At 49.3% G+C, this 57,671-nt stretch carries 44 protein-coding genes (2 of these 44 only partly in view); 26 read left to right on the plus strand and 18 right to left on the minus strand.

All coding sequences use genetic code 11. The annotated features are described in order from the left end of the window. From gltB to GS501_RS03525, 3 genes are all read left to right on the plus strand, one after another. Nucleotides 1-888 carry the 3' end of a glutamate synthase large subunit gene (gene gltB / locus GS501_RS03515; RefSeq protein ID WP_160830460.1) on the plus strand. 3,630 nt of this gene lie to the left of the window's left edge, so the window shows 888 of its 4,518 coding nt (coding positions 3,631-4,518); its start codon lies off the left edge, out of view; it ends in the stop codon at nucleotides 886-888. Nucleotides 889-969: 81 nt separating this feature from the next. Then, entirely contained in the window at nucleotides 970-2,808 is a 1,839-nt protein-coding gene (locus tag GS501_RS03520; RefSeq protein ID WP_237442379.1) for a M3 family oligoendopeptidase, read from the plus strand. A gap of 17 nt (nucleotides 2,809-2,825) precedes the next feature. After that, nucleotides 2,826-4,193, plus strand: a complete 1,368-nt coding sequence (locus GS501_RS03525; protein ID WP_160830461.1) for an AarF/ABC1/UbiB kinase family protein — start codon at nucleotides 2,826-2,828, stop codon at nucleotides 4,191-4,193. Nucleotides 4,194-4,250: 57 nt separating this feature from the next. On the opposite strand, the gene GS501_RS03530 is transcribed toward GS501_RS03525, so the two are convergent. Next, a complete protein-coding gene (locus tag GS501_RS03530; protein WP_237442380.1) occupies nucleotides 4,251-4,634 on the minus strand; it encodes a hypothetical protein in 384 nt (127 codons plus the stop codon). Nucleotides 4,635-4,771: 137 nt separating this feature from the next. Here GS501_RS03530 and uvrB point away from each other — a divergent pair, with 137 nt between their 5' ends. From uvrB to gshB, 4 genes are read left to right on the plus strand one after another with little or no spacing between them, the layout of a single operon-like run. Further along, the gene (gene uvrB, locus GS501_RS03535) at nucleotides 4,772-6,916 is read left to right on the plus strand and encodes an excinuclease ABC subunit UvrB (protein ID WP_160830463.1); all 2,145 of its coding nucleotides are present in this window, start codon (nucleotides 4,772-4,774) and stop codon (nucleotides 6,914-6,916) included. 3 nt (nucleotides 6,917-6,919) lie between these two features. After that, the gene (locus GS501_RS03540) at nucleotides 6,920-7,813 is read left to right on the plus strand and encodes an aldose 1-epimerase (RefSeq protein ID WP_160830464.1); all 894 of its coding nucleotides are present in this window, start codon (nucleotides 6,920-6,922) and stop codon (nucleotides 7,811-7,813) included. A 7-nt stretch (nucleotides 7,814-7,820) separates the two neighbouring features. Continuing rightward, a complete protein-coding gene (gene greB, locus GS501_RS03545; RefSeq protein WP_160830465.1) occupies nucleotides 7,821-8,321 on the plus strand; it encodes a transcription elongation factor GreB in 501 nt (166 codons plus the stop codon). A gap of 27 nt (nucleotides 8,322-8,348) precedes the next feature. Next, nucleotides 8,349-9,332 carry a glutathione synthase gene (gene gshB, locus GS501_RS03550; protein WP_160830466.1) on the plus strand — a complete coding sequence of 328 codons (984 nt, stop codon included), beginning with the start codon at nucleotides 8,349-8,351 and terminating at the stop codon, nucleotides 9,330-9,332. A gap of 126 nt (nucleotides 9,333-9,458) precedes the next feature. On the opposite strand, the gene GS501_RS03555 is transcribed toward gshB, so the two are convergent. Both GS501_RS03555 and GS501_RS03560 read right to left on the minus strand, forming a co-directional pair. Continuing rightward, the gene (locus GS501_RS03555) at nucleotides 9,459-11,837 is read right to left on the minus strand and encodes a TonB-dependent receptor (RefSeq protein WP_160830689.1); all 2,379 of its coding nucleotides are present in this window, start codon (nucleotides 11,835-11,837) and stop codon (nucleotides 9,459-9,461) included. A gap of 158 nt (nucleotides 11,838-11,995) precedes the next feature. After that, nucleotides 11,996-12,313: a hypothetical protein gene (locus GS501_RS03560; RefSeq protein ID WP_160830467.1), complete on the minus strand. Its 318-nt coding sequence runs from the start codon at nucleotides 12,311-12,313 to the stop codon at nucleotides 11,996-11,998. 182 nt (nucleotides 12,314-12,495) lie between these two features. Between GS501_RS03560 and GS501_RS03565 the strand changes: the two genes are divergently transcribed. The 3 genes from GS501_RS03565 (at nucleotide 12,496) to GS501_RS03575 (ending at nucleotide 15,454) form a co-directional block, all read left to right on the plus strand. Further along, complete coding sequence (locus GS501_RS03565; RefSeq protein ID WP_160830468.1) at nucleotides 12,496-13,152, plus strand: class I SAM-dependent methyltransferase; 657 nt, start codon at nucleotides 12,496-12,498, stop codon at nucleotides 13,150-13,152. A 99-nt stretch (nucleotides 13,153-13,251) separates the two neighbouring features. Further along, nucleotides 13,252-14,490, plus strand: coding sequence for a cbb3-type cytochrome c oxidase subunit I (locus GS501_RS03570; RefSeq protein ID WP_408906235.1), 1,239 nt, complete (start codon nucleotides 13,252-13,254; stop codon nucleotides 14,488-14,490). Between the two features lie 52 nt (nucleotides 14,491-14,542). Further along, the gene (locus GS501_RS03575) at nucleotides 14,543-15,454 is read left to right on the plus strand and encodes a heme o synthase (RefSeq protein WP_160830690.1); all 912 of its coding nucleotides are present in this window, start codon (nucleotides 14,543-14,545) and stop codon (nucleotides 15,452-15,454) included. A gap of 200 nt (nucleotides 15,455-15,654) precedes the next feature. Here the strand turns inward: GS501_RS03575 and GS501_RS03580 are convergent, their stop codons facing one another. The 5 genes from GS501_RS03580 to GS501_RS03600 form a co-directional block, all read right to left on the minus strand. Then, nucleotides 15,655-16,566 carry a Tim44-like domain-containing protein gene (locus tag GS501_RS03580; protein WP_160830470.1) on the minus strand — a complete coding sequence of 304 codons (912 nt, stop codon included), beginning with the start codon at nucleotides 16,564-16,566 and terminating at the stop codon, nucleotides 15,655-15,657. Between the two features lie 4 nt (nucleotides 16,567-16,570). Further along, complete coding sequence (locus GS501_RS03585) at nucleotides 16,571-17,917, minus strand: TldD/PmbA family protein (protein WP_160830471.1); 1,347 nt, start codon at nucleotides 17,915-17,917, stop codon at nucleotides 16,571-16,573. Next, nucleotides 17,914-19,185, minus strand: coding sequence for a pitrilysin family protein (locus tag GS501_RS03590; RefSeq protein ID WP_160830472.1), 1,272 nt, complete (start codon nucleotides 19,183-19,185; stop codon nucleotides 17,914-17,916). Before GS501_RS03590 ends, GS501_RS03585 begins: the two co-directional genes overlap by 4 nt. A 77-nt stretch (nucleotides 19,186-19,262) precedes the next feature. Next, nucleotides 19,263-20,663: a threonine synthase gene (thrC, locus tag GS501_RS03595; RefSeq protein ID WP_160830473.1), complete on the minus strand. Its 1,401-nt coding sequence runs from the start codon at nucleotides 20,661-20,663 to the stop codon at nucleotides 19,263-19,265. A gap of 25 nt (nucleotides 20,664-20,688) precedes the next feature. Continuing rightward, nucleotides 20,689-21,705 (minus strand): hypothetical protein, encoded by a 1,017-nt coding sequence (locus GS501_RS03600; RefSeq protein WP_160830474.1) that lies wholly within the window; start codon nucleotides 21,703-21,705, stop codon nucleotides 20,689-20,691. 94 nt (nucleotides 21,706-21,799) lie between these two features. On the opposite strand from GS501_RS03600, the gene GS501_RS03605 reads away from it, so the two are divergent. Next, nucleotides 21,800-23,530 carry a tetratricopeptide repeat protein gene (locus GS501_RS03605; RefSeq protein WP_160830475.1) on the plus strand — a complete coding sequence of 577 codons (1,731 nt, stop codon included), beginning with the start codon at nucleotides 21,800-21,802 and terminating at the stop codon, nucleotides 23,528-23,530. A gap of 31 nt (nucleotides 23,531-23,561) precedes the next feature. Here the strand turns inward: GS501_RS03605 and GS501_RS03610 are convergent, their stop codons facing one another. Next, a complete protein-coding gene (locus tag GS501_RS03610; protein WP_160830476.1) occupies nucleotides 23,562-26,336 on the minus strand; it encodes a [protein-PII] uridylyltransferase in 2,775 nt (924 codons plus the stop codon). 92 nt (nucleotides 26,337-26,428) lie between these two features. Then, complete coding sequence (mutS, locus tag GS501_RS03615) at nucleotides 26,429-29,092, minus strand: DNA mismatch repair protein MutS (protein WP_160830477.1); 2,664 nt, start codon at nucleotides 29,090-29,092, stop codon at nucleotides 26,429-26,431. 132 nt (nucleotides 29,093-29,224) lie between these two features. On the opposite strand from mutS, the gene GS501_RS03620 reads away from it, so the two are divergent. Next, nucleotides 29,225-29,692 (plus strand): GAF domain-containing protein, encoded by a 468-nt coding sequence (locus GS501_RS03620; protein ID WP_160830478.1) that lies wholly within the window; start codon nucleotides 29,225-29,227, stop codon nucleotides 29,690-29,692. 10 nt (nucleotides 29,693-29,702) lie between these two features. On the opposite strand, the gene murJ is transcribed toward GS501_RS03620, so the two are convergent. Genes murJ through tsaD form a run of 4 tightly spaced genes read right to left on the minus strand, consistent with a single transcriptional unit; the run spans nucleotide 29,703 to nucleotide 33,887 of the window. Continuing rightward, the gene (murJ, locus tag GS501_RS03625) at nucleotides 29,703-31,259 is read right to left on the minus strand and encodes a murein biosynthesis integral membrane protein MurJ (protein WP_160830479.1); all 1,557 of its coding nucleotides are present in this window, start codon (nucleotides 31,257-31,259) and stop codon (nucleotides 29,703-29,705) included. 43 nt (nucleotides 31,260-31,302) lie between these two features. Continuing rightward, the gene (locus GS501_RS03630; protein WP_160830480.1) at nucleotides 31,303-31,803 is read right to left on the minus strand and encodes a glutathione peroxidase; all 501 of its coding nucleotides are present in this window, start codon (nucleotides 31,801-31,803) and stop codon (nucleotides 31,303-31,305) included. A gap of 24 nt (nucleotides 31,804-31,827) precedes the next feature. Beyond that, on the minus strand, nucleotides 31,828-32,799 hold the full coding sequence (locus tag GS501_RS03635; RefSeq protein ID WP_160830481.1) for an NAD(P)H-dependent glycerol-3-phosphate dehydrogenase: 972 nt from the start codon (nucleotides 32,797-32,799) through the stop codon (nucleotides 31,828-31,830). After that, nucleotides 32,796-33,887 (minus strand): tRNA (adenosine(37)-N6)-threonylcarbamoyltransferase complex transferase subunit TsaD, encoded by a 1,092-nt coding sequence (tsaD, locus tag GS501_RS03640; RefSeq protein ID WP_160830482.1) that lies wholly within the window; start codon nucleotides 33,885-33,887, stop codon nucleotides 32,796-32,798. Before tsaD ends, GS501_RS03635 begins: the two co-directional genes overlap by 4 nt. 66 nt (nucleotides 33,888-33,953) lie before the next feature. Here tsaD and hemC point away from each other — a divergent pair, with 66 nt between their 5' ends. Further along, nucleotides 33,954-35,003, plus strand: a complete 1,050-nt coding sequence (gene hemC, locus GS501_RS03645) for a hydroxymethylbilane synthase (RefSeq protein WP_160830483.1) — start codon at nucleotides 33,954-33,956, stop codon at nucleotides 35,001-35,003. 7 nt (nucleotides 35,004-35,010) lie between these two features. Further along, complete coding sequence (locus tag GS501_RS03650) at nucleotides 35,011-35,709, plus strand: uroporphyrinogen-III synthase (protein WP_237442381.1); 699 nt, start codon at nucleotides 35,011-35,013, stop codon at nucleotides 35,707-35,709. Between the two features lie 39 nt (nucleotides 35,710-35,748). Here GS501_RS03650 and secB read toward each other — a convergent pair whose 3' ends face one another. Next, a complete protein-coding gene (secB, locus tag GS501_RS03655; protein ID WP_160830485.1) occupies nucleotides 35,749-36,267 on the minus strand; it encodes a protein-export chaperone SecB in 519 nt (172 codons plus the stop codon). Between the two features lie 227 nt (nucleotides 36,268-36,494). Here secB and GS501_RS03660 point away from each other — a divergent pair, with 227 nt between their 5' ends. The 7 genes from GS501_RS03660 to GS501_RS03690 all read left to right on the plus strand — a co-directional run bounded on the left by GS501_RS03660 (nucleotide 36,495) and on the right by GS501_RS03690 (nucleotide 43,138). Then, complete coding sequence (locus tag GS501_RS03660; protein WP_160830486.1) at nucleotides 36,495-37,205, plus strand: Tim44/TimA family putative adaptor protein; 711 nt, start codon at nucleotides 36,495-36,497, stop codon at nucleotides 37,203-37,205. Between the two features lie 129 nt (nucleotides 37,206-37,334). Then, on the plus strand, nucleotides 37,335-38,471 hold the full coding sequence (locus tag GS501_RS03665) for a murein transglycosylase A (RefSeq protein WP_370517924.1): 1,137 nt from the start codon (nucleotides 37,335-37,337) through the stop codon (nucleotides 38,469-38,471). Beyond that, nucleotides 38,468-39,283 (plus strand): site-specific DNA-methyltransferase, encoded by an 816-nt coding sequence (locus GS501_RS03670; protein ID WP_160830488.1) that lies wholly within the window; start codon nucleotides 38,468-38,470, stop codon nucleotides 39,281-39,283. The genes GS501_RS03665 and GS501_RS03670 overlap by 4 nt, the downstream gene beginning before the upstream one ends. Nucleotides 39,284-39,391: 108 nt before the next feature. After that, nucleotides 39,392-39,949 (plus strand): Smr/MutS family protein, encoded by a 558-nt coding sequence (locus GS501_RS03675; protein WP_370517925.1) that lies wholly within the window; start codon nucleotides 39,392-39,394, stop codon nucleotides 39,947-39,949. 165 nt (nucleotides 39,950-40,114) lie between these two features. Next, the gene (locus GS501_RS03680) at nucleotides 40,115-41,254 is read left to right on the plus strand and encodes an ABC transporter substrate-binding protein (RefSeq protein ID WP_160830489.1); all 1,140 of its coding nucleotides are present in this window, start codon (nucleotides 40,115-40,117) and stop codon (nucleotides 41,252-41,254) included. Continuing rightward, a complete protein-coding gene (locus GS501_RS03685; protein ID WP_160830490.1) occupies nucleotides 41,244-42,341 on the plus strand; it encodes an iron ABC transporter permease in 1,098 nt (365 codons plus the stop codon). Before GS501_RS03680 ends, GS501_RS03685 begins: the two co-directional genes overlap by 11 nt. A gap of 23 nt (nucleotides 42,342-42,364) precedes the next feature. Continuing rightward, the gene (locus GS501_RS03690) at nucleotides 42,365-43,138 is read left to right on the plus strand and encodes an ABC transporter ATP-binding protein (RefSeq protein WP_160830692.1); all 774 of its coding nucleotides are present in this window, start codon (nucleotides 42,365-42,367) and stop codon (nucleotides 43,136-43,138) included. 53 nt (nucleotides 43,139-43,191) lie between these two features. Here GS501_RS03690 and hemF read toward each other — a convergent pair whose 3' ends face one another. Continuing rightward, nucleotides 43,192-44,121: an oxygen-dependent coproporphyrinogen oxidase gene (gene hemF, locus GS501_RS03695; RefSeq protein WP_160830491.1), complete on the minus strand. Its 930-nt coding sequence runs from the start codon at nucleotides 44,119-44,121 to the stop codon at nucleotides 43,192-43,194. Nucleotides 44,122-44,359: 238 nt separating this feature from the next. Here hemF and GS501_RS03700 point away from each other — a divergent pair, with 238 nt between their 5' ends. Continuing rightward, nucleotides 44,360-45,253 carry an S-methyl-5'-thioadenosine phosphorylase gene (locus GS501_RS03700; protein WP_160830492.1) on the plus strand — a complete coding sequence of 298 codons (894 nt, stop codon included), beginning with the start codon at nucleotides 44,360-44,362 and terminating at the stop codon, nucleotides 45,251-45,253. 98 nt (nucleotides 45,254-45,351) lie between these two features. Here GS501_RS03700 and GS501_RS03705 read toward each other — a convergent pair whose 3' ends face one another. Then, the gene (locus tag GS501_RS03705) at nucleotides 45,352-46,137 is read right to left on the minus strand and encodes an SDR family oxidoreductase (RefSeq protein ID WP_160830493.1); all 786 of its coding nucleotides are present in this window, start codon (nucleotides 46,135-46,137) and stop codon (nucleotides 45,352-45,354) included. Nucleotides 46,138-46,454: 317 nt separating this feature from the next. Between GS501_RS03705 and groES the strand changes: the two genes are divergently transcribed. The 4 genes from groES to GS501_RS03725 all read left to right on the plus strand — a co-directional run bounded on the left by groES (nucleotide 46,455) and on the right by GS501_RS03725 (nucleotide 54,720). Further along, complete coding sequence (gene groES / locus GS501_RS03710) at nucleotides 46,455-46,745, plus strand: co-chaperone GroES (protein ID WP_160830494.1); 291 nt, start codon at nucleotides 46,455-46,457, stop codon at nucleotides 46,743-46,745. Nucleotides 46,746-46,798: 53 nt separating this feature from the next. Further along, nucleotides 46,799-48,460 (plus strand): chaperonin GroEL, encoded by a 1,662-nt coding sequence (gene groL / locus GS501_RS03715; RefSeq protein WP_160830495.1) that lies wholly within the window; start codon nucleotides 46,799-46,801, stop codon nucleotides 48,458-48,460. A gap of 262 nt (nucleotides 48,461-48,722) precedes the next feature. Beyond that, entirely contained in the window at nucleotides 48,723-51,569 is a 2,847-nt protein-coding gene (locus tag GS501_RS03720; RefSeq protein ID WP_160830496.1) for a TonB-dependent siderophore receptor, read from the plus strand. A gap of 292 nt (nucleotides 51,570-51,861) precedes the next feature. Continuing rightward, entirely contained in the window at nucleotides 51,862-54,720 is a 2,859-nt protein-coding gene (locus tag GS501_RS03725) for a TonB-dependent receptor domain-containing protein (RefSeq protein WP_160830497.1), read from the plus strand. Nucleotides 54,721-55,427: 707 nt separating this feature from the next. Here the strand turns inward: GS501_RS03725 and GS501_RS03730 are convergent. Beyond that, on the minus strand, nucleotides 55,428-57,671 hold the 3' portion of the coding sequence (locus GS501_RS03730; RefSeq protein WP_160830498.1) for an ATP-dependent DNA helicase. Its footprint extends 708 nt past the window's final position; the window shows 2,244 of its 2,952 coding nt (coding positions 709-2,952); its start codon lies beyond the right edge, outside the window; the stop codon is at nucleotides 55,428-55,430.

The raw sequence follows: 57,671 nt of genomic DNA on the forward strand, positions 1-57,671 counted from the left end.
AATTCCCTTCTCGTGCAGGCTGACCCAGGGGGATATGCGCGTTATTGCACGCGTGAAGGTCGTAATGAGGTTCCTGATACGTTAGACGCTCAGATTATCAGTGATGCTCAGCCGCTTTTTGACCGGCGTGAAAAGCTGCATTTGCATTATGTAGTGCGTAATACGCATCGTGCTGTGGGAACGCGTGTTTCCTCACTCATTACGCGTAAATTCGGCATGAATAGTCTGCCTGAAGGGCATCTGACTTTATCGCTGCGTGGCTCAGCAGGGCAGTCCTTGGGTGCTTTTGCTGTGCGCGGGGTGCGCATTGAAGTGGAAGGGGATGCGAACGATTACGTCGGGAAGGGCCTCTCTGGAGCAACCATTGTCTTGCGCCCCACCAGTGCCGCGCAGCGTGATTCATCGCATAACGCTATTGTTGGAAATACCGTTCTGTATGGCGCGACGTCAGGAGCGTTATTTGCCGCAGGGCAGGCAGGTGAGCGTTTTGCCGTGCGTAACTCAGGGGCTATTGCGGTTGTTGAAGGCTGTGGGTCCAATGGGTGCGAATATATGACGGGCGGAACCGTCGTTGTCCTTGGTGATATTGGCGACAATTTTGGTGCCGGCTTTACGGGGGGGACAGCTTATGTGCTCGATACTGACGGACGTTTTGTCGAACGCGTGAATGCTGATAGCCTTAACTGGAAGCGTGTGACTTCGCCGCGCTGGGCAGATGAGCTCCGTCATTTGGTTGAGCGACATGTGGAGGAAACGGGCAGCCATTATGCCGCTCATTTGTTGCATACATGGGATGACGTATTGCCCCGTTTCTGGCATGTAGTGCCAAAAGATTATGCTCGGATAATCGGCTATGAAGACGAAGACTTAAGCCGTCTGTCGGCGTAGTTGAAAGAAAAAAGGAAACTCCCATCGTCTTCTGGACGAAAGGGAGTTTCCACAAGACGGCTGGAGGAGTAGTCTACCAGCATGATTATGATGCCTTTTTCTTCTCCTCGTTTTTTATCGTCTCTTCAAAAAGCTGATGCAGCTTCTGAGGGGACTGTCCCTGCGCCGCGTTGGGATTTGTCGGATTTATATACCTCATCGGAAGATCCAGCGATTGAGGCAGATTTCTTATGGCTCGAGAAAGAAGCTCAAACATTTGAAAAGCGCTGGAAGGGGAATTTGGCCGTTTCATCTCCAGCGGCGTTGGCTGAGGCATTGGCCGATTATGAAAAAATTGAAGAAGGGTTGGGTAAAATTGCCTCCTATGCGCAGCTTCTTTTTGCTGCGCACACGACAGATGCTCAATGTGGGCGTTTTGCTCAAAGTGTAAGAGAGCGCGTTACGACGTTATCGACGCATTTGCTCTTCTTTTCCTTAGAGCTCAACCGACTTGATGACGAGGCAGTCCAGCACGCATTGCAAGACTTTGCTCTGGCGCCTTGGCAGTCTTATGTGCGTGATTTGCGCGTATTTCGTCCGTATCAGCTTTCGGATGACGTTGAGCGCGTGCTGATGGAAACATCTGTTTCTGGGCGTGGGGCATGGGTTCGACTGTTTGATGAAACCATGGCGGGCATGACGGCCACGATTGGTGATCAAACACTTCCTCTTAATGATGTCTTTAATCGTCTGACAGATAAAGACCGTTCAAAGCGTGAGGAAGCTGCGCGCGCTATTAGTGCCGCTTTGGTCGAGAAGCAGCATTTATTGGTGAGTATCACCAACACATTGGCAAAGGACAAAGCGATATCGGATAATTTGCGGGGTTATCCGCGGCCAGTGAGCAGCCGAAATCGCGCGAATATGGTGGAAGATAGCGTCGTTGATGCGCTGGTTGGTGCTGTTGATTCATCTTTCTCGCGTTTGTCCCATCGCTATTATGGGATGAAGGCCAAATGGTTAGGCCTAGAGACGCTTGAACATTGGGACCGTAATGCTCCTTTGCCGGATGTTGATGATAAACGGATCAGCTGGGAGGAAGGTAAGGCTATTGTTCATAAGGCTTATGCCGGGTTTGATCCCGAAATGGGGCAATATGCTGAGCTGTTTTTGAAAAATCCATGGATTGATGCGGCAGCTGTTCCGGGTAAGTCGTCAGGAGCGTTTGCTCATCCGGTGGTTCCATCTGTGCATCCGTACATTCTCATGAATTATCAAGGGCGTTCACGTGATGTGATGACCTTGGCTCATGAAATGGGGCATGGGATTCATCAGCTTCTTGCTGGGAAGAATCAGGGATATCTTCGTTCCTCAACGCCACTGACATTGGCTGAAACGGCCTCTGTTTTTGGAGAAATGCTGACCTTCCAGTCACTTTTAGAGGCGGAAACGTCACCTCAAAGGAAACGTCATCTTCTGGCGTCTAAAGTTGAGGATATGTTGAACACTGTTGTGCGCCAAATCGCGTTCTACCAATTTGAAGTAAAGCTGCATGATGAACGGCGTAAGGCAGAAGTTCCAGCCGAGCGTATAGGCGAAATTTGGCGGGAAGTTCAGGAAAGAAGTCTTGGCCCGGCTTTCCATTTCACGCCGGATTATAATCAGTATTGGTCATATATCCCGCACTTCATTCACGTTCCATTCTACGTGTACGCTTATGCCTTTGGGGATTGTTTGGTCAACGCGCTTTATGGGGTTTATCAGGATCAACCTGACGGATTTACAGAAAAATATAAAACCATGCTGGCTGCAGGGGGAACGCTAAGGCATCGCGAGCTGTTGGCACCCTTTGGGCTTGATGCGGGAGATCCAGCTTTCTGGAACCGTGGTTTGGATGTCATTAGCGGGTTGATTGATCAGCTTGAAGCAGACCCAACGTAAGGGAAAGGCGAGAGGGCATGGCACGAGAGCGCGACCTCGATAAAACAGGTTTCATGGACAGTATGCAGCGCATGCTTCGTACCTCCGGTGCAGTAGGAGGGGTTGCTGCGCGTATTGCGGGGCATCGGTTAGGTATTCGTTCTGACCGTGTGAGCCATGCTGAGGGGCTACGAGCTGTATTGGGGAATTTGCGTGGTCCTTTAATGAAGGGGGCGCAGATACTTTCGACCATACCAGGGGCATTGCCTGATGAATATGCTGAGGAGCTGGCGCACCTTCAGGCAAATGCACCGCCGATGGGATGGAATTTTGTGCAGCGCCGTATGCGTGCAGAGCTTGGTCCCCAATGGGAAGAAAATTTTCGTTCCTTTAGCCATGAGGCGGTGGCTGCCGCTTCTTTAGGTCAGGTGCATCGTGCGGCACTCGATGATGGGCGAGAAGTTGCCTGTAAGCTGCAATATCCTGGGATGACTGGGGCCATGGAGAGTGACCTCCGTCAGTTGAAGCGTGGCCTAGGCGTTTACGGATTTTTTGGGAGTGCTATTCGCCAAGATGAGGTTTATACTGAACTGGCAGAAAGGATGCGAGAAGAGCTAGATTATGAGCGTGAAGCGAGTCATCTGCGTCTTTATCGTTTAATTCTTCGGGATGTGCCTCAGGTTCATGTGCCGGAGCCGGTGGCGCCGTTGACAACGAAGCGCCTTCTGACGATGGACTGGCTTCCAGGCCGGTCGATGAAATCTGTCCTAGAGGAAGAGTTACCACAAAAAGAACGTAACGCGATTGCAAAAGCATTGTTTCAAGCGTGGTATCGCCCTGTTTATCGCTATGGTGTTATTCATGGTGACCCCCATATGGGGAATTTCACTATATGCAAGGATGGGGGTGTTAATCTACTTGATTTCGGTGCCGTGCGTGTTTTCTCACCGGGTTTTGTGGGTGGTGTTGTCGAGCTGTTTGATGCGTTACGTGACGATGATGAAGACCGGGCTTATCAAGCATATTATGCTTGGGGATTCCGTAATTTGTCGCGGGAAACGGCTAAGGTGCTGAATGAATGGGCACGGTTCTTTTATCGTCCATTGATGACGGATCGTGTCTGGACAATGCAGGAAAGCAACAACCCTGAAGAAGCACGCGAGGTTTTAGAACGTGTCTATGAGGGGTTAAAGCGCACGGGTGGCGTGACCTTGCCGCGGGAATTCGTCATGATGGACCGCTCAGCCATAGGGTTGGGAAGTGCCTTCTTACGTCTTGGCGCTCGCCTGAATTGGCATGAGATGTTCCAGGAATTGATTACTGATTTTAATGTGGATGAGTTGGCGGCGCGTCAGCGAGAGGCGTTGCGGCACGCAAAAGTAACACCAGCGCGCTCTATGATATAGCGCTCTGGTGTGTAACTATTATCGGGATAGTGCAGTCCCGATAATAGTTCTTGCTCGTTATTTGAAAAGCTTACTGAGGAAGCCGCCACCGATTTTTTCGGCTGTACCGGAGGCAAAGGATTTTCCCAGGTCAGAATTCAGGAAGTTTGAGACGACATTAGTCGTTGCGTTGTTTTCTCCGCCCTCTTTGTTCTCACTGTTATTTTGGCCGAGAAGACTCATCACGCCGTGAACATTTTGGAGTAGTTCGCCAATATTGCCCTGGCTTCCTTGGAAGAGATCAGCAGCTTTTTTAAGCTCATTCACCCATTCGCCAGCCTGGCTATCGCCGTTATCGGCGGCACCCTGCATTTTTCCAATCAGGCCATCAAGCAGCTGAAAGGCTTGTTCGGCGGTACTGCGGAACTGAGTGTAATTTTCGCTGATTTTCTCGAAGTCCATTATCATGGCCCTTTGATTCGGTGGGAAAGAGATTTCGTTCCATAACAGGAAAACATTACGGAACAGAAGAGATATTAGAAAAATGAAATCGCGTTACCATACTTGCGTGACGGGATGAGTTCTCCCATTTTGCAGTTATGGCTGCACGATCATCTAAAACACGCAAAAAACCCATAGCACCACGTCCGACGGATTTCTTCCCGGAGAAACAACCGGCGAAGCCCAAGGCACGTCGTTTTGTGGTGAAATCTGATTACGCTCCCTCAGGGGATCAACCTCAGGCGATCGCGCAGATCGTAGAGGGGATGAAAGCAGGGGAGCGAGACCAAGTTCTCTTGGGCGTTACAGGATCTGGTAAGACCTTTAGCATGGCTAAAGTGATTGAGGAGATACAACGCCCAACATTGATCATGGCCCCGAACAAAACACTGGCCGCACAGCTGTACAGCGAGATGAAACAGTTTTTCCCCAATAACGCGGTGGAATATTTTGTTTCATACTATGACTACTATCAGCCAGAAGCTTATGTGCCGCGATCAGATACGTTTATTGAAAAAGACAGTCAGCGTAATGAGCATATTGACCGAATGCGCCATTCTGCGACGCAGGCTCTTTTGGAACGGAATGACGTTATTATTGTTGCCTCTGTTTCTTGTATTTACGGTATTGGATCGCCTGAATCCTACGCTCGGATGATGATCCATCTTGAGGCAGGGGGGCGTATTGAACGTGATGAGCTCATTCGTTCTTTGGTTGAGCTGCAATATCAACGAAATGATTTAGGGTTTGATCGCGGGACATTTCGTGTTCGTGGTGAGCAAATAGATATTTTCCCTGTGCAGAATGAAGATCGCGCGTGGCGTGTAAGTTTGTTTGGTGATGAAATTGAAGAGGTGACAGAATTTGATCCCCTAACAGGGGTAAAAACGGCGGACCTTGGGGAAGTGAAACTTTACGCAAACTCACATTACGTCACGCCACGCCCAACTCTTAATCAAGCGATGGAGGTCATTAAGCAGGAGCTCCAAGAGCGTTTGGCATTTTTCCAAAAAGAGGGGAAACCATTAGAGGAAGAGCGTTTAAAACAGCGTTGTGATTTTGATTTGGAAATGATGGAAACGACGGGAGCCTGTAAGGGAATTGAAAATTATTCCCGTTATTTGTCAGGACGGCGACCAGGGGATCCACCCCCAACATTGTTTGAATATCTTCCTGAAGATGCCGTATTGATCGTCGATGAAAGTCATGTAGGCGTGCCGCAGATTGGCGGAATGGAGCGTGGAGATCGCGCACGAAAAGAAACACTCGCTGACTATGGTTTCCGACTGCCATCGTGCATCGACAACCGCCCGCTGTCTTTCGCTGAATGGGATGCTTTTCGCCCTCAGACACTTTTTGTTTCCGCAACACCTGGGAATTGGGAATTGGAGCAGACTGGCGGGGTTTTTGCTGAACAAATTATCCGTCCTACAGGGCTTGTTGATCCTATTACTATTGTGCGGCCTGTTGAGGGACAGGTGGATGATTTGTTGCATGAAGCGCGTGCGACCATTGCGCAGGGAGGACGTATTCTTGTAACGACCTTGACGAAAAAAATGGCTGAGGAACTTACAGAATATCTGGCAGAACATGATGTTCGTGTGCGCTATTTGCACTCAGATATTGATACGTTAGAGCGGATTGAGATTATCCGTGATTTACGTCTCGGCACGTTTGATGTTTTGGTTGGTATTAACCTGTTGCGCGAAGGGTTGGATATTCCTGAATGTGCGCTCGTGGCCATTTTAGATGCGGATAAGGAAGGGTTTTTACGGTCTCGCACATCGTTGATTCAAACGATTGGTCGTGCGGCGCGGAATGTGGAAGGGCGTGTGTTGCTCTATGCGGATAAAATAACAGATAGTTTGCGGTACGCGATTGATGAAACGGCACGCCGGCGTGAAAAGCAGATTGCTTGGAATGAGGCACACGGGATTACGCCACAAACGGTGCGTAGTCGGATCAACGATACCTTGTTTATGCAGGAAGAAATTTCTGGCAAAGAGAGTGCGTCGACAAAGACTGAGCCTGCGGTCTCTTTAGAGGCTTTGAGGAAACAAATGCGTGAGGCGGCTGCAGAGTTGGATTTTGAACAAGCGGCGCAGTTGCGTGATGAAATTCGGCGCCGTGAAGCAGAAGAGATTGGTCTAGTGCCGTCTGGTATTCCAGTAAAGAAGCGGGAATTTTTGAATAAAGATGAAGCACCACAAAAAAAGACACGTCGTCGTAAAAAGAAGGATTGATTTATGCTGGAATTAAAAAATGGTCGGCACCGACTAACGCTTCTTCCTGAAACGGGGGGAGCTATTGGACAATGGCAGGTTGATGGGTGTGATATGTTTTTCCCACTCGCCAACCCTAATTTACGGGCGCAACAGGGAGTAGAAGTTGGAGCCTATCCGTTGGTGCCGTATTCTAACCGTATTGCCCATGGTGCGTTTTCTTTTGGCGGAGAAGAATTTCAGTTATCGCCGAATATGACGGGCGAGACTCATCCTATCCATGGGAATGGGTGGGAGAATGCCTGGCGTGTTATGCATCAGGGAGAGGCCCATGCGGTTCTGGTGTTTGATCATACACCAGAAGAGGGGGAACAAAATGACCCACATTGGCCGTTTGCCTATCGGGCCGTTTTGTCATACGCCCTGCAAGGGGATCAGCTCGATGTGAGCATTGTGGTAGAAAATCGTGATTCCCGTGAGCAGCCTGTTGGTTTGGGCTTTCATCCCTATGTGACTGTCGGTGAAGGAACAACGCTATCTTTTGATGCGAAATATGTGTGGCTCACCGATGAGGAGAAGCTCCCCAAAGAAGCTAAGCCCTGCGAGGGGGACTGGTCTTTCCATAAACCTAAAGAGATCAGCGAATGTTCTATTGATAATGGGTTTGGTGGTTTTTCTGGGAAGGCGTTTGTGAAACATACAGACTCTCTTCCAAATTTAACGATTGAGGCTGACCCTATCTTCGAGCATTTCGTCGTGTTTAGTCAGCCCAAGAGTGGTTTTGTTGGGCTTGAGCCTGTGACGAATATGACAGATGCGATCAACCGACCGACGGTTGCGAAACGCGGCATTCATGTTCTGAAGCCAGGACAGCGTGTGGGGGGTAATATGCATTTCCGCCCGTCAGATGGGAGATAGGGCGACGATGAGTAGCGAGAAAGTCGCACTAAATCGGTATATTTCTCCTTATGGGGCGGCGGTATTACGGAAAGAACTGCGAGAATTAGCGCAAGTGGAACGCCCTAAGGTAGTGGAAGTGGTTTCATGGGCAGCCAGTAATGGAGATCGCTCAGAAAATGCTGATTACCAATATGGGAAAAAGCGGTTGAGGGAGATTGACCGGCGGCTTCGTTTCCTGACGAAGCGGTTGGATCAGGCAGTGGTGGTTGATCCGGCTGCGCAAACACAGCGTGATCGGGTCTTTTTTGGTGCGACCGTCACATATATTGATGAAGATGATAAAGAATATACTGTAACCATCTTAGGGGTGGATGAAGCAGATATTGTGCGTGGGGAGGTCAGTTTGATCTCTCCTGTTGCGCGTGCTCTCATGCGTGCACGGGTCGGTGATGAAGTGACGTTGCATACGCCGTCAGGACCGACGATGATCGACGTCTTGTCGATTGCGTATCCTGAACCCGTATAAGAAGGTTCCCCTGGAGTTAAGAGGCTTATGACGACATTCTCTGCACCTTGCCGTGTTGCTGTCCAGATGGACCCACTTGAGCATGTGAATATTGATGGTGATTCAACCTTTGCGATGATGCTGGAGGCCCAGAGAAGAGGGCATAAGCTGTTCGTTTATCATCCAACCTCTTTGGCGTTGGTCGAAGGGCAGGGGACATCAGGGCGTTTGCAAGCACGTGTAAGGCCTGTGCGTGTGCAGCGTCAGAAAGGGAACCATGCTGATTTTGGGCCGGAACAGACGGTGGATCTTGGCACTATGGACGTCATTTTGATGCGCCAGGATCCTCCTTTTGATATGGGCTATATTACGGCAACACATCTCTTAGAGCATATTCACGGTGTCGGGGATGGAAAGGCCCTAGTTGTTAATGATCCTGTCTCTGTAAGAAATGCGCCTGAAAAATTATTGGTCACGCATTTTCCAGATCTGATGCCGCCGACAGTCGTGACATGGGATCATGCTGTGATTGCAGCCTTCCGTGAGAAACATCAGGATATTATTTTAAAGCCACTTTATGGGAATGGCGGTGCCGGTATTTTCCGTGTGAAACCGGATGACGGTAATTTTGCTTCTTTATTGGAGATGCATTTCTCCCGGTCTCGTGAACCGTTGATGGTTCAGCGCTACGAGCCCGCTGTAACGCGGGGAGATAAGCGGATTATCCTCGTTGATGGTGAGCCCATTGGAGCCATTAATCGTGTTCCGGCAACAGGGGAGACGCGATCGAATATGCATGTTGGGGGTAGAGCCGAGCGCGTGGCTTTGACGGCAAGAGATAAAGAGATTTGTGCCTCTATTGGGCCTTATTTGAAAGAAAAAGGCTTAATTTTCACAGGGATTGATGTCATCGGTGACTGGCTGACGGAGATTAACGTGACATCTCCGACAGGGCTTCAAGAATTGGACCGCTTTGATGGTATCAATAGTGCAGGTTTGATTTGGGACGCTATTGAGAAGAAGCTGCGTTAAGGGAAGGTTTTCAACGGGAATAATATATCTCGTGATGTATTCTCATTGGGGGCTGTTGGGAAACAGGTTCCCCAATGAGGTATGTTCTCCCTAAGAAGGGGAGTATCTTCTTTATTTTATATAGAGTTACCAAAAATGTTTCCTAATGGTGAAAAAGACCATACGGGGAGCAGCAGCCTGGAGGGTTTGGAAAGTACCTTGTGGGTCGCTATTGACGAAGCCGTTACTACCGACAGTGGCGATATAGCGTTTATTAAAGAGATTTGAGACGTTAATTTGAAGCTCGAGCCCATGTAACCATGGATCGCGGTTGTGGAAGCGATATCCCATATTGAGATTGAAGACATCATTTGCGGGTACGTAGCGATCATTTGTATATGTGTAATAACGGCGGTCTTGGAACTGCATAAGCACATTTCCCCAAATTGTCCCGTCATCGTATCCGAGTTGAACATTGGCGAGATTTCGTGGTGTGTTTACAACGTTCTTGCCTTTGATATTGGCACTGATTTGGCCATTTGCATAAACATTATTGTCATAGCGAGAGTCATTAAAAGAATAGGATACGAACAGCGACCAATTTTGTACAAACCGCCAATTAAAAGCAGTTTCAATCCCTCGTGTGGTGACCCCTCCAGCATTAGTAAGCACAGAGGGGTTTCCTTGGATGCCGACACCTTGTGTTACCGAAAGAAGGCGATTTTGAAATTCGACATAATAGCCCGTGAGAGAAGCTTCTATTGTTTTATTATGGAAACGGTATCCGAGCTCTTCTGTGTTTGATTGCTCAGGGTGGATACGCCCCTTTAGATAGGCAAAGCCTGCATTAGTGGTTGAAAAGGGGCCTGATGTCTGTGCGCTATCGTAAGCAGCTATATTACGTGCATAATCAGCAAAAATTTCATGATGTTTTCCAAGCCGGTAGTGTGCACCAATTTGTGGTAAAAAACCATTGGAGGCGTTCATGGAACCGGATGGATATGTCGTAGGGAGTATTTTCCCTAAGATGTTCCCACTCATGGCCTTGGCTTGGTTATCAACAATGAGTGACTTGAAACCATAGGTTAACGTCAGCCGTCGCGTTATTTTCCAAACATCTCCAAGATGGACTTGATAGGTTTTTGTGTTGAAGCTGCTTTCCCATTGCGTTTCAAACGCATTTCCATGGTACCAGTGGCGCGTAGAGGGTGGGGCTGAGCGGGATAAAGGATAATAGCGGCGTGATTGTTCAAACGCGTTATTTTCAAACCAAAAACCGCCCTCAATATGGTGATTAGCGATGTGGTATTGGAGAGAACCGATAACACCTGTTCGGTGAATGTCATATTCAGTGGTACGCGTGGAGAGAGGTGACCCTCCAAGAGCAGCAGGGGTTGGATTATAAGGTGTTACCCAGGCTCCTTCACCAGAATTAACATGTCCATAACCTATGATGGTTCCCTTAAGCCGTGATGTGAGATCGAAGTTTAATTTCCCGTAGCCTAACGCATCTTGGCGTAAACCTGTTGAATTATAATAGGCGTCATTCTCGTTTGAAAAACCCTCGGGAAATGGAAGATTATGTTGATAGTCATAGGCTATTGATTGAGCGAGATCGTAATTTTTTGTGATATTGTCCCAACGATAGCCGTGTTGGTGAATGAGCGATAACGACAGGTCTTGATAATCATTTTCTTTACGTTTTGACCAACTTCCAAAAAGTGTTAGCGTAACGTGCTTACCTAATGGTTGAATATATTTGGCGTTGGCTTGGTCTTGTATTTGTTGGCCTTTTCCTTTCCATTTATTGGCATCTTGGTGATTATAAGAAACATAAAAGCGGCCTCCACCAGGTAGGTCACCACTATTGATACGCATAAAGGGGCGCCATGTTGTGGCTGAGCCGATGGACCCAGCAACATCCACTCCAAATTTATGCGTTGGATCGATAGAGGTAAATTGAAGGGCCCCACCTAGGTCATTAGAGGCTGCAACAGAGATGGAGCCGGCGCCTTGGGCAAGGGTAGCGGGGCCGTTATTTTCTGTTTGCAAAGCGCGTCCAATGGAAAGCCCATTCGTGTTGCCATAAGCTTGGTTTCCCAGCGGGATTCCATCCATCGTAAAGCCGAGACGGCTCTGGTCAAAGCCTCGAATTTCGATTTGTTGTGACCATTCGTAGGATCCAAGAGAATCAGAACCAGTAAACATCACCCCGGGCAGCTTGGAAAGCGCCTTCATAGGGTTCGTTCCTGGTGTGTTTTCCGAAAGCGCAAGACGTGAAAGCGTTTGTGTTTGACGTGTCGCACCACCACCAAGAACAAGCATGGTCTCACTATGATGAGCTTGAACGGCCGTTAAATGGCTACGCCGTGATGGGTGGTGAGGGAGGATATGGGGAGATCGCAGGGTAGAAGCAGTAGGATGATGATGGTGCCATGCGCTTTGTGGCTGAGCTATGGCAGAAAGTGGGAAACAGCAGGCGCTGGCGAGACCTGTGGTGAGGGCCAACTTACCATTTATGGACATCACAACCTTATTAAAAGATGAAGAAACGTAACGGCTGGAACCGTAGCTTTCATTTTTGAAATGGTGTGTGAACTTATAATGAACCTCGTGTGACACATTGATGACACATAGTCACACTCTGGACCATGACGAGGTTTATAGACTCCTAATCAATGTGGTTAGGGCGTTTCGTTGTGATCCGTTTTTGGATGGTGATCTTGAGAAGAATTAGGTTGTTCTTCGTTTAGAATGATTCGTTTGTCTTTACGGAAAGCTGCTTCAATGGTCTCAGAATCTTTCACACCGTTTGAATAATCCGATGATGCATAGTGAAAAAAGGAAGCGTTAGCCCCATCCGAAGAATTTTTTGCAGGATTTTTGTCGCGGGTAAATTTATTGACAAACCACGGAATGAGACGTTGGTGATAATAAACCAGAAATAAAGATAGCCATAATAGAAGAGCGAGGAGTGCAGAGAGAATATTAATGTAATTCATGTGGATGTTACCCTTCTATGCTTTTTGCATATTCTTATGCTACCAGTGTGTGGAGTTTTTGGGGAGGTGTTGTTGTCTTGCTAAAGATAGTCCCTTGAAGGACAGGCAGGAGCATGGTTGAACACCTCCACAAAGAGGCTCTCCCTTTGGGTGGGAAAGCTTAGAGTGAGGTTGCGTATTTCATGATGTCTTCCTTTCAGCCCCGGTCTGCTTTGGATGCCGATAGTGTCAAAGCGGCTTATCGTCGTTGGGCGCGGGTCTATGATTCTGTTTTTGGTGGTATTTCAGCCTTTGGGCGCCGTCGTGCTGTTGCTGCAGTAAATGCGTTGCCTGGGAAAAAGGTGCTAGAGGTAGGCGTGGGTACCGGGCTTGCCCTTCCATCTTACAATAAAGACAAGCGTATTACAGGGATTGATCTTTCGGAGGACATGCTGGAGCGTGCTCGCTTGCGTGTTTTACGGGATCATCTCGGAAATATTGATGATCTTTTGGAGATGGATGCTGAGGCAACGACGTTTGAAGATAATAGTTTTGATATCGCTGTTGCGATGTTTGTTGCTTCCGTCGTTCCGCACCCTGACCTGCTTCTGAAAGAATTGAAGCGGCTAGTGCGTCCTGGCGGACATATTCTTTTTGTAAATCATTTTTTAGCTGATGGTGGCGTGCGGCTAAAAATGGAACGTGTGATGGCGCGGGCCTCGCGTTCTCTCGGGTGGCATCCTGATTTTGCAATGGAAACTCTTTTGCCGCCAGAAGATAGGGCACGCGCTACGGTGACGCCTGTCCCCCCTATGGGATTGTTTACGCTCGTGACATTGCCGCAAAATAAGGATAGATAGGGGTTCGCCTTTATTTATTTCATTAATAGAGATGGTGAAATTGGGTGAAGGACGTCAAATTTTTGGCGTAGTATTTTTTATAGAAGTTGACGTGTTATCGTGATTTTAGGTCAGTTTCACATATCTCCTTCCTCCAAAGCTTCAGCTTTGGGGGCCGCCTTCTTACTACTTTCTTTATTTTCGGGCGTATTGGGAGGAGCGTTGGCGTTGCCGCTCTTCCATTTCCATCCGTCCTCCGGGATGGTCGTGTCGCACGCTGTTCTGATGACATTTTTTGTGATTTGTCCGGCTATTCTAGGCGGAGTCGCTCAGTGGTATCTCCCTAGAGCGTTGGGAGCAGAGCGTATGTCGCTGCCGTCCTGCTCAATTTTAGGTTTAGCTTTGCTCACGGTTGGGGACCTTATCTTACCCTTCGTGCCTTCTGCGGGTCTCGCTATTTGGGCATTAGGTATGCTCTCCGTCTCTTACAATATTATTGCAACAGTTCTCGAGGGGAGAGAGATTCGCTTCCGGGATATGCCACCACTTGCATGGTCTCTTTTGGCGACAGCATGTGCGTTGGTTGTGATTAATCCGGTTTTGTTGGCTCTTTTGGTGAAAGGGCAGTCTGTTTTGCCTTTGGTGCAGACACTGCGTCTGCCCGAAATGAGCTTGATACTGATCCCCTCATTGGGGCTTGTTGCGCAAATTTTTCTATCGGTCAGTGGGCATAAACAAGGGATTGTGCATCGTTTATCTCCCTATTTGTTCGGGGCTATGGGCGCTATTGGTCCATTATTATGGGTTGATACGCTTTTCGGTGGATTGCCACACGAAGCGTTATCCGTGGCCGTTATAATGGGTCAGGTCGTTCCAGGGCTTATATTGCTCGTCAGTTTGTGTATTGAAGGGTGGTCTTATTCCATCCGGCAGCGTGCTGCTTCTTTGTGGATTTTTGGCGCTGTTTTTCTCCTTTTAGTCGGTTGGTTGAGCTTACTTGCGCCTCATATTGTGGGGCAGATGGTCTTCCATGTAGAGGGGCGCATGGTCGCAGGGGCTGAATTTGGCCATCAAGCGGCTATTTTCGGGAGTTTAATGGCGCTGAGTGGGACATTCTACATATGGTTCTCCCACTATATGGATGTGCGGGGCGTATGGTTTGAAAGACTTGGGATGTTTCATGCGGCTGTAACATTCTTGGGGATTATGTGTTCGATCATCCCTACATGGAGTGTTTATGCGCCAGTAGCGCTCTTGGTGAGCGTTTTGGCCTTTGTGCTCATGGGCGTTGTGGCGTGGCGGCGATTTGTTTTGCACTGTGTTGGCGGAGATGCTCTGATACCAACGGACGGGAGATAAAGGTGTGGCGAGATTATTTGCCTCTTTCCCATTTTCGGCCGTAACGGCACAGCTGAAGTTAGAAGGACGTGACGGAGATGCTGCTCTAAGAGAGTGGCTCCAGCTTTTGAAGCCACGTGTCATTTCCCTCGTGGTTTTTACAGGTCTTGCTGGAATGGCCGTAGCGCCGCGTTGGCCGTCAGTGCCGATGGGGTTGATTATACTGGCATGTATTTGCGTTGGGGCTGGTGCCGCTGGTGCCATCAATATGTGGTATGATCGCGATATTGATGCGGTTATGCGTCGGACAAGTGTGAGGCCTATTCCTGATGGGCGCGTGCTCCCGGAAAGTGCTCTCATCTATGCCATTGTCTTGGCTGTGTTGTCTGTTGTGGTTTTGTGGCTTGCAACCAATCTACTGGCAGCGTCCATATTAGCTTTTTCGATTTTTTTCTATAGCGTTATTTACACCATGTGGCTGAAGAGAAGTACGCCACAGAATATTGTTATTGGTGGTGCGGCGGGGGCTTTCCCCCCCATGATTGGTTGGGCAGCAACGATGAATTCGTTAGATGTTTTGCCCGTTGTGATGTTTGCGATTGTTTTTTTGTGGACGCCGCCACATTTTTGGTCATTATCTCTCTACGCTTGCAAAGATTACGAGAAAGCTGGGATTCCAATGCTGCCCGTGATCAAGGGCCCTCGTTACACACGATGGAATATCCTGATTTATACACTCATTTTGAGTGGTATCACGTTAATTCCGAGCATCACAGGTGAGTGTGGTTGGTTTTATACGACCTGCGCATCGTTATTAGATGTTGGATTTCTGTATTTTGCCGTTAAAGTACTGGGTGACCGTCAGGATCAGAAAGGGTTTAGTTTGGATGGAGATCGGCCGGCAAAGCGGGCTTTTCGCTATTCGTTGCTTTATCTTTTCCTCCTTTTCTGTGGGCTTTTGATCGATAGGGTGCTCTTGGCATGACAGACCATCTCACACCTCAGCGTCGGCGTAGCCGTTTATCTGGCCTGGTAACAGGGTTGTTTTTCCTATCTCTGATGCTTTTTATCATCGCGCTTTACCATTTATGATGCGTGTAAATTCCGATGAAGCTCTACGCCACAAAGAAGGCCTCCATGCTGATGCACGGAGGCCTTCTTTATAGGTTGATTTCAGATAGTTTCTCAGCTTCCTTGCTGAATGGCTGAGAGAATCCAATTGCCGCGTCCATCTGCACGGACAAAAGTCCAGAGTTCTGTAACTGTTTGTGGCTCTGTCTGGCTTCCATCAATTACATTACCCATGGGATCAGTTGTCACGTCGATCATGGAATAACGCATCGCAACAGTTGCGTAGGTGAGAGATCCTTCACGCCATGCTTCGGAGAGGTCGCCTTGTAAAAATTGTACATTGGAGACGACGTTTCGTGCACCTCGGCTATTAAGTTCTGAAAGTTGTTCACCAAAATAGCTTGCCATTTCAGGTGTTGCTAATTGACGAAGTGCATTGATGTTTTGTGCGCTCCATGCGGCCTGTATATTCACCAAAATGCGCTGAAACTCTGTATAATCTTGGGAAGAAAGGGTAACAGGACCATTATTGGAGAAAGGGGTCGCACCGTTAGAGGAAGGCATTTTGGGTTTTCTCCATAGGCGGATCACTAAGATAATGATTCCGGCAAAAACAAGCACTTGGAAAAGGAAACCGAAAAATGAGCCGCCTCCGGTAAAGCCTCCAAAAAAGCCATGGCCACTCAGCATGCCAAAGACACCCGCTCCAATAAGCCCACCTGCAAAACCTGTCAGGAAGGGATGACGCGCAGCGAAAGACGGACGATTATAGCTATTGGGAGCGGCCGTACTATTTGACCCAAAAAAACCATTGGAGCGGCGTGTGTCACTCGGTGGTGTCACACTACGATTGATTGGTTGGTTCCAATTAGGTGTTACGGAGGTCCGTGGTGGAGCGCTCCATGTATGGCTACCACGGCTGCCCATAGAAGCACCACGACCGGCACGGGCATCAGCTTGAGGTGCGAGCGCAAAAAGAGGCACGCAAAACAAGGCGGTCATAAAAGAAAGAAGGCGGATACGCATGCGGTTACTGTCCTGCAATCGTCATGTGGTCAATGAGAAAGGTGGGGGTGTTGATGCTTTGTTCGAAGCAAAGATCATTGGCAGGCCTGAGCTGAGCGAACATATCACGTAAATTACCGGCCACAGTAAATCCTGAAAGTGGTTCGGCAATTTGGCCATTCCGGATCATGAAACCTGATGCACCACGACTATAGTCACCCGTCAACATATTAACAGCATTTCCCATTAACTCGGTAATGAAAATACCGTCATGAATATCGTGAAAGAGTTCTGTGACGGAGAGAGAGCCGGGATGAAGGAAAAGGTTACTCGTACCAGGATGTACACTTCCCTTGAGAGAGCGTGTTGCACGGCCATTAGGGCTTAACCCCAATTGTCGTGCGCAGCGGCTATCGAGGAGCCAATGTGACAATATCCCATGTGAGATCAGATCAAGAGAAGGTGTAGAACAGCCTTCTCCATCGAAAGGGCGAGAGCCAAGGCCGCGTGGCCGGGTAGGGTCATCACTGATTGTGATCGTTTCAGGGAAAAGCTGTTGTCCCATCCTTTCTTTGAGGAAGGAAGTGCCGCGGACAATGGCTGTTCCGTTTATTGCGGCGGCTAAATGCCCTAGAATGGAGGAGGCGATGCGTCGGTCAAAAATAACGGGATATTGTCCCGTTTTAGGGCGCACGGAGTTAAGTCTGGCTAAGGTGCGCTGCGCGGCATCTTTTCCTAAAGAAGCAGGGGAGGGGAGGTCACTTTGATGGCAAGCACTACGCACAGCGTAATCACGCTCCATATGGTCCTCTGATCCCGCGAGTACACTAATCCCTAACCCATATTGACTGCGCTGATATTGCCCACGAAAGCCCGCACTTGTTGCGAGGGCAATATCGTAATAGCCAGCACTGGCTGAGGCGCCACTACTATTGGTGATATTTTTAAATGAAAGAGCTGCTGCTTCCATCTCTGAGGCTTGAGACAATAATGTTGAGATATCCGGCTCTTCTGTTGGATCTAAAAGATCAAGCGAGCGGATAGCGGTCTCGTCAATGAGAGAGAGAGGGTTGTCAGCCAGTCCATCATAGGGCGACTCTGGAACAAGACGTGCCATAGAGCAGGCGCGCTCTGCTAGCTGGTTGAGTGCATTCGGTGAGAGATCATTTCCTGAAACAGAAGCAAAGCGTTTTCCGTGGAAGACGCGCAATCCAAGGGAGAGGGCTTCGGCATGTTTGATCCCTTCAGCCTTCCCCTGGCGAACCATCGCAGAACGGCTGCGCCCATGTGTAATGATGACATCAGCGTGATCAGCACCATGCTGGCGTGCTGCGTTGAGGGCGAGGTCTAGAAGGGGGGAAAGTTGGGTCATGGGGCTGTTAGAAATGAGTGGATATCATGAGGTTGAGGAATGGTATTAGCTGATCCGACACTGGTCACTGTGGGAGCCCCTTCAAAGAGTGAACGAGCAACGCTGAGAATGTCATCTTCGGTAACGTTATCGATACGTCGTACGATTTCATCGGTTGGTATGATACGCCCATGCACTTGCAGCTGTCGGGCTATTTGTGAACAGCGACTCCCTGTGCTTTCCAGCGACATGAGGAGGGATGCTTTGAGTTGGGTACGAGCTCTCTCAATCTCTGCTTTGCTCAGGCCTTTTTGTAGAGTGCGGAGTTCATTAAGCATAGCAGGGACAAGCTCATCTATTTGATGAGGGCTTGTGCCGGCATAGAGGCCGAAGAGACCACTATCGGCAAAGGGGCTTGCGAAAGAATAGACGCTATAGACGAGGCCACGACGCTCTCTTATCTCTTGGAAAAGACGTGAAGACATGCCTCCTCCTAAGAGTGTCGATAAGATCATTGCCGAATAATAGCGTGGATCGCGGTAGCTTGGGGCGGGGAAGCCTAAAAGAAGATGGACTTGATCAAGCTTACGCGGGGTTTGATGGATCCCGCCTTTATAGTGTGCGGGAGAGGCGGTAGGCGGCGTATGTGTTGAGAGGTCAGAGAAATGACGTTCTACCCGCTCGACCACATCATCATGGTGAAGATTCCCAGCAGCGGCAATCACAATATTTTTTGTGCTGTAATGCTGTTGCATGTACCCCATGAGGGTTTCGCGTTCCATCGACGCGACAATGTCTTCGCGCCCGAGGATGGGGCGTCCCATAGGTTGATCGGGGAAAGCACATTCTTGGAAAAAATCGAAAATGATATCGTCAGGCGTATCATTGGCCTGGCCGATTTCTTGTAAAATCACGCCACGTTCCCGTTCCACTTCTTCAGGAAGAAAGGTGCTGTGTGTGAGGATATCACCGATGAGATCAATGCCCAGAGGCAGATCATTTTTGAGGAGTTTGACGTAATAGGCTGTGTTTTCACGCGCAGTATAAGCATTAATGTAGCCACCCACATTTTCGATTTCCTCTGCAATACGTGCAGCGGAGCGGCGATGGGTGCCTTTAAAAGCCATATGCTCTAGAAAATGGGCAGCACCATTATGAGCTGCGTCCTCATTGCGTGTTCCTGACGCAATATAGGCACCGAAAGAGACGGTTTCGACCTGTTCCATACGTTCTGTAACGATATTAAGGCCATTTTCGAGAGTCGTATGTCTAATGTGATGTTCGCTCATGAAGATCCGTTATAGTCGTAGACAAAGGAGGAGAAAGACGGGTTAAAGTCCCATCCTTTTCCTATTAAAAGGTGACATTAATGATTGTGGCGATGAGCAAGAACAGCTTCTTGAACGCGAGCTAAATCATTTGGCAAGACCTGATAATGTTCTTCACGGGTGAGAAGGTCAGCGAGGTGAGGCGGCAAACCAGGTGAAATGCCAGTCGCTTTTTTGACAGCATCGGGGAACTTAGCTGGATGAGCCGTCGCTGCTGCAACCATGGGGATTCCTGCTTCGCGATAATGTTCACCTGCGGCTAAACCAATGGCACTGTGCGGGTCTGCGAGGTAATGGCTACGACGGTAGAAACGTGCCATCGCTTTCAGCGTTTTCTCATCATTTAGGGCGAGACCGCAAAAATTTTCACGGGTTTGTTTCCAGGCGTCATGGGGAACGGCCATGTGCCCCGTCTGACGAAATTCTTGCATAATGGCCCGGCAACGATCAGAGTCGCGTCCAAGCATTTCAAAAAGCAAACGCTCAAAATTGGATGACACTTGAATGTCCATGGAGGGGGAGAGACTAGGTTCTACCTTATGGACGCTCATATCATTATTGAGCAGGAAGCGTGTGAGAATATCGTTTCTATTGGAGCCAACACAAAGCTTCCGGATGGGAAGGCCCATTTGTCCCGCAGCCCATGCGGCAAGAATATTGCCAAAATTTCCCGTTGGCACGGCGAAGGAAACTTGCCTATCAGGAGCCCCAAGGGCGAGGGCGGCACGAATATAGTAAGGGATTTGAGCAGCAATACGGGCCCAGTTGATCGAATTGACGGCCGATAATGAGCATTCATTACGGAATTTTTCGTCAGCGAACATGGCTTTCACCATGTCCTGGCATGTGTCGAAATCGCCTTCAACGGCGATATTTAACACATTATCTTCTTTTACGGTCGTCATTTGACGGCGCTGCACGTCTGATGTGCGACCGTGGGGATGAAGAATAACGATGGAAACACGCTCTCTGCCACGAAATGCCTCAATGGCGGCAGACCCCGTATCCCCAGAGGTTGCCCCAACGATTGTAACGTGGCGATCACGTTGCTTGAGCACATACTCAAATAAACGGCCTAGCATCTGCATGGCCATGTCTTTGAAAGCTAAAGTAGGGCCATGGAAAAGCTCCAGTGAGAATAGCCCTTCTTCGACTTCCACGAGCGGCGTGATCGCGGCATGGTCAAACTGACTATAGACCTCCCGGCACATAGTACGCAGGGTCTCGAGGTCTATACAGCCTTCTGTAAATAGACCAATGACCTCTGCGGCAAGGTCAGGATAAGACAGAGTGCGCCATAGGTTGAGAGTCTCACGAGGGACGAAAGGCCAGTGGGTCGGTAAATAAAGCCCACCATCATCAGCTAGACCGCTGAGCAGGATATCGGAGAAATTGGGAGCATTGGCACCGACTGTGCCGCGCGTGGATCGGTAAAGCATAAGGTTTTATAACACCGAAATAAGATTATGGCAGGGCGATCTCAACTAAATGTGTTGCATTTTTTGATGCGGCATCAGGTGTGTCTTTGAGGAGAACAGCAAGACGCAATGCAGCTTTTGAGCTACGAGGAAGAAGAGCGATGTCCTGCGCTTGGGTTAGTTTCTCATCATGAAGAAGGCGTAGTGGAATCCGGTCCGCACCGAAAGCGAGAAGATCTCCATGATCAATATCGATCATATACAAAGTGTCTTTATCGTTTATGGCTAGGCCCCCGAGGCTAGGCGTTGAGCGCCATTTAGCCATCCCTTCAATTTGTTCTGCTGGGCTTATGCTAGGGTCTGTTAGGAGGGCTGTTGCTAGACGGTATAATGGCCCGGTCGGTGTTTGATAAAAAAGCCATTGTTCAGAATGATCAAGCACCATGAAACGGATGTTACCGCCGCTATAGGGCTCTCCATTTGCTGCTTTGACGATATGTCCATTCCGCAGGAGGGGGGTATGTGAGCTGAGGGAAGGAGAATTTTCCAAAATTCTGCGCACATGAGCTTCTTTGAGGTCGATCACAACGAGAGCAGGGTCCTGCTCATCGCCGAGATATGCTGTGGTGTCTGTGACTTGAATGATAGGAAAATGACTGGTGGAATGGGCAGCCGCTCCGACGGGGATACGGTTTAAGATCGTGCCAGAAGTAGGTGCGATATTAAGAAGTTCAAATTTTGGCCCGCGCGTTACCCCCCATATGCCTTGGCTATTGGCGGTTAAGGCCGTTAGAGGTGGAAGGCCGGTAAGCGGATACAGCTGACCATCGACCAAATCGATACGCTGAGGGACGCCTTGATCGTCCAGACTGTAGAGCGTTCCACTTGGGAGAGCTGTCAGGAAAGGCATGACAGGGCTGGAGAGTGGATGGTCTGCTATAAAATGTGCTTGAGTGGGCGCATTTTGCCACGGGCGTTCGGCCCGTGCTGAATGAGAAACGAGGGGCGTAGCGCATGCAAGAAATGCGCACGAGGCAATTAAACGAGATAAACGCATTGTCATGGCAAGTATGTTTGTAGTTCCTGAGGGGTTTGGCAAGATTGGTTCTTATTAATTCCTTGTTAAAGACGGCAAAAAAACGGTTAAGACATAAAGAATGATGGAGTCACGAGAGATTGATGAAGCGTATTCCGCTTTTCAGAAAGGAGACTTTTTGAAGGCGGAACAGGCAGCGCGTTTTTTAATTCAAACGACAGGGGTCATGCATCCTGAGGCTGTGCATATTCTAGCATCCATTGCTTTACATAGGCAGCAATCAGCGACGGCAGTTGCGTTAATTGGTCGTGTTTTAAAGGAGAAAGAAGCGTCTCGCTCGGCCACGGTGGAGGGGCGGTTATATCAAACATTAGGGCGTGCTTTGTTGGCTGAGGGACAGGCAGAAGCCGCACGAGCGTCTTTTTCCATCGCGGTGTCTTTGTTTCCAGAAGAGGCTGCTTCCCACGCTGGGCTGGGAGAGACCCTGTTACAGTTAAACCGCTCGCATGACGCGGTCGTGGCTTTGCGTCAGGCTGTGACATTGGCCCCTCGTCAGCCATCATTCTGGTATTTTTTGGCACAGGCGCAGCAGAAGGCTGGCGCTGTTGCCGATGCAGAATATTCGTGGAGACAGCTCGTGACGTTATGCCCACAGGATGGAGCGGTGTATGCGAATCATGGTGCTTGTTTATTTGAGTTGCGTCGTGTGGAAGCGGCTTCTAAGGCGTTGGAGCAAGCGCTTGCTTTAGGGTGTCATACGGCACGAACTTATAACAACTTGGCGCTTGTTCGTAATGCGCAGGGAACCATGCAGGAAGCACGTGATCTTTTCCAAAAAGCGTATCAACGTGCACCTGGTGATCGTGACATCTACATTAATTATGCAGCGGCCTTATTTGAAATGGGAGAGGTTGCTGAGAGTGCAGCATGGCTGGAAAAACTGTCCCAGGGGCATTTAGAGGGCGTGGAATATGCACGGGTTCGTCTCAATGAAGCCGCTCTTTCTTTAGCGCGTAATGAATGGGAAAAGGGATGGGAAGCTTTTGAAGCACGCCGTACGTTATTGCCTCCTATGGTGACAACGCCTCTGCCAGAGGTCCCATTATGGGAAGGAGAGGAAGGAAAAGAACCAATTGCGGTATATGGAGAGCAAGGTGTTGGTGATGTTCTTCAATTTTTGAGATTTTTGCCCGATATCATGAAAAAACGTCCTGTGAGGCTAGATGTTTCTGCAGACATTCTCTCTTTTGTAAAAGAGCGCATGACTTTGCCGGAAGGACGTTTGTGTGAGGCGCACGATAATGTGGTTGCTCAGCAGAGTTTGCTCAGTATGCCTTATGTTTTGAAGCGTTATTGTGCACCGGATCCACAACCTTATTGCCGAAATTTAGTTCAATCAGAGAAAGGTCTTATTGGTTTATGTTGGGCTGGAAACCCGGCTTATGCTTTTGACCGGCGGCGTTCTATTCCGGTTCAATTACTAGAACCTTTTCGATGTCTTTCTGATGTACGGTTTTTGAGTCTCCAACAACATCAAGTGGCTCCAGATTGGATGGAAAAAGCGCCGCTCTCGACACTACGAGATGTTGCATATGCGGTTGATCGTTGTTCGCTCATTGTGAGTGTGGATAGTTTTGTTGGGCATCTTGCCGGTGCTCTTGGCCGTCCCTTATGGCTTTTGAATCGCAAAGGAGGGGATTGGCGGTGGCAGGGAATGCCCTGGTATGAAAATGTGCGAATGTTCCAAGCAACAGCTGCGACCCCACCCTATGAGAGCTGGCCAGATGTTATTCATCGGGTTGTGCACGCTTTGGAGAAGGCCATTACGGAGATAGAAGATCCCATATTATAAAGAGGATATGGAGTTCTAGGGGAGGGACAGTTTAGATATTTTGCGATGATGGCTCCTTCAGTGCCTGCAATAGAGTGTTGCGGAGGCTTTCAATACGGGGAGCTTCTGTGATTTTTTCGCCCCGTTGATCGTAGAGGTAGAAAACATCAACGGCCCGTAGGCCATAGGTCGTGATATGTGCTGAGGAGATATGCATACTAGCCCGGCTTAGGGCGGCAGTGATATCATAAAGGAGTGCCGGGCGGTCGCGACCATTGACCTCGACAACACTGAAGGAATCAGAGGCATCATTGTCGATGACAATACGTGAGGGAATATTAAGAGCTTCGAGACGTCGGGTCAGGGGAGGGGTTGCTGCGGCGAGAGCAACAGGAAGATCAATATTTCCTGTTAGGGCTGCGTCAATTGTTTCTTTCAGGCGTGCCACGTGATCAGGTTCTTCGAAGGCTTCACCATAACCATCCTGGATCCAAAATGAATCCAAGACCATTCCGTTACTTAACGTATGGATACGGGCATCGGCGATGGATGCTTCGCAGAGGGCTAAGGCCCCTGTTATAAGGGCAAAAATACCAGGCTGATCAGCGCAAATAACCGTAAGTTCTGTGATCCCTCGGCTGGGAAGAGGTTGAATATCTATTGTGATATGAGATTCTGAATCATGGCTTAGATGTTGATGGATTAAGCGTGCATGGCGCATATGGGTTTGGGTATCAAAACCAAGCCAGTACCCGGCTTTACCCAATTGTAAGAAATGCTGAGCTGCTTCTTCAGGGAGATCTTTGCGCAAGGCTTTATATGTGAGGGAACGTGTTTGTTTGACACGTTCGTCATTTTCTTTGGCTTGCATCCCGCCATCGAGAACATCCGCAATGCGCGAATAAAGACGGTGAAGAAGTGTAGCTTTCCAAGCGTTCCAGGCTTTTGGTCCAACAGCACGTGTGTCTGCAATGGTGAGTAAAAGAAGAAGGCGTAATCTCTCGGGCGATTGAATGGTATCAGCGAGATCCAGGATGGTTTGAGGGTCATCAATATCGCGTGTGAAGGCTGTTCTCGATAGCAGAAGATGATGAAGGACAAGCCATGAAATTGTATCACTATCCTCGGATGAGAGGCCGAGTTGCTGACAAAATGTCACAGCGATTTGAGCGCCAATTTCGGAATGTCCTCCGCCACGACCTTTGCCGATATCGTGTAGAAGGGTCGCCATAAAGAGTGCTTCGCGTGCCTGTATATTGCGCGCGATAGCGTAGATACCCGGGATTTCGTCAGCCATATGGCCGATTTCGATTTGTCGTAAAATACGAATGGCCTCAATCGTGTGCTTATCAACGGTATAAATATGATAGCCATCGAACTGAGTGCGTCCCAAAATGCGTGACCATCCTGGAATAAATCGAGAAAGAAGTCCGATTTCATTGAGAAGGGGAAACCAAAAATTTCTGTCTTCATCGGGTGATGGTGCGACCGATGTTTTTGGTGCAGGCTCACATAAGAGATTTAGGAAAAGACGTGATGTTTCTGGATCTCCGACGAGGCGTGCCGTGTGTCGTTCAAAGCGAATAATTTGTTGAATGGATGAGGGATGAAGCGGCAATTGGTGGCGGCGTGCTGTATCGAGAATACGGAAAATATAGCGCGGCTCACGAGCGAACGCCGTGGGGTCTGTTACGCTTAGACACCCATCAATGCGTCGAAATTCCTCTGGGCCTGCTTCAATATGCGGGGGACGGCCACGTTGCTGATTTTGAAGATGGAGCAAAATAGCCGGTTGTAAAACATGCGCGAGACGCATCACAGAACGGGCCATTAAGAAATAGTGGCGCATGAATCGTTCAACACCACGTTGGCGACCATGATGCGCATACCCCATTCGAGCCCCAATGATAGGTTGTACATCAAAGGTTAAGCGTTCTTCATTACGTCCTGTGATATAATGGAGGTGAAAACGGACGGTCCAAAGAAAATTCCATACTTTTTCAGCACGATAAATTTCTCGCCCAGTGAGGAGGCCTAACAATACACAGGCTGGTGCTAAACCGAGCTCTCGGTGGAGCGGGTGAGATTGTGGGATTAAAGTACCCAGTGCGGCGTGGCCGATCCAATTTAATACATGGAGATCGCGCAATCCTCCACGCCCAGCCTTTAAGTGGGGTTCTACCAAATAAGGGGAAGCCCCATAATGAAGATGGCGGTCCTCTCGTTGAGCAATTGTTTTGCTAATAAATTCGTCTAGAGCTGATCCGGTAAGGTATTCGCGAATAGCTGCACGCAGCTGGCCCGCGGGCGCTTTCTGACCATAGAGCGGGCGCAGATCCAGCAATGATGTGCAAATAGCCAGGTCTTGTTCTGCAGCCTTCAGGCATTCGTTGTATGAGCGCGTTGCGTGCCCGACACGCAAACCGAGATCCCATAATGTGTAAAGAACATATTCAATTTGGCGTAGAAGTGTTTGCGAAGGTGATTCGTCTGTAAGGAAAAGAAGATCAATATCGCTGAAAGGAGCAAGCAAGCCGGCGCCATAACCGCCAGTGGCACATAGGCAAAATGTTTCTTGTTCTTCCGGAGAAGAAAGCCGTGGAAGGCCAGCACAGCGCGCGAGTTCATCAATGATATGATCCATCACATGAGAGAGTTCTCGTGCCGCTTCGACGCCAGAGAGAACTTGATTCTCAAATTGTTGGCGGACTCTTTCCCGTTCGCCACCGAGATGTTTCCTTAGCCTCTCCAATGCTTCTTTTCGAGGCAAAGAGAATGGATGAGCACTTGAGGATGTGCGTGAAGCCTGGGGGGCGGACAGGTGCATACTGTGATATCGATGTGGTTGCGTAAGTGAGAGGGACGAGATCTTGTCATAGAGATGATTGCGCTGTCTACGCAGGAGTTCAAGTAAAACCTTTAGCGGATGAGATCTTTTAGGTGATAGAGTGTCGTATGTGCCTCACGTGGAGACATTGAATCAGGATCAAGGTCACGCAGGGCCTCTTCTAAAGTCTCATTTCGGGAAGGTGTGTTTGTTTCTTCTCGTGATGCTGCTTTCGGGGATGGGGCCTCAAAAAGAGGAAGTGATGGTGGGGTATCGGGTTTGTCTAGGTTTACCTGTCCTGCTTCAAGGCGTGTGAGGAGTGTTTTTGCCCGCTTGACGACGAAGGAAGGAATTCCTGCCAAGCGGGCAACGTGTAGGCCCCAGCTTTTGTGAGCCATGCCAGGTTTAACTTCATGTTGGAAAATAACATTACCATCCCATTCTTGCACGGCCATCGTATAGGCAGCGAGTTTGGGAAGTTGGGTCAGAAGGCTCCCGAGTTCGTGGAAATGGGTTGCGAAAATGGTACGTGACCCGAGTTGTGAGTGAAGCGCCTCAAGGGTTGCCCATGCGATTGCGAGACCATCAAGCGTAGAGGTGCCACGGCCAATTTCATCAACGACAACAAGTGAACGCGGGCCTGCTTGATTGAGAATAGAAGCGGTCTCCGTCATTTCTACCATAAAGGTAGAGCGCCCGCGTGCGAGATCATCGGCAGCTCCAACGCGGGAAAAGAGGCGGTCGACGATGCCGATTTCTGCTTCTTCCGCTGAAACGGGTAGCCCTGCTTGTGCGAGGATCACAATAAGGGCTGTTTGACGTAAGAAGGTTGATTTCCCGGCCATATTGGGGCCTGTCAGAAGCATGACATGTTTTTCTGGCGGGAGTGCACAGTGATTGGGAATAAATCGTGTTTCTGTTGATCCTTGTTGATTCATAGACGCTTCGACGACTGGATGGCGTCCAGATCGGATATTAAACGCCTGGGAATCATTGACGAATGGCCGGCACCATGAGCCTTTTGACATGAGGAGGGCACAGGAGACGAGTACATCTAACTCGGCAAGCGCGACCGCAATTTCATCTAATGCAGGTGTCTCAAGAATATGTTTCGCAAGATCGTTAAAAAGGTGACGTTCTAGGAGAGATGTTTTCTCTGATGCTGTGAGGATAGCTTGGTTCAGAGAAATGAGTTCATCATTAGAAAAACGGGTGAGCGTTGCTGTCCCTTGGCGTAAGTAAAGCTCTTGATGTTGGCGTAATTTAGCCCCAGTGGATGAAGGAACCTCAATCACGTAGCCAAGTTGATTATGGTGGCGGATACGAAGGTTATTGACGCCATATTGTTCAGATAGTCGAACTTGGAGCTGGGCTAGTGTCCGGCGGCTATCGTCACGTAAGTCTCGGAGTGTATCAAGCTCTGTATCAAAGCCTGTGGCGATAACGCCGCCATCTTCAATCTTGGCTGGGAGCTCAGGTGACAGGCCACTTTCAAGCCGTTCTAAGAGTGTGTCGGCACGTCCATAGAGGGTAGCACCAATAGAACGAATCATGCCTGGAATGGCGCTGTTGCGTAGAGGGTGTAGCGCCTCTGTGATGGCATTGGCCGAGCGTAATGTGTCGCGAACGGCAGCAAGATCGCGCGGCAATGGACGCCCACTCGAGATACGACCAAGGGATCGTGAACAATCAGGTGTTTGTTTTAGTATCTGCCGCAGTGAGGCGGTAAGGTCGTGGTGGTGGTGAAGCCAGGACCATCCCTCCTGCCGATTTTGGATCAGAGAGAGATCGGTAACGGGTGTTGAGAGCCAACGGGCGAGCAGACGTGTGCCTGCGGCTGTTTGTGTATGGTTCACACTCTTAAAGAGCGTGTGTTTAGTGCCGCCATCTCGTGAACGGATGATATCAAGGCTATAGCGTGTGGCTGGGTCGAAGCCCATAATATTACCAAGCCCTTGCGGAATAGGAGGGCTGAGGCGCGGTAAACGGCCTGCCTGGCTGCGGCGCACATAATTTAACAAAATGGCGCATGCAGAAATCTGCTCTTCAGGGAAATCACCGAGAGCATCAAGTTGTGCAACACCATAGGCCTCGGAGATGGTGGAAGAAGCCTGTTGGAGAGATGGGCGTGCTGTAGAGGGTGTGACGCGCTCGTGATATTCTGATGGAATAAGGGTCGGGTCGGCGAGGATCTCAGAGGGGTCTAAACGTGCTAAAAGCTCTAACAATGTCGTGTTAGGCTGGGAAAGCGTTTCAACGCTTCCTGTGGAAATATCAATCCATGCGGCGCCAAGTGGGGTTTTGCGTCGTCCTGGTGGCGTAGAGATGGCCAGGAGGATATTGGCACGTCCAGCGTCCAGAAGTTCATCTTCTGTGAGGGTGCCCGGCGTGATGACGCGTACAATGTCACGGCGGAGAGGGCCTTTTTGCCCTTTTTTAGGTGTTTCCGTTTGTTCTGCAACAGCAACACGGAAACCTCGTCGAATCAATCGGGAGAGATATACCTGCGCCGTGCCAACAGGTACGCCGCACATGGGGATAGGTTTCTCCTCATGTATGCCGCGATGGGTGAGAGTGATATCGAGTGCAATGGCTGCTGTCTCGGCATCACCAAAGAAGAGCTCGTAAAAATCCCCCATACGGAAGAAAAGAAGTGCGTCCGGCTCTTGGCTCTTCAGTGAAAACCACTGTGCCATCGTAGGGGTGGCTTTATCAGCAGAAGAGGGAAGAGCGGGCGAGGCACTGATCTTGGGCATAGAACCTATGAGCAAAAGGTCGAGAGACGTTTCCAATGAGGGGCATATTATGGAGTGATGTATAAAGTATAGAAAAAATTTACGATTGTTAGCCCTTACAGTGTGCGGGAAAGCGTTTAGAGTACGGTAACCATGAGTACAGCACCTGAACAACGTTTCGCTTTTGATGATATTCTCTCTGTTGCCAAAGGGCTTTTGGAAGCAGAATCGGATCCCATTGCTACTATGGCGAATATATCCTCACTTCTTTATGAGGCTCTACCGCATGTGAATTGGGTAGGGTTTTATATTCTGCGTGACGGTGAGTTAGTCTTAGGGCCTTTTCAAGGGCGGGTTGCCTGTACACGGATTGCGGTGGGGAGAGGTGTATGTGGCGCCGCTGCAGAGACGTGTCGCACACAACGGGTCGATGATGTTCATGCTTTCCCAGGACATATTGCCTGTGATGGAGCTTCTGAGTCTGAAATTGTTATTCCAGTGATTGTACGTGGAAAGCTCTATGGTGTGCTCGATATTGATAGCCCCCAAAAAGAACGCTTTTCAGTAAGAGACCAAGAGATGTTGGAACATCTCGTTCATGAGCTGGAAGGGCGGCTTTGATGTTAGGGCGTTAACGTCTCAGCCGACGCCGAGCGAGGTTGCGCAGTTCCGAAAGGCTCAGAACTCTGAAGACAATGAGCATGATGCCATAAAGACCTGCGCTTGAGAGAATAAGACCACTGAGCATGAGGAGGCGTGGGAGAGCGTGCCAAGTGGGAAGAGATGGGGCGAGGAAATGTTCACTGCCTAAGGCCCATCCAGCCATAATAAGACTTGATAAAAGGATACGCCCGTTTTTGCTCAATGTCATGCGAGAAGGGCGGAAGGCTTCTCGTTTCCAGAGAAGCCATCCTAGAATGAGCATGTTCGCAATTGCCGCTAAAGTACTGGCTAGCGGTGGTGCGATATAGGCTAGTGTCCGATAGAGAAGAAGATTGAGAACAAGATTTATCCCTAAGGTTAAAAACCCAACACGCACGGGAGTAGCCGTGTCTCCTTCAGCAAAAAAGGCTGGGGAAAGGAGTTTAATGATGATGAAAGCTGGGAGGCCTAATGCGTAGACCCGCAAGGCAGCAGCGGAATGAAGTACATCCCGGGTAGAGAAATGACCGTAACCAAAAAGACCGGCCATGATGGCAGGTGCAAGGGCTAAGAGCCCCATCGTTGCTGGGAGTGTTAGTAGCAGCGCATAGTCCATAGCGCGGTTCAGGCTGGCTTGCATGGCAAGACGGTCTTGCTCAGCCACATGGCGCGTGAGGAGCGGGAGAAGCGTTGTGCCGAGAGCTGCGCCAAGAACGCCTAAAGGAAGTTGATTAACCCGATCAGCAAAATACAGCCAAGAAATGGAGCCTGTCGGGAGAAGGGTCGCAATGATTGTATCAATGGTTAGATTCATTTGCGTTACGCCGGAGCCAATAAGACCCGGGAGCATGCGTTTAATTAATGTTCGAACATCACGAGATAATGATGGGAAGGATAAGATGGGCATGAGGCCGACACGTTTAGCCGCCCAAAGCAGCCCGCCAAGCTGAGCAACACCAGAAAGCGTAATGCCCCAGGCGCTTATGCTGGCCACATAATCAGGGCCCATAAAAGCGCCAATGAGAATGGCCGTAATCCCGACGACATTAAAAGAGACATAGGCGGCTGAAGCTGCGCCAAAATGGTTACGGCCGTTTAGAATCCCCGCGACGAGGGCCGCCCCACAAATAAGGATGGTGTAGGGCATGGTAATGCGTGTGAGGTGTACAGCGAGAGAGAAACGCTCTGTCCCTCCATGCCGAAAGCCCGGCGCGATAATGTCGATCAACCATGGCATGAAAAGTTCTGCCACAATGGTGAGGGCGGTTAACCATGTGAGTAACAGCGAGAATGTTTTGCTTGCCAACAGAAGGGCGCTGTCATGCCCTTCTGTTTCATATCGCTTGGTAAAAAGAGGGACGAACGCTGCATTTAAAGCACCTTCGCCAAAAAGCCGACGAAACATATTCGGCAGGCGAAAAGCGATTTGGTAAGCATCTTGTAAAGCTCCTGCTCCGAGAAACATGGCTAAAAGCTGGTCGCGAACGAGGCCAAGGAGGCGCGAGAGCATCGTCCAACCACCGACAGTGAGGAGATTACGCAACACAGAAAAGATCTCGCAACAGGGGAGAAAAGAACAAGACGCGGCGTCAGAAGAAGCGTTTGAAGGTCACACGCTGTGCTTCTGCAAGGAAGCGGGATGTATCAGGCCGTGTGAGGGGAGTAAACCAACGTTCGAGTTTTCCTTCACGGTTGATGAGATATTTATAAAAATTCCATCGAGGACGTGACAGGAAACCGCCTTCTTTTGCGAGCCAGCGGAATAAAGGGACGGCCTCTGGGCCTTTAACGTGTGAACGAGCCGCGAGAGGGAAGCTTACGCCATAGCGACGTTGGCAAAAGGCTGAAATATCTTGAGCCGTATCAAGTTCCTGTTGCCCAAAATCATTGCTTGGTACGCCGAGCACAACAAGCCCATCCGGGGTGGATTGACCAAGGTGACGCCAGAGCCGTTGGAGGGCTTCATATTGAGGTGTAAAGCCACAACGTGATGCCGTATTGACAATGAGTAACGGGCGCCCACGCCATTGTGAAAAATCGAGTTCGCCACCTTCTAAGGCGGGCAGACGAAAGTCATAAATAGACGTCATAACGGAGTTTATCTCTTGAAAAAATTATTCACGACAAGGAGGGCGGCTGAGAAGTTCATCACGGGCGCGTTCGGGCGTTAATTCTCCTGAGAGAAGGCGTGTAATGGTCGTAATGATTGGGGTATCGATCCCGTGCTTTTCACCCAGTTTACGCAGGGTTGGCGCGGTTAGGACACCTTCAGCAACAGTGCTGCGACCAGAGAGGATATTGTCAAGGCTTTCCCCTTTACCTAGTGCAATGCCCAAGCTGTAATTGCGTGACCCCGGTCCTGTGGCCGTTAGAATGAGATCCCCCATTCCAGCGAGGCCGTACATCGTCCGAGCTTGTCCGCCCATCACTTTGACGAGGCGGCTTAATTCAGCAAGGGCGCGGGTGATAAGGGCTGCGCGAGCATTCTCTCCCATTTCTGCTCCAACGGCTATTCCGGCACCAATGGCGATAACGTTCTTAGCTGCGCTGGCAAGTTGGACGCCAAGTGGATCGTCGCTTGCATAAAGGCGCAGGGTTGGTGTGGTGAGACGCTGTGCAAGATCATGTGCAAAGGCACGATCATATACTGCCAATGTCGCCGCGGCGGGTAAACCACGTGCGACTTCTATCGCGAAATTAGGGCCTGATAAAACAGCCATCGGGCGGTTCGGCATGGTCTGTTCTATGACCTCAAGGGGAAGAGCAAAGGTACCCCTTTCCATGCCCTTACAGCATGTGATGACAGGAACGTTAGGTTTTAAATGTTTTTCTAATTCATGGCTTATGTCACGCAGGGCTTGTGTGGGGACCACGAGAAGGACAGCATCTGCCTCATGGGGAAGTGTGTTTGTTACCGTCACACGTTCTGGCAAGGCAATGTCAGGGAGGCGCGGCATATGCCGCGTGCCTGGAGGGACAGGATTGCGGGTCCAAAGGAGAACATCGGCGATTTGGGCGAGGCTACAAGCGAGGGCTATTCCCCATGCGCCTGCACCAATAACCGCAATGCGAGGAAGTTGGCTCATTGAGCATTCTCCATAGGAAGCGGACGGTAAGGTTGTCGTTCAGCAAGAGGCCAACGAGGGCGCGGTGCAAGAGCACTGTCGTCTGGATATTCGCCTTGAGCAAGGCGTTCTAATGCCGCCCAACCAATCATAACAGCATTATCTGTGCAGAGTCTTAACGGTGGTGCGAGGAATGGGATATCATGCCGTTGTGCGACCTTTTTAAGGCGCTCTCTTAAAACATGATTAGCGGCCACACCGCCAGCAACGACGAGCGCTGTCGACGTTGGAGCCAGAAGCAATGCATGTTCTGCGCGATCTTCCATGACATCAGCAACAGCGCGTTGGAAAGAGGCGGCAATATCAGCCGCTATTTGTCTGGGCAGAGCTCCATTGCCATAGGGCGCTATAAGACGAGCGACTGCCGTTTTTAACCCTGAAAAAGAAAAGTTACACCCATCACGGCCTTTTAGAGGGCGAGGGAGGGAAAAAGCCATGTCATTTCCTTCCCGAGCAAGTTTTTCGAGTGCGGGGCCGCCGGGCCATCCGAGGCCGAGCATCTTCGCGACTTTATCGAAGGCTTCTCCGGCAGCATCATCAATGGTCCCCCCCAGTAAGCGGTAATGACCTGTTTCTTCGACACTGACACATTGGCAGTGCCCACCAGAAACGAGTAAAGCCAAATAAGGGAAATTGAGTGAAGGGATGTCTTCTGCCAGCACGTTAGGAAGGCGTGGGACAAGAATATGTCCTTCAATGTGATTAATACCCATAAAAGGTTTATTCTGTGCCATGGCGAGCCCTTTGGCGTAGGAGCTCCCAACGATGAGGCCCCCGATGAGCCCAGGCCCTATCGTCGCTGCAAATAAGGCGATCTCGTCGAGAGTAAGCCCTGCACGTTTCAAAGTAAGATCAACGATCTCTGGGAGAATGTCCAGATGAGCACGTGCAGCAATTTCTGGTACGACTCCACCAAGGGCCGCGTGACTTTCTTGTGATAGGACACTTTCTCCAAGGATATGACCTTGGGCGTCCAGGATGGCACAAGCGGTGTCATCACAAGAGGTTTCAATGGCGAGAAGAGGGGTAAGAGATGCGAGACTAGACATGGTCGCACTAGTATGCCGATTCTTTTCTTGCATGACACCCCCGTTGCCCCCAGATAACACATCACTATGACTGTATCTTTTCCATCATCTGATGCTCTTCAGAAAGTTGCGGCTGAGGCTGCCAAACGATCTCACGCCCATTCATCCTCAGATAGGCGTAAATTGCCATTGCGGGTCGGGACGCGCGCTTCTCCCTTGGCGCTTGTGCAGACGCGTCATTTTTTGACTCGTTTGACACGTTTTTGTCCGGTTTTGAGGGACATGGGGGCTTTCAAAGAAGAGCAAATGCAAACGTCAGGGGATCTAAACCTTAAGGATCGTCTTGCAGAGATTGGAGGGAAAGGGCTTTTCTCTAAAGAGATTCACGAGCTTTTGGCTGTCGGTGGCATTGATTTTGCTGTGCATAGCCTGAAGGATCTTGAAACAAATCTTCCGCCAACATTGGTTTTAGCTTGTACTATGAAAAGGGAAGATGCACGTGACGTGCTGGTCTTGCGTGATCGGACGGTCAAAGTTGATCCAAGTGATCCTTATGCGTGTTTACCAAAGGGTGCTGTGGTGGGCTGTGCTTCGGTGAGGCGGCAGGCCCAGATGCTGCATTATCGTCCTGATTTACGGTTTTGCTTGTTACGAGGGAATGTTCAGACGCGTTTAGATAAGCTGAATGCTGGGCAATGTGATGCGACGTTGCTGGCCTATGCGGGCTTGAAGCGCCTTGGCATGGAGGACCGTGTTGATGTTGCTTTAGATCCGGACTTCATGATTCCAGCCTCTGGACAAGGCATTGTGGGCATTACAGTGAGAAAGAACGATCACGAATTGCGCGAATTGTTGTCGGCTATTGAAGACCCGGAAGCCCGTGCTGTTGCTACCGCTGAACGTGGATTGTTGGCTGAATTGGATGGTTCATGTCGCACGCCTATTGGCGGTTATGCGCGTATCATTGATGGAACTTTGCATCTTACTGGTTTGGTAGCCAGTGAGGATGGCAGCTTTCTTTTGCGTCGTGAATCAACAGGTAAACCATCAGATGCTGCTTTGATGGGGAGTGAAATGGGTAAGGAGTTGCGTCGCGACACGCCGGACCATATTTTCGCGCAGATTATACGAGCGTAATATTTTGATGAATGAGCGCTGTAAGGTGCTGGTTGTACGTCCTGAGCCTGGATTGTCTGAAACGATGATCCAGGTTCAGGAGCAGGGGTGGGAGGCGATTGCATGTCCTGTTATGGATATTCGTCCGTCTCCTGTCTTTTCTGAATGGCCTGGACATAGCATCGCTATTACCAGCGCTCATGCGTTACCTGCTTTAGCAAAACAGCCCAAAGACCGTCTTTTATTAACGGTAGGGGAAAAGACAGCACAAAAAGTTCGGAAAGCTGGTTTTTTGCGTGTTGATGCAGCATCGGGGGATCGTGCGTCTCTGGGGGCTTTGTGCCGAGAGAAAGGATTGCTCGGTGACGGACTGACTTTTGCCTGTGGGCGTGGGTGGCGAGGGCAGGCCTATAGCGCTGAGGTGGCGCGCGACCTAGGAGCCCGCTGGGTGGAGGCATATCGCGTTGAGCGTATAAGATCGCTTCCTGATGAGGCGTATCGTGCTCTGTTGGATGGAGAAGTTGAAGCTGTCCTTTTTTTCTCCGTTGAAAATGCGGTCTTATTTCAAGAAAATTTAACGCCCGAGATCCGTATGCAACTTAGAGGGGTACGCGCTCTTTGCTTCTCTGACGCCATCATGGAGTCTGTGTGTTCTTATGCTGTGTGGCGAGAGACGGCGGCGCGTAATCCCTTAGATATATTAGGGTATAAAAAAAGAGGGGTGTAATCCCCTCTTTTTTTATACCCGATAACCAGCAATGGCGGCTTATGCTTCGCCTTCTGGTTCAGGGAAATTTTGCTCTCTTTTCGCTTGCCAAAGAGCAGCGAAATCAATGGGCTGAAGAACGACAGGTGGGAAACCACCGTCGCGTGTGATGTCGCTAATGATCGCACGAGCATATGGGAAGAGAAGGCGAGGAACCTCAATAAGAAGGATCGGCTCAACGAGGTCTTGAGGGGCTCCCTCAAGGGTCACGATGGCTGCGTAGGTCAATTCAGCAAGGAAGACGATACGGCTTGTCTCGTTGCTGCCTTCGGCAGGTGGCTCCATCGCTTCAACGCGGATAGAGAGGGAAACCTCAAAAACGGGTTGCTCTTGTTCAATACGATTGGCCTGCACATCAATATTGACACCAACTTGCGGGGCATTACGCAATGTAGCGAATGTTGCCGCACCGTGAGGAACCTCAAAGGAGAGGTCCTTTGTGTATTGCAGGTTGATGGCCAGTGGCATGTTGGGAGGCGTGTTGTCTTGAGCTTGTGTTGCATTGTTGTTATGGGGCATCGTGATTCCCTAGGATAATTTCTAATGATAGAATGGCCTTTCGGCGGTAGCATGGATGCGAGGGCGGGCCAAGCAGGGTCATACATTTTCCTTAGTGAGAAATTAAGTATACACGGGAAAGACGCGAGGTAAGGTTGAGATTTGTGTGCGTCCGTCCTAATTTTAAGGGAACAGCCTCGCTAGGCATTTTGTTTTAGGTTTTTAAAACCGACTTGTTGGAATGAATAATGGCTCACTTCCCCTGGGATATTGTTATATTGGCTGTCCTTGCTCTTTTTACGGGTGCGGCTCTGATCCGTGTGCTCGGACGTAAGGTAGGTGCACAAACCATGCAGCAAAAGCATCATCCGCTGATGTCTCGTGCGGAAGGTGTTGGACAACAGAACAGGGCCGGTGTTGCTCTACAACCGCCGCCGCTCCCTGGGAGTGTTCAAGCTGAGCCTGAGCGTACGGAATATATCGTTCCCGGAGGGACAACGGCTCAAGGTCAGGCTCTTGCGAAGGTTGGGGTGATCGTACCTTCTTTCCAAGGTGAGAAGTTTTTGAAGTATGTCGAAGATGTTTTTGGTCAAATCCTAAAGGCATTTGCTCGCGGCGAGCGTGTTGCGTTGGAGGGGATGGTAACGCCAGAGCTTATGACGGTTTTCGGCCAGGCGTTAGTCCAACGTCAGGCAGATAATGGTGAGTTATACTGCGACCTTAAACGGGTGGAACGACTTGAGATTAAGGATGTTGTGCTTCCACAAGAAGGGCAAGATGGGGAAGGAGCACGTCCTTGCCGAATAATGGTGGGTATTACGTCTTGGCAGATTCGGTATATGAGAGATGTGCAAGGCAATATTGTCGATGGGACAGAAGCACTGACTGAATATCGTGATTTATGGGGTTTGGACTACGTTAATGGGCGTTGGTGGCTGGCAGAAACGTCCGCTGCGTGAGATGGCGATAATGTTGTTCATTTAAAAATGTTTTATAATCCCTCTGCACGTAAAGGGGGAGTGTCGGTGTATTGTAAAATGAAATGTTTGTGGTCCCCTTTAGGTTTAGCGTTGCTTTTGACAGCGTGTGTGTCTGACGTTCCAGCAGGTGAGATGACAATTGCGCCTGTGGGATATGAGAGTTTGATAGGGTGGAATGCAGATTCTCATACGGCGCTTGTGGGGATGTTACGTGACGAGTGCCATCGTTTGGCACAGCTGCCGCCCAAAACGACAATGGGGGGCGCTTCTTCCTTGCCGTATGGGCGCAAGGCTGGGGACTGGGCAGGGGTATGCGCAGCCTTGCCGGCATCAGAGAGTGTAACGGAAGAGAGTGCGCGAAACTTTTTTGAATTATGGTTCCAGCCTTACGAAATTCAGGAAACAGTACTTTATACAGGATATTACGAGCCGCAGGTTGAAGCGTCTTTGACACGTGGAGGAGAGTATCAAACACCGCTCTATCGTCGTCCACCTGATCTACTCCGAGGTCGCACAGATGATGGAAAGGTGGTGTTTGGGCATTGGGTAAATTCGGTATTCCAGCCTTATGATGATAGGGCGACGATTGATGGCGGTGCTCTGAACAACAAAAATTTGGAAGTGGCTTGGCTGAAGAGCCCTATTGACCTCTATGTTCTTCAGTTGCAGGGAGCTGGAAGGCTTCATTTGCCTGATGGGCAGGTTTTGCGTGTTGCCTATGATGGGCGTAATGGACAACCCTATGTACCGATTGGGAAGATTCTTGTGCAACGAGGCGCTATGAGTGCCGTTGATGTGAACGCTGAAACTATTCGGGCATGGCTTGAGGCGCATCCTCAGGAATCACAAGAGCTTTTAGAAAAAAATCCAAATTACGTATTTTTCCGCACGGTTGATCGCTCCGAGTTTGAGGGGCCTGGAGGAGCGCTCGGTGTTCCTTTAGTGCCTGGGCGTTCATTGGCTGTTGATCGTGCTTACGTTCCCTTTGCGGCTCCAGTGTGGGTTGAAACAGCGATGCTTGATTCGCAGGGTAAAGAGGGAAGCTGGCATCATACAACGTTTGCACAGGATGTTGGAACGGACATTCGGGGTGCTGGCCGAGGTGATCTTTTCACCGGATGGGGGGATATGGCCCGGACTACGGCCGGTCATTTGAGAAGTTCTGGTCGAATGGTTATTTTGTTGCCTCGTCCACCAGCGCAGCCTGTGTCTAATCCTTCTTCGTTGGATTTTCCATCTAAATGATACGTACGCGCCGTGAGGTGCTCGGTGGTCATACGCTTTATCGTGCGGATTGTGTGCGTGTGTTAAAGCGTCTGCCATCCGAGAGTGTTGATGTTGTTGTTACCTCACCTCCCTATAATTTAGGTTTGGCTTATCGGAGCTACAAAGATCGCCTCACGGAAGATGATTATCTTACGTGGATGGAGGGAGTTTGCCGTGAGATAGCACGCGTCATGCGTGATGATGCTTCATTTTTTCTTAATATTGCGGGATCGTCTGCTCAACCTTGGTTGCCCTTCGAGTTGATGGTACGGTTAAGGCAGATTTTTACGCTGCAAAATCATATTTCCTGGGTAAAATCTATTGCCGTGGGAGACGTGACTTTTGGGCATTTCAAGCCGGTAAACTCATCACGCTATATTAATCGCAATCATGAGCATGTGTTCCATTTGACGAAAAATGGGGATGTTATGCTCGATCGTTTACGGGCTGGGGTGCCTTTTACGGACAAAACGAATATTGCCCGTCGGCAGCATCGGGCAGATCGCCGGTGTCGTGGGGATACATGGTTTATCCCCTATGAAACGGTGCGGAGCCGCGCCGGAAAATTTAGTCATCCTGGAACGTTTCCTGTTGCTTTACCAGAGCGTTGTTTGGCGTTACACGGAGTGCACGCTGAGAGCGTCTTATTAGATCCCTTTATGGGAACAGGGACGAGTTTGGTTGCGGCGGAAAAAAGTGGCATACGAGGGATCGGTATTGAGGCGGATACAACGTATGTTCGCGTTGCGCGAGAGCGTTTAAGGGCTGTGATTGCTGAGCGGGCTGGGTAACGTCCGAGTTGGTATAAGATGGCTCTATCCGTTTTGGTAAGCGTGTGATGCCATGATGGTTATCCTGATGTGAGTGTTAGAGATTTACAGGCCAAGGATTCATGTATTGTGGCGAGACGGAGCTTAGGAGATGATGAAGCGACGCTGTGGCGCATGGTCATGCATGATGTCACGCCATTGCGTAAGCCGCTTGTCCGCCCTGTTTCACCGTCTAAATCTCCGTCAGTACGTCATGAACCACCGAAAAAAAGCAATGCACGTGCGGAGCCGGTTAAGACGCTCAAAGATCGAGTTGTCGATCCTGTTTCTGTGCCCAAAAAGCATCATCTTGTTATAGGCGGACGTACCCCCGGTTTAGACAATACGCAGTGGCGCCGTTTATCACGCGGGGACATACGCGTTGATGCGCGTCTCGATTTACATGGATATTACGTGCAGGATGCTTTTGATGAATTGGTGCATTTTATGCATCGTGCGAGAAGCTTTCACTGGCGTTGTGTAGAAATTGTAACAGGGTTGGGGAGTGGGAACCGTGGCGGGACAATACGGCGTGAACTGCCTGCTTGGTTACAAAGAGGGGATATTCGGCCTATGATTTTGGCCGTCGTGCATACGCATCATGCGAACCAGGGTGCCGTACGTATTTTGTTGAAAAAGGTGCGTTAGTGAGGCGTTTGGATGAAAAAGAGAGCATGTTTATAAGATCTATTCGCAAATGATTATTAACATCGTATGGTTGGGCTGTTAAAGGCGAGTATATAATTTGGGGCGGCCGGTATCCCCCCATTCTGGAGAATGACATCTCATTTGAAGGTGTCGGGAGAATAAATAATGTCTCTTCGGTCTGTTCTACGTGCTGTAAGTGTGGCTGCTTTTTGCGTTGGGGGGAGCTGGGCTTTTCTCTCTGTCTCGGCACAGGCAAAGAATGTGACGGATATTACGGGCCAGGTGGTTTCTGTCCCCGATCATCCTCAACGTATCGTGTTAGGGGAGGGGCGCTTGATTTACGCGCTGGAACCTCTGGAAGGGAAGCATCTTTTTGACCGTGTTGTGGGATGGCAAGGCGAGTTCCGAGAAGCAGATGCTCAGAATTATGATCAGATGCGGAAGGTTTTTCCGCAGGCTGATCGCGTGGCAGTGATAGGCCGCACGACAGCGGATACAATTAGTCCAGAGAAAGTTCTGGACCTCCATCCCGACCTCGCAATTTTCAGCACGACAGGGCATGGGCCAGGACAATCTGGCGATGTGACAGAACGCTTAAGAGCGGCGCATATTCCTGTGATTTTTGTCGATTTCCGTAAAGACCCCATTAAAACGACGCTTCCGAGCATGCGTATTTTAGGGCAGGCCCTTGATCGCGAAGCTGAGGCCCAAGCTTATATAGAGTTTTATCAAAAGCGGTTAGATCAAATCAAAAATGTGGTCGATCAAATTCCGCAGGCGAAGCGGCCACGTGTTTTTATTGATATGTTAGCAGGGGCACGCCAGAGCTGTTGCCATACGGCTGGGCGCGGCAATATGGGCGCTTTTATCGAAGCTGCGGGAGGCCATAATGTCGCATCAGATTTGTTGCCTGGTTATTTAGGCGAAGTCTCAGCAGAAAAAGTGATCGCTCTGGATCCAGATGTTTTGCTGCTTGATGGAACACGTGGTCCCGGTAATACAGGCCCAGGGCTTAAGATGGGAGCGCAAGTGACGGCGGATGTCGCTCAGACTTCCTTGTGTGATCTATTAAAGGCACCGGAATTAGCGGGGCTTAGGGCTGTTCGAGAAGGGCGCGCCTATGGCATATGGCATACATTCTACGATAGTCCCTTCAATATTTTAGCCGTCGAAGTTATGGCAAAATGGTTCTATCCCGATCGTTTTGCGAGCCTCGATCCTGATGCGGACCGGCGGGAGATCCAGAATCGTTTTACCGTTCTTCCCGTTACTGGAATTTATTGGATCAAAGCTAATGCCCCCTGAGTCACCGTCGCTACCTCCTTCACATGATGACACGACGATAACACCAGAATTGGCAGCCCAATTTACTGGGATGCGTCAATCTTATGCAAAGTTAACGCGCCATCGTGTGATCGTATTAGTGGTTTTGGCGTTGCTCATTGTTGTTTCGTTATTGCTGGACTTTTCCTTAGGTCCAGCGGGATTAACACCGTCACAGCTTTTCCAGGCATTATTGCATCCATCCTCTGGGACTAACGCTGTGATTGTGTGGCATATTCGCCTCCCTTATGCGATCATGGCTGTGCTGGTGGGGTTGGCATTGGGTCTCTCAGGTGGGGAGATGCAAACGATTTTGGATAACCCTTTGGCGAGCCCATTTACGTTAGGAGTTTCTGCAGCAGCGGCTTTCGGCGCATCTTTGGCTATTGTCTTACAATGGAAACTGCCTTTGGTTCCAGAAGCATGGATGGTGCCTATAGAGGCTTTTATTTTCGCCGTTGGCTCTGCTTTTCTGCTAGATCTTGTGGCGCGTGTGCGTGCGCGTTCGACGGCAATGGTGGTGTTGTTCGGGATTGCGTTAGTTTTTACATTTCATGCATTTGTCTCTCTTATGCAATTCATTGCGGACGAGGATGCCTTGCAGGAACTCGTCTTTTGGACGATGGGCAGCCTGACACGTGCAGATTGGGGGAAGATAAGCGTTTTGGCCGTGGGGTGCTTGGTTATCATTCCATTTTGCTGGAGAGCAGCTCCTGCCATGACGGCCCTACGGTTAGGGGAAGACCGTGCCGCTAGCTATGGTGTCGATGTCCATAGGCTGCGTCTTATGTCATTGCTGCGGGTGAGTATTCTATCCGCGTTGGCGGTCTCTTTTGTTGGAACAATCGGGTTTGTCGGTCTTGTGGCGCCGCACATTGCGCGACGTCTTCTGGGAGAAGATCATCGCTTTTATCTCCCTGGTTCTGCCTTGTGTGGATGTTTGATTATGTCGCTTTCCTCTATTGCGGCTAAAAACCTTCTTTCCGGTGTTGTGATCCCGGTTGGTATCGTAACGGCGTTGGTGGGCATTCCTTTCTTTTTGGGTGTGGTTCTGAAGAGGGGGGGATAATGGAAGAGGGAACGAGAACGGAAATGACAAAAGGGTTGTCTGTGCGTGACCTCACAGTGCGGTATGGAAAACGAGAAATACTGCACGGTATGACCCTGTCGACGATGCAACCTGGGAAAGTGACGGCTTTGCTCGGGCCTAATGGGTCGGGAAAATCAAGCTTTTTACGCGCTATTGCAGGACTGACCCCTTCAACGGGGTATGTGGGTTTCGATGGGCGTGACTTATCATCTTTACCTATCGGGATGCGGGCGCGTGTCGCCGCTTATTTACCTCAAACATTACCGCCTATGGTGCATCTACAGGTATTAGAAGCAGTGATGGTGGCACGTCGGGCTGGGGAGAATGTTGCTGCAGAGCAGGCGTTGAGAGACAGCATCGAGATTTTAGAAAAAATTGGCATAGATAATCTTGCATTGCGCTATCTGGATGAGTTGTCTGGGGGGCAGCGTCAACTTGTAGGGCTTGCTCAAGCCTTGGTCAGACGTCCTGAGATGCTCTTGTTGGATGAGCCGCTGAGCGCGCTTGACCTGCGCTACCAATTCGCGGTTATGGAGGTTGTGAGGCGAGAAACGCAAGCGCGCGGTATCGTGACATTGCTTGTCGTCCATGACCTTAATATTGCCTTACAGCGTGCGGATGACGTCGTTTATATGCGTGATGGCCGCTTGCTTGGCCAAGGTGTCGTGATGGAGGTTACCACTCCGGAAATGTTGGCCGATGTTTACGGCGTTCAGACACGTTTGGAGGTCTGCCCGCGTGGTTTGCCGCATGTCTTAGTTGATGGTGTGGTGTAAGAGCTGTTGTGCCACATGAAAGAGGGCACAACAGCCCTCACTTAATCAATGTGTTATGGCCATTTTACTTCAGGAGGCATGCTCATCAGAATAGCCTCTGTATTACCGCCTGTTTTTAGACCGAAAATTGTTCCACGATCATAGAGTAGATTAAATTCAACGTAGCGCCCACGACGTTTCAGTTGTGCTTCGCGGTCTTCGTCTGTCCAGTGATTGAACATGCGGTTTCGAACGGCACGAGGATACGCTGCATAGAAGGCTTCGCCGACATCTTTAGTGAAAGCAAAGTCATTTTGAAGATTCTCAGTGCGTAACCAATCGTAGAAGATTCCTCCCAGTCCACGTGGCTCATTACGGTGTTTTAGGAAGAAATATTCATCACACCATTTTTTGAAGCGTGGATAATAGCTGGGGTCATGCTTATCGCAGGCGTCTTGGAAGGCTTTATGAAATTGGGATGCGTCTTCAATGGCGTTTTTGCTCTTGGGAAACATAGGGGTGATGTCCCCACCGCCACCAAACCATCCCTTTGTTGTGATGATCATCCGTGTGTTAAAATGAGCAGCGCTGACATGGGGATTACATGGGTGAGCGACGAGTGAAATCCCAGTTGCGAAGAAACGCGGGTCTTCCTCTGCTCCTGGAATGTTTTTGCGGAATTCAGGCGAAAACTCTCCCCAAACAGTGGAAACATTAACACCAACTTTTTCAAAAACACGACCATGCATAACAGACATGACACCGCCACCACCTTCAGGCCGCTCCCAAGCGTGGCGCTCAAAACGTCCAGCTTTGTGGCGTTCTCCAAGAACTTGAGAGTTCTGAGAAACAGCGTCATCTTCTAATTGTTCATAAGAATGGCAAATACGGTCGCGTAAGGACTCAAACCAGGCTCTGGCTTCTTTTTTTAGGGCGTCATGAGGGACATCGGGCCGGATTAAGTCGCCAAAATGAGGGGATGTGTTCACTGTGTTGTCTTTCATTTTTCAGATACGATACGCAGGATCGAGAAGACGCTAGCACACACCTTATCGTTCTAGGTAATGTGGTCTAGAGACTTTTTGGAAAGTTGCGTTAATAAGGCTAGCTGGAACGATAATGTGACTGGGGATGGTGTAGGCTATCTCTTGAGATTTTCGTGTATCTATGTTCCTGAGTGAACATGCTGGTTAGGAATGCAACGCGATAGATTTAAGTGAAGAGTTAAGAGGAGAGCGGCATATGGTTGAGGGAACGCACGTGAAGCCTGTGATCGGTGTGATCGGGGGGTCGGGCTTATATGATATTGATGGCTTAGAGAACAAAGAATGGCGTCGTTGTGAAAGCCCGTGGGGGACGCCTTCTGATGAACTCCTTTTTGGAACGTTAGATGGTGTAAAGTGTGTTTTCCTCCCAAGGCACGGGCGCGGGCATCCTATCCCACCGTCACATCTGAATTTTCGTGCGAATATTGATGCATTAAAGCGTGCGGGGGTGACTGATATCATTTCATTGTCGGCTGTTGGTTCTTTGAAGGAGGAGTTGGAACCAGGGCGCTTCGTTTTGGTCGATCAATTTATTGATTTAACGCAGGGTAGAGCGCGTACCTTTTTTGAAGAAGGTTGTGTTGCTCATGTGAGCATGGCGGAACCTGTTTCTCGTCATATGGTTGATAAGCTGGGTGCGGCCGCAGAGAAAATTGGGATTCCGGTGACGCATGGTGGGACCTATGTGGTGATTGAAGGTCCTCAGTTTTCGACACGGGCTGAAAGCCAACTCTACAAGTCCTGGGGGTGTTCCGTCATTGGAATGACCAACATGCCAGAGGCGCGTCTTGCTCGTGAAGCTGAGATGAACTACGCGACAGTGGCTATGGTGACGGATTATGATTGCTGGCACGAAGATCATGAGAGTGTCACGGTCGAGGCTGTGGTTCGAACAATGAAAACAAATGCTAGCCGTGCACGTGACCTGGTGAAAGCGGCGATTCCTGAACTTGGTAAGCCTCGTAGCTTGTGCCCAACAGGAGCGGAACGGGCGCTTGATAATGCTATTATTACCCCACCTTATGCTTGGGACTCTGCTGTCTTAGGGCGGCTAGATGCTGTCGCTGGGCGTGTTTTACTCAAGGTATAATGGATGTCCGTTTGATCCCCTTTTTAAGGAAGTAGGATCAATGTCTCGTAGCAGGGGCTTTCCTTGGAATGAAGGAAAGTTACCCTGCGATAGAGAGATCACAAACTGCGAAGAAGACCGCCATCAATGGGAATGAGAGCTCCTGTTACATAAGCGGCTAGGGGGCTTGCGAGGAATGTGGCCATATGACCAAATTCCTCTGGTGATCCGTAGCGTCCAACTGGAATTTCATTCTCTTTTTGTTGGCGTAACTCAGCGACGGAAATACCCTGTTTTTGCGCACGCGTTTGGTTGAGTTGCGCGACGCGGTCCGTGTCAAAACGTCCTGGCATCAGTGTATTCACGGTCACGCCATCACGTCCCACCTCTCGAGATAAAGTTTTGCCCCAGTTGGCGAGGGCTGAGCGTAATGCATTGGATAAGACGAGGCCTGGAATAGGCTCAGCGACGCTTGTCGATGAGACCATGATGATACGACCAAATTTTTGCTTACGCATGGCGGGAAGGAACGCATCGGTCATGCTCATAACAGGCAGAAGCATAGCCTCAGTTTGTTGCTTCCACAAAGCAGCATCAAATGATGTGGCAGGCCCAGGAGGAGGGCCTCCACCATTTCCGATAATAATGTCGATAACGTTACAGTGTTCCTGAAGGGTAGTAATGGCGGTTTGCACACCCGCCAGTGATGACAAATCAGCGGCGATCCATGTTGCTTTACCACCCTCGGCTTGAATCTGAGCGGCTGTGTGCTGGAGCTTTTCAGTATTGCGAGAAATGAGATAGACGTGAACACCTTCGGCAGCCATGCTCCGTGCAATACCAGCGCCTAGACCTGAACTCCCGCCCATTACAACGGCGGAATGCCCACTGAGTTTGAGATCCATAATCCATCTCCCAACGATTATTATCGTCGGTAATGAGATCATGTTTCTGTGGTAGCGAGAAGAGGCAGAGTCTATGGGGAAGGGATCTCATCTCACAGGTGAGATAAGCAAAAAAAACATATCGTTATTCTGTGATGGCAGAAGTGAGAAAAATTTATCATTCCTGCTTGGGGGCTTCTTGACGCTCTGTGGGGGGCGCACTATCTCTGATCTACCTCTCCTCTTGGGAGGGGAGGATTGATCAAAGCGCTGCTGTATTGAGCGCATAACCCGGCCATGCTGCTTTGAACAAGGGCTGGCCTAGAATGGAGCGATCCATGACGAAGTTTCGTCCCCTTCATGACCGTGTAGTGGTCCGCCGTTTAGAAGGCGAACAAAAGACTGCTGGTGGCATCATCATCCCAGAGACAGCGAAAGAAAAGCCGATGGAAGGCGAAGTTGTCGCCGTTGGTCCGGGCGCTCGTAACGAGCAAGGTCAGGTTGTGGCTCTGGATGTTAAAGCTGGCGACCGTGTTCTTTTCGGCAAATGGTCAGGCACTGAGGTGAAGATCGGTGGTGAAGACCTGCTGATCATGAAAGAGAGCGACATTATGGGGATTGTTGGCTAACGCCACTCGCCCGATTCCTCTTTTTAAAATGAACCTCTAAGGAGTTAAGTGTTATGGCTGCCAAAGACGTAAAGTTTGGTGCTGATGCCCGCGATCGTATGCTACGCGGCGTTGATATTCTTGCGAATGCTGTGAAGGTGACGCTGGGCCCAAAAGGTCGCAACGTCGTTCTTGATAAGAGCTTCGGCGCCCCGCGTATTACAAAAGACGGTGTGTCTGTTGCTAAAGAGATCGAGCTAGCTGACAAGTTCGAGAATATGGGCGCACAGATGGTGCGCGAAGTGGCTTCTAAGACCAACGATATCGCTGGGGATGGGACCACGACAGCAACCGTGCTGGCTCAGGCTATCATCCGGGAAGGTGCAAAAGCCGTTGCTGCTGGCATGAACCCAATGGATCTGAAGCGTGGGATCGACAAGGCTGTGAGCCGTGTCGTTAAGGAACTTAAAGCTCGCACCAGCAAGATTTCTTCCCCAGCTGAGGTTGCTCAGGTTGGAACGATCTCCGCGAATGGTGAGGCTGAGATCGGCGAGATGATTGCTCGCGCTATGGAGAAAGTGGGTTCTGAGGGTGTGATCACCGTGGAAGAGGCGAAAGGCCTTCATACGGAGCTGGATGTTGTTGAAGGCATGCAGTTTGATCGTGGTTATATCTCCCCATATTTCGTCACTAATACTGAGAAAATGACGGCGGATCTGGATAACCCTTATATCTTGATCCATGAAAAGAAGATCTCTTCTCTTCAGCCAATGCTGCCACTTCTGGAAAGCGTTGTGCAGTCTGGTCGTCCGCTGTTGATCATTGCTGAAGAAGTTGACGGTGAGGCGTTGGCAACTTTGGTTGTGAACAAGCTGCGTGGTGGTTTGAAGATCGCTGCTGTGAAGGCTCCTGGCTTTGGTGATCGTCGTAAGGCGATGCTTGAGGATATTGCTGTTCTCACAGGTGGTCAGGTTGTTTCCGAAGATATCGGTATCAAGCTGGATTCCGTTACCTTGGATATGTTGGGAACGGCTAAGAAGGTTCACATCGATAAAGAAAACACCACAATCGTTGAAGGTGCTGGTCAGGCTGACGGGATTAAGGCACGTTGTGGCCAGATCCGTGCTCAGATCGAAGAGACTTCTTCTGATTATGATCGTGAGAAGCTTCAAGAGCGCTTGGCAAAACTTGCTGGTGGTGTGGCCGTCATCCGCGTCGGTGGTAGCACCGAGGTAGAGGTGAAAGAGCGTAAAGACCGTGTGGACGATGCTCTTCATGCAACACGTGCTGCTGTTGAAGAAGGGATTGTTCCAGGCGGTGGTACAGCACTTGCGCGTGCGAGTTTGATCCTTGCCGATCATCACTCTCACGTAAATGATGATCAGCGCGTTGGTGCGGAAATCATCCGTAAGGCTCTTCAGGCTCCATTGCGTCAGATCGCTCATAATGCGGGTGAGGATGGTGCAGTGATTGCTGGTAAGGTTCTTGAAGAAAAAGAATATAACAAGGGCTTTGACGCACAGACTGGTGAGTATAAAGACCTCGTTGTGGCTGGTATTATCGACCCGACAAAGGTTGTTCGTACAGCATTGCAAGATGCAGCGTCCGTTGCTGGTCTATTGATTACGACAGAAGCTATGGTTGCTGAACGTCCAGAGAAGAAATCCTCTGACGATGCTGCTGGAATGGGCGGCATGGGTGGAATGGGCGGTATGGGAGGCATGGGCGGCTTCTAAGCCGCACAGCTTCACGCTTTCTCTCCTTCTTGAAAGGGAGGGGAGAAGTTTGGCCCTACATTCAGTACTGTGAGAAGAGCCTCGCTTTCGAAAGGAAGCGGGGCTTTTTTGTGTGAAAATAGCTCCGTTACAAATGTGTCATAAAAATCACAGAATTCGTGAAAATTCTTATTGATTCGGTATCGGAACATTTCGTTGTTGTGTTTTTATTACGATAATGGATTAAATTAAAGAAATGTAACGAACCAGGAATTTTTGGCTTATGACGATCCCCACTCGCCATTTGATGCTCTGTGTATCTGCTTTGTCCATGGGGCTTCTTCCTGGGGTAGCCGTTGCAGATGTTGGGCAGCATGGAAAAGACGCACGTTATTCTACGCACCACTCATCCATAAAAGGAGATCTTAAGGGGCCAACGCATGCAGCACGCGCAATGCGTGCGCGGGCTCTGCATGGGGTCAGTAGCCATCGTATTGAAGAAGTGATAGTCACAGGCTCAATGTTGAGTACATCAAAGAACTCGAATGCCAATCCTGTTCAAATAATTTCTAGCAAACAAATTATGCAGACAGGTGTGACGAGTTTGAACGACGCGTTGCAGCGTATGCCGTCAGTGGGTTCAAACGGTCAAAATAACACGACGACAAACGGAGGAGGAGGAGCTGCGTGTATCGATCTCCGTAACCTCGGTTCTAACCGTGTTTTGGTATTGATTGATGGGAAACGTACAGCACTCAATGCACAGGCGAGCTGTGTGGATCTGAATACGATTCCCATGCAGCTGGTTGATAGTGTTGAAATTCTTAAAGATGGAGGCTCAGAACTCTATGGGGCAGATGCTGTTTCTGGTGTGATCAATATTAAACTCCGTCATGATACGACAAAAGGTGGTATTCTTATCCGTGGCGGGATTACAGGCCACGGTGATGGCAAGAATGGAATATTATCAGCGTATAAAGGTTGGAACTTTGATGAGGGGCGCGGCAATATTACTGTGTCTGGATCCTACAATACGACAGAAGGAATCCGGCAGAAAAATAGGGGATGGGCACATCCTGTAGAGATTGGGACAGATGGGACGACCTTTGGGTCTGGTACTAGTCCTCAGCCTTTATGGCTGGGTGATAACGGGAACCCAATACCGGGGCAGCCCCCACGGTCGCGTTATGATTTTACTCAAGATTCTTGGCTGACGAATAGTGTCAATACGGGGACACTGTATGGCGATGCACATTACGATTTTAACAAGCATTTTACTTTATATTCCAATGTTCTTTACAGCCATCGTAATTCCTTGTCACAAATGGCTCCGCAAGGATTTTTTGGAAGTGTTACGCCGTCGACATTGCCGTCGAATTTGACGGTGCCTGCTAATTATCCTGGGAATCCTTTTAGGCAGGATGCAACCATGGCGACGCGGCGATTTACAGAATTTGGCCCTAGGCGTTTTGAAAATGCGTCAGATACCTACACCGCGAAAGTTGGGTTGAAAGGTGAGATCATTGCAAACTGGATGTATGATGCATCCTTCACCTATGGATGGAACCAAGTCTTAGAGCATGATGAGAATATGGGCAATTATGCCGCTCTTTTAAATGAATATGGACTGCGTCAGATTAACCCAGGAAACTCTAATAGTGCCCTCGCTTATGATCCGTCTTTATGTCCTTCATCAGGGTGTGTGAGCCCTTTTAAGCCTCTTTCGGGTAAGGCTGCGGCTTATGCGAATGCGACAACCAATCAGCATAGTTATTATCAACTGCGTGATTGGAATTTGAGAATACATAACAATCAAGTGACGCGCATGCCATGGGAGAATGGGGGGCGTCTTGGCATTGCGTTGGGCATGGAGCATCGGGGTGAGCAGCTCTCTCAAACGCCAGATCCATTGGTTTCATCGGGTCAATCTATGGGCAATGCTACAACGTATACCGGGGGTGGTTTTCACGTAACGGAAGGTTATGCGGAAAGTAACATTAACCTGTTGCATAATGCCTTTTTGGCGAAGGATCTGACGATCGACGGGCAGGGGCGTGTTTCTGGCTATAATAACATGGGCATTACAAAGAATTGGAAAGCGTCTATTAACTGGATGCCAACGCGGGATGTGCGCTTCAGAGGAACGATTGGGACGTCTTATCGACAGCCACAAGTTTATGAGCTCTATCAAGGAGAACAGATAAGCTATATAGAGGCGCAAGACCCGTGTGATATGAATCAAATCTCTACATATGGAGCGCAACAGGCGGCTGTTGCAGCAAGGTGCGGTCAGCAGGGAATTAATACAAAGAAATTTGTGGCGCAGGGTAGTGGGCAGGTACCGACGATGTCGGGAGGGAATAGTCACCTTCATGCGGAAACTTCGCGCACCTATACTTTTGGAGCTGTATTTACACCACGTTGGGTTCCAAGATTAATGGTTTCTGCTGAATATTGGCATACAAATGTTAATCAAACGATTGGGGTTCTTGGCACACAATATGTTCTTGATCAATGCTATACATCCGGCAACCTCTGTGGTAGCGTTCAGCGCTATAATAATAATGGACATCAAATTAAACAAGTAACAGCTAATACTGCTAATCTTGGTGGTTTGAGAACGAGTGGTATTGATTTTGATTTGAATTATTCGCTTATTTTAACGCCATATGATGTTGTCAGTTTAAGTAACACTATTCAACAGCTTGTGACGTATAAGCAACAAAATTCACCTGGTGGACCATGGTATAATTACTCAGGTAGACTATTGTATAATGCGTCACCGTCTGTGGGACAACCTAAACTGCGTGATTATGCGACGGTAACTTGGCGGCATAATAACTTTAGCATTACCTATATGATGCAATATATGAGTGGAATGACGTGGAATAACTCGACAAGAGATTTAACGTTGGCCGATGGTCCGCGTTACAAGACGCCTGATATGTTTGAGCATGATGTAACCTTGAATTACCGTATGGGGAAATGGAATTTTGAAGGGGGTATTAATAATATCACCAATAAAAGACCTCCTTTCGTGGCGGATGGTACCCAAAATACCGTTGGGAATATGTATGGAGGTTATTTTGCCGGACGTTCCTTCTTCATGCAGGCTAATGTTGATTTTTGAGATGGGGGGATATTTGAAAAATGGGCAGTATGATTTGCTTTAATAGGCAGACTTTTAGCTTTTTCTAAGAAGAGAAAAGTCTGATTCTATATTCAGTGATGTAAAAAGTATCGCCTTCGCAGGAAGGCGATACTTTTTACACGACATAACCTCGTCATATATGTGTCATAAACATCACACAATTTTATGGAAACCCTAATCGCTTCGATGTCCGAACGTTTCGGGGGTTGTGTTTTTTATAATTTATGTAGATTAGGTTAAATAAATGTAACGAACCAGGAATATTTAGCTTATGACGATCCCCACTCGCCATTTGATGCTCTGTGTGTCTGCTCTATCTATGGGGCTTCTTCCTGGGGTAGCTACGGCGAATGGGGGGCAATATAGCAAAGCGGTAAAATATTCTGCGAAACAGCCATCTGTAAAAGCGCATCCTCGAGGGCGAACCCATGCAGTAAGTGCAACGCATGCCCGAGTGTTGCACGGGGTGAGAAGTCATCGCGTTGAAGAAGTGATGGTCACGGGTTCGATGCTGAGTACATCAAAGAACTCGAACGCTAATCCCGTGCAAATCGTTTCGAGCAAGCAAATTATGCAGTCAGGTGTGACGAGTTTGAACGATGCGTTGCAGCGTATGCCGTCAGTGGGTTCAAACGGTCAGAATAATACATCTACTAATGGTGGTGGTGGAGCTGCATGTATCGATCTCCGTAACCTTGGGTCTCAACGTGTTTTGGTGTTGATTGACGGAAAGCGCACAGCACTCAACGCACAATCCAGTTGTGTGGATTTGAATACAATTCCCATCCAGCTGGTTGATAGTGTTGAAATTCTTAAGGATGGGAGTTCAGAACTCTATGGGGCAGATGCTGTTTCTGGTGTGATTAATATTAAACTCCGCCATGATACGACCAAGGGTGGTATCCTTATACGTGGTGGGATTACAGGCCGTGGCGATGGCAAGAATGGGATTTTGTCAGCGTATAAAGGTTGGAATTTTGATGAAGGCCGCGGGAACATTACAATATCCGGGTCCTACAATACGACAGAAGGAATAAGGCAGAAAAATAGAGGTTGGGCGCATCCTGTGCAAATTGGAACGGATGGGACAACCTTTGGATCCAGTTTGAGTCCTCAGCCTTTGTGGCAGGATGTTAATGGAACTACGTTGCCATATGGGCAGCCAGGACCACCGCGATATGATTTTGGTCAGGATCAATGGCTGACCAATAGTGTCAATACCGGGACACTTTATGGTGATGCGCATTATGATTTTAACAAGCACTTCACCCTATATTCTAATGTTCTTTACAGCCACCGTGATTCACTGTCTCAATTAGCACCGCAAGGCTTCCAAGGGAGTGTTACCCCGTCGACATTGCCATCAAATCTGACGGTTCCTGCTGATGATCCTAGGAATCCTTTTAAGCAGGATGCAACCATGGCGACGCGGCGATTTACAGAATTTGGCCCTAGGCGTCTTGAAAATGCGTCAGATACCTATACGGCGAAAGCGGGGTTAAAGGGCGAAATCATTGCAAACTGGATGTATGATGCATCCTTTACTTATGGGTGGAATCAAGTTTTAGAGCATGATGAAAATGTTGGTAATTATGCGTCTCTCTTAAATGAATATGGTTTACAGCAAATCACACCTGGGAATGCTAGTAGCGGCCTTAAATATGATCCGTCTTTATGCCCTTCGTCTGGATGTGTAAGTCCTTTTAAGCCGCTTTCTGCGAAAGCAGCGGCTTATGCGAATGCGACAACCAATCAACATAGTTATTATCAACTGCGCGACTGGAATTTGAGAATACATAATAATCAAGTGGCGCGGATGCCATGGGAACATGGAGGGCGTCTTGGGATTGCGCTTGGCATGGAGCACCGTGGGGAACAGCTTTCTCAAACACCTGATCCGTTGGTTTCGTCAGGACAAGCGATGTCGAACGCCACGACCTATACAGGAGGTGGTTTCCACGTAACGGAAGGTTATGCGGAAAGTAACATTAACCTGTTACATAATGCCTTTTTGGCGAAGGATCTGACGATTGATGGTCAGGGGCGTGTCTCTGGTTATAATAACTTAGGGGTGACGAAAAACTGGAAAGCATCCATTAACTGGATGCCAACGCGGGATGTGCGTTTCAGAGGAACAATTGGGACATCGTATCGACAGCCGCAGGTTTATGAGCTCTTTCAAGGAGAGCAGATAACCTATGCGGAAGCACAAGATCCGTGTGATATGAATCAAATCTCTACATACGGAGCACAACAAGCGGTTGTTGCAACAAATTGTGGTAACTCCATCAAAAAGTATAACAAACATAAGTTTGTAGCACAGGGAGGTGGGCAGATCCCTACTATGCAGGGCGGGAACAGCCATCTTCAGGCAGAGACCTCACGGACGTACACGTTTGGAACGGTATTTACTCCACGTTGGGTTCCGAGATTGATGGTTTCTGCCGAATATTGGCATACGAATGTTAGTCACACGATTTCGCCTCTTCAGACACAATATGTTTTGGATCAATGTTATACGTCTAAAAATCTTTGCGGTAGCGTTCAGCGGTATGGAAGCGGGCAGATCAAACAGGTAACGGCCAATTATGAGAATCTTGGTGAGTTAAAGACAAGCGGTATTGATTTTGATTTGAATTATTCGCTTATCTTGACGCCATATGATGTGGTCAGTTTGAGCAATACGATTCAACAGCTCGTAACCTATAAGCAACAGAATGTACCAGGAGGGCCCTTTTATAATTATTCTGGCCGACTGCTTTATAACGGAATAGGGCAGAATTCGGCTGGAGGGCTCCCTAAGCTGCGTGATTACGCAACAGTGACGTGGCGGCATAATAACTTTAGCATTACCTATATGATGCAATATATGAGTGGAATGACATGGAATAATGGAACGCGGGACTTAACGGCTGCTGATGGTCCTCGTCACAAGACGCCAGATATGTTCGAGCATGATCTGACACTTAATTACCGTATGGGGAAATGGAATTTCGAAGGAGGTATTAATAATATTACGAATAAAAGACCTCCTTTCGTGGCAGATGGCGGCCAAAATACCGCAGGGAGTCTGTATGGAGGTTATGTTGCAGGGCGTTCCTTCTTTATGCAGGCTAATGTTGATTTTTAAGTCTGCAAGATCAGCGGGACACGTTTTGACGTTGTGACAAAGCTTAGAATAGCAAAGGGAGGGGCACTTAGGTGTTACCTCCTTTTGTTTTTGAAGAGTAAAGTCAAAAACACGATGGGTAACTTGTTGTAAAATAATGATATTTTTCGAATTTTGAAAAAATTATAAAAGAATCGAAAAAATATATTGATTTTAAGAAAGAACAACGCTTACCGTAATAATTACAGGGAGCAAGAACGGTCTCTGTAAATAGAGGAATGACTGTTTAACAGTATTCCAAAGTTGTTGGGAGTGTAGCGTTATGTCTACAAAAAGTAAACTGACATCAGCTTTTATCTCTTCCTTTTCTACTTTGGGTGGTGCCATTGGGTCGTTGTCTACGAAGATCCTGGATGCGCCTTCCTCCCCTCATGTAGGTTCTTCTTTTGCCAGGCAAAGGCACGCGTTATGGGATGACGTCGCTTATGCTAAGCGGGGGTACCGATCTATTATCTAGGGCCTTTGATGAAGTCCCGTTCCGTCTTTTGTGATTAACGTTTAGTTGAAAGAGGGGTCGGGGGTGTTCTTTGGGCACTTCCGACTGTCTGTAATATTCATAGGCGAGAGTGTGGCGGGTGGTGCGTTGTGTCCTTTGAGGAGGGCGTGACGTCTCTGCAGAAAGAGATTTTTAGAGTATCGTTATCCAGTAATTGCCGTTAAAGAGGATATCACCTCGCCTCTCTCCTTTCTTGTAAGAAAACTTCTATTTCTGATAGCGCGTCGTCGAACGGTAGACGTTTGATAGGGACCCCCTTAGGAAAAGCAGAGAGTAGGCGTGATGGCATCCGCCGGTCGAGCGTAACAAAAACCCCATAATCATCAGAGCGACGAATAAGGCGGCCGAAGGCTTGCTGTAGGCGCATGCGCGTGATTTGATCATCATAAGCCCCGGGTCTGCCGCCAGAGAGAAGGCGCCGACGTTCGCGGTGGAGAATGTCGGGCCGTGGCCATGGTGTGCGTTCAAAAACGACCATTTGTAATGCTTCTCCTGGTACATCTACGCCGTCGCGCATGGCATCCGTCCCCAGTAGGCAGCTATGGGGTTCGGTGCGGAAAACGTCGATGAGGGTGGCGTTGTCCATCGCGTCAACATGCTGCGCGTAGAGGGGGAGCCCCTGTAGGGCGAGGGCCTCATGGATGCGGCGGTGAACTTCTTTTAAACGTTGGATGGCTGTAAAAAGCCCAAGAGCTCCGCCCCGTGAGGTTTCAAATAAACGTTGAAACGCGTGTGCCAGGGAGGCCATGTCTTTTGGCACGTCCGTAATAATATAAGCGCGTGTTTGTTGTGCGTAATTAAAAGGACTCATGAGAGCCGCTCGAAGGGGAGGCTGGAGGAAATGTGTTGTGCCGAGGCGCTGCTCTGCTTTTTCCCAACTTTCTTCTTCGGTATCGTCACCATCACGGTCGCGTAACGTGGCCGATGTCATGAGGAGCCCGTGTGTTGTGCTCTGCAATGTGCTGGCAAAGGGGATGGTTGGATCAAGCCAATGTCGGTTGAGAGCTATGTCATAGCTTTCTTCCATAGTGCGAAGGGCAGGAAGGCGTTCTCGGCGAATGAAATCAATATAAAGAGGATGATCATGTGGATTGGGAGGTGTGATGATCGTCCGAAGAATGCCCACCCATCCTTGGAGGCGTGAGAAAGCGCGCCGATAGAGGCTACGGAGTGTCGACTCAAGCCGTTGTCGGAAGGGCATGTCGCCTTCTTCAGCAGGAGCTTCGAGCTGCTCGCTGATGAGTTTGATGAGTTGATCAAGGGGACGAAGGATGGCTTGTAGAGCGTTAAGAAGATGTTCCGTCGCTTCCGTGAGGTCGGGAATGGTGGGATGTAGATCGCATTCTTGACGGGTATGTGAGACGTCGCCTCGCTGTTGTTGGTGCTCTTCTTCGCGTCGAGCCAGAAGTTGTCGCTCAAGCATGAAGAGAAATATTTCAGCCGGGTGGTCAAGATCCTCAGGAATGGTTCCTGGTGGTGTTTCTGTCCCTTGAGTGGGCTGCTCCCGGGTCGCTTGTAAACGTAGGCTCCAGCCTGGTCGAGGGAGGCCTTTTTGAGTAGCATAAATCAATGTTTGAAAAGGGGCTTGCAGCTCGGGAAGACGTTCTAAAATATCATCCATGCGCCGTGCTAAGCCACGAGCACGGGAGCGACTTCCTTCAGCGCCTAAGAGCCAGCGTCTGAGTTCAGCGGCCTCTAAACCAGAAAAAGTGAGCGAGAAGGCGCTGTCTGCAGCATCTGGAATGTGATGGCCTTCATCAAAAACGTAACGTGTCGGGATTCCATTTTCATCAGCGATATCGGCTGGAGCGCGTTTTTGGGGAATCAGCGCATTCCAGGCAGCCTGAGAGAGGACAAGTGCATGATTAGCAATGACTAAGTCAGCATGCTGAGCACGGCGTATACTATGTTCAATAAAACATGTTTGGTAATGAGGGCAGGCTGCGTGAATGCATTCACCGCGTCTATCGGCAATGGCTGATAAGAGTCCATGGCTAAATAATTCACCAAACCAGCCGGGAAGGTCTCCGCCCATCAGATCACCATCAGATGTGCATTCAGCCCATCTTATGAGCAGTGTGAGGGGTATGAGGCTATGTTTTTGCTGTGGTGGACGATTTTGGACAGTGTTGAGAATATCTTCAAGATTTAAAAGACAAAGATAATTTTCACGCCCTTTGCGAATAACAGCCTTCTGGCGCCGTTGCTCAGCATCCGGGTAGAGGCGAATGAGTTCTTGCTCGATTTGGCGTTGTAAATGGCGTGTATAGGTGCTGATCCACACAGCACCATCATTGGTTTCTGCCCACAAACTGGCTGGAGCAATATACCCCATGGTTTTTCCAGTCCCTGTTCCGGCTTCGGCCAAAATAATGTTCGGAGCGTTAGGGATATCACGTGGGCGGAAGGCATGGGT

The sequence above is a fragment of the Saccharibacter sp. 17.LH.SD genome (assembly GCF_009834805.1).
In the GTDB taxonomy this organism is placed as follows: Bacteria; Pseudomonadota; Alphaproteobacteria; order Acetobacterales; family Acetobacteraceae; genus Saccharibacter.

Coding starts and splice junctions, on each gene's coding strand:
- GS501_RS03520 (WP_237442379.1), top strand. CDS start 970: ATGATTATGATGCCTTTTTCTTCTCCTCGTTTTTTATCGTCTCTTCAA.
- GS501_RS03525 (WP_160830461.1), top strand. CDS start 2,826: ATGGCACGAGAGCGCGACCTCGATAAAACAGGTTTCATGGACAGTATG.
- GS501_RS03530 (WP_237442380.1), bottom strand. CDS start 4,634: ATGGACTTCGAGAAAATCAGCGAAAATTACACTCAGTTCCGCAGTACC.
- uvrB (WP_160830463.1), top strand. CDS start 4,772: ATGGCTGCACGATCATCTAAAACACGCAAAAAACCCATAGCACCACGT.
- GS501_RS03540 (WP_160830464.1), top strand. CDS start 6,920: ATGCTGGAATTAAAAAATGGTCGGCACCGACTAACGCTTCTTCCTGAA.
- greB (WP_160830465.1), top strand. CDS start 7,821: ATGAGTAGCGAGAAAGTCGCACTAAATCGGTATATTTCTCCTTATGGG.
- gshB (WP_160830466.1), top strand. CDS start 8,349: ATGACGACATTCTCTGCACCTTGCCGTGTTGCTGTCCAGATGGACCCA.
- GS501_RS03555 (WP_160830689.1), bottom strand. CDS start 11,837: ATGTCCATAAATGGTAAGTTGGCCCTCACCACAGGTCTCGCCAGCGCC.
- GS501_RS03560 (WP_160830467.1), bottom strand. CDS start 12,313: ATGAATTACATTAATATTCTCTCTGCACTCCTCGCTCTTCTATTATGG.
- GS501_RS03565 (WP_160830468.1), top strand. CDS start 12,496: ATGATGTCTTCCTTTCAGCCCCGGTCTGCTTTGGATGCCGATAGTGTC.
- GS501_RS03580 (WP_160830470.1), bottom strand. CDS start 16,566: ATGCGTATCCGCCTTCTTTCTTTTATGACCGCCTTGTTTTGCGTGCCT.
- GS501_RS03585 (WP_160830471.1), bottom strand. CDS start 17,917: ATGACCCAACTTTCCCCCCTTCTAGACCTCGCCCTCAACGCAGCACGC.
- GS501_RS03590 (WP_160830472.1), bottom strand. CDS start 19,185: ATGAGCGAACATCACATTAGACATACGACTCTCGAAAATGGCCTTAAT.
- thrC (WP_160830473.1), bottom strand. CDS start 20,663: ATGCTTTACCGATCCACGCGCGGCACAGTCGGTGCCAATGCTCCCAAT.
- GS501_RS03600 (WP_160830474.1), bottom strand. CDS start 21,705: ATGACAATGCGTTTATCTCGTTTAATTGCCTCGTGCGCATTTCTTGCA.
- GS501_RS03605 (WP_160830475.1), top strand. CDS start 21,800: ATGATGGAGTCACGAGAGATTGATGAAGCGTATTCCGCTTTTCAGAAA.
- GS501_RS03610 (WP_160830476.1), bottom strand. CDS start 26,336: ATGCACCTGTCCGCCCCCCAGGCTTCACGCACATCCTCAAGTGCTCAT.
- mutS (WP_160830477.1), bottom strand. CDS start 29,092: ATGCCCAAGATCAGTGCCTCGCCCGCTCTTCCCTCTTCTGCTGATAAA.
- GS501_RS03620 (WP_160830478.1), top strand. CDS start 29,225: ATGAGTACAGCACCTGAACAACGTTTCGCTTTTGATGATATTCTCTCT.
- GS501_RS03630 (WP_160830480.1), bottom strand. CDS start 31,803: ATGACGTCTATTTATGACTTTCGTCTGCCCGCCTTAGAAGGTGGCGAA.
- GS501_RS03635 (WP_160830481.1), bottom strand. CDS start 32,799: ATGAGCCAACTTCCTCGCATTGCGGTTATTGGTGCAGGCGCATGGGGA.
- tsaD (WP_160830482.1), bottom strand. CDS start 33,887: ATGTCTAGTCTCGCATCTCTTACCCCTCTTCTCGCCATTGAAACCTCT.
- hemC (WP_160830483.1), top strand. CDS start 33,954: ATGACTGTATCTTTTCCATCATCTGATGCTCTTCAGAAAGTTGCGGCT.
- GS501_RS03650 (WP_237442381.1), top strand. CDS start 35,011: ATGAATGAGCGCTGTAAGGTGCTGGTTGTACGTCCTGAGCCTGGATTG.
- secB (WP_160830485.1), bottom strand. CDS start 36,267: ATGCCCCATAACAACAATGCAACACAAGCTCAAGACAACACGCCTCCC.
- GS501_RS03660 (WP_160830486.1), top strand. CDS start 36,495: ATGGCTCACTTCCCCTGGGATATTGTTATATTGGCTGTCCTTGCTCTT.
- GS501_RS03670 (WP_160830488.1), top strand. CDS start 38,468: ATGATACGTACGCGCCGTGAGGTGCTCGGTGGTCATACGCTTTATCGT.
- GS501_RS03680 (WP_160830489.1), top strand. CDS start 40,115: ATGTCTCTTCGGTCTGTTCTACGTGCTGTAAGTGTGGCTGCTTTTTGC.
- GS501_RS03685 (WP_160830490.1), top strand. CDS start 41,244: ATGCCCCCTGAGTCACCGTCGCTACCTCCTTCACATGATGACACGACG.
- GS501_RS03690 (WP_160830692.1), top strand. CDS start 42,365: ATGACAAAAGGGTTGTCTGTGCGTGACCTCACAGTGCGGTATGGAAAA.
- hemF (WP_160830491.1), bottom strand. CDS start 44,121: ATGAAAGACAACACAGTGAACACATCCCCTCATTTTGGCGACTTAATC.
- GS501_RS03700 (WP_160830492.1), top strand. CDS start 44,360: ATGGTTGAGGGAACGCACGTGAAGCCTGTGATCGGTGTGATCGGGGGG.
- GS501_RS03705 (WP_160830493.1), bottom strand. CDS start 46,137: ATGGATCTCAAACTCAGTGGGCATTCCGCCGTTGTAATGGGCGGGAGT.
- groES (WP_160830494.1), top strand. CDS start 46,455: ATGACGAAGTTTCGTCCCCTTCATGACCGTGTAGTGGTCCGCCGTTTA.
- groL (WP_160830495.1), top strand. CDS start 46,799: ATGGCTGCCAAAGACGTAAAGTTTGGTGCTGATGCCCGCGATCGTATG.
- GS501_RS03720 (WP_160830496.1), top strand. CDS start 48,723: ATGACGATCCCCACTCGCCATTTGATGCTCTGTGTATCTGCTTTGTCC.
- GS501_RS03725 (WP_160830497.1), top strand. CDS start 51,862: ATGACGATCCCCACTCGCCATTTGATGCTCTGTGTGTCTGCTCTATCT.